The sequence below is a fragment of the Azospirillum mesophilum genome, assembly GCF_053470405.2.
In genome coordinates, this window is the sequence record NZ_JBPXMQ020000042.1 from 1 (window position 1) to 53745 (window position 53745).

Genomic DNA, 53745 nt, shown 5'->3' on the forward strand with positions numbered 1-53745 from the left:
CCTTTCCGTAGTGCTTTTCCGTAGGTTGGGTTGAGCGCAGCGAAACCCAACATCCCCCTGCCTCAATCATTCCCATACAGGCTGCGCTCGCCCAGCTCCTCGCCGCGCTGGCGTTCCAGCTCCTGGCTGTAGCGGCGCAGCGCGTAGGCCTCCGTGACGTAGCCGACGATGCGCCGGTCGGTGGCGGAGGTCAGCACCGGCAGCGCCTCCACCTCCGCGTCGCAGAAGCGCTGCAGCACCGTGCGCACGTCGTCGCCCGGCAGCAGGAAGGCGTCGGCGCGCTGGGCCAGCGCGGTCACCGGCTGGGCAAGAGTCTCCTCGTCCAGCGAGGGGTCGTGCACCGCGCCCATGTCGATGATGCCGGCGTAGCGCCCGCTCGGCTCCACGGCGAACACCATCTTGGCCGAGCCCAGCGGGTAGAGCCGCCGCAGCGTCTCCACCGTCTGCGTGGTCAGGATCGTCTTGGCGTCGGCGCGCTTCAGCCGCAGCGCGGTCAGCTCCGACACCCAGCCGATGTCGTAGGCGCCGCGGATCGGCACACCGCGCAGGTGGAAGCGCCAGGTCGCGAAGGAATAGCCGAAGACCTGCCGCACCACCGTCGTGGACACGACCACGCCGATCAGCACGCCGGATGCCGCCCAGAAGTCCTGCGTCGCCTCCAGCACCAGCATCACCATGGTGACGGGCGCCCCGATGATGCCCGCGGCGACGGAACCCATGCCGACCAGCACCAGCAGCATCCGGTCGAGCCCCAGCACCGGCGCCAGCCCGTCCACCACCCCGAAGGCGACCCCGCCGAACAGCCCGCCCAGCAACAGCGAGGCGCTGAACAGCCCGCCCCGGAAGCCGGAACCGAGCGACACGGCGGAGGCCAAAATCTTCGCCGCCAGCAGGACGGCCATGATCTCCAGCCCGCCCGCCACCTGGGCCGGGTTGGCGCCGGGGCCGGCCCCCAGCACCTGGGGCATGGACAGCGCCAGACCCCCGACGCAGAGCCCGCCCAGCGCCGGGCGCGCCCAGGCCGGCACCGGCAGCGCCCGGAAGGCGCGCTCCGCCACCGTAACCGACTGCATGGTCAGGATGCTCAGCCAGCCGGCGAGGAAACCGAGGATGCCGCAGGCCAGATAGTCCCAGCCCTCGATCGCCACCGGCCGGTCCACATGCAGTGGAATGCTCCCGCCGGTCAGCCAGTTCGCCACCGCCGCCGCGACGACGGCGGCCGCGCCCACCGGGGCCAGAGTCGCCGTGGTGTAGCCGCCCAGCACCAGTTCGAAGGCGTAGAAGGCGCCGGCCAGCGGCGCGTCGTAGGCCGCGGCGATGGCAGCCGCCGCACCGCAGCCGACCATGGTGCGCAGATCCGCCCGCCGCAGGTGCAGGTGCTGCCCCAGCACGGAGGCGACGCCGGACCCGGCCTGGGTGTAGGCCGCCTCCATCCCGACCGACGCGCCGAACCCGTTCGACAGCATGGTGGACAGCGTCAGGCGCAGGCTGTCGATCAGCGACATCTTCCCGCCGTAAAGCGCGTTCGCTTCGATGGGATCCACGATGTCGCTGGGCCGCCAGCGCCGCACCAGCTTGACCAGCAGGCCGAGCACAAGCCCGCCGACGATCGGCACCAGCACCGCCCGCCAGGGATCGGCCTCCACCACCGTCGCCAGGCTGGAGCCCTCCGGCAACCCGAAGGCGACGGTCTGCGCCCAGGCGACCGTCTCGTGCAGCAGCGCCACCGCCAGCCCGATCCCGGCCCCGATGGCGCCGGCCAGCAGCAGCACGGCCAGCGTGCTGTTGCGCACGCTCTGTCGGCTGAGCCCCACCAGCGGCCGTTCGCCGGCAATGGCGCTGGCGACGTCGCTCGCCGCACCCCTGATTCCCGTCACGTCATCCGGCATGACAGGAGATTTGTGCGGCGACACGGCCGCTTCAACCGCGCGGGGGAGGCGCTACCCCTTACGGCTTAGCCGCTGCCGGGGCCGCCGCCGGAGCCGCCGGGGCCGCACCCTGCGACGCGCCGCCCTGCGGAGCACCTTGCGGCGCACCTTGCGAAGCTCCCTGGGGCGCGTTCGCGAGCTTGCGCAGCACCTCGGCGAGGTTGTCGCGGATCTTGTCGGCCAGCCCCTTGTCCACGTCGGCGGATTCGTGGAACAGCACGGTGAACAGGCGCGCCGACGACAGGAAGAAGGTCAGCGAGACGTGGAGGTTGCCCTCCTTCAGCGCGCAGTCCATCGTGCCGGTGCGCAGCGACAGGCCGTTGAAGTCCTCGATCGGGTTCAGGGACGCCGTCTGGGTGCCGTCGCACTTCTGCTTCATGGCGTCGATGTAGGCCTCGGTCAGCCCGGCCAGCTTGGCGTCCTCGGCCACCACGCGCTCGCGGATGCCGCCCATCACCGGGCCGATGCGCCAGGCGAGGTCGGCCGGACGCTCCTCCCGCGGGATGTTGTCGAGGGAGACGGGCTGCACCTCGCGCACGCCGGCGGCCCGCAGCAGGTCGGCCAGCCCGTCGGGCAGCGCGGCCGTCTTGGCGCTGGCCGGCTTCGTGCTGGTGCTGATGGGCGGCACGTCGCCCGCCTTATCCACGCAAGTCTTCAGGTCGGTCAGGACCTTCTTGGTGCCCTTCAGCGTGAAGACGATGCGGTCGGCGTCGGAGGAGAAGACCAGCTCCTTGCCGTTCATCATCGCGTTGTAAAGATCCTCGTCCTTGCCGTTGGGAACGACCAGCATATCCGGCTTCGGGGCCACGGCGACGCGCTCGCGCGTCAGCTTGCCATCCACCGAGACCTTGACCTTCCACTGCTGCCCGCCCGGCAGCTCCGCGCCCGGAATGCCGATGCCCAGGTTCGTCTCGCCCTTCGGGTTGCGCGCGACCATCAGGACGTGGCCGGTGTCGAAGCGGCCCTCGACGGCGCAGTAGCCGAACTTGCCGCTCTTGTCCTTGGCCGGCCCGCCTTCCCAGCCGTCCTCCAGCACCGCCGGGCCGCCCTTGGTCGGCGCCGTGCCCGTGGCGGCGGCGGCCGGGGGAGCGGCGGCGGGGGCCGGAGCCTTGTTGATCGCGGCCGGCGGGGGCGGCGGCTCGTTCGAAGGCAGCGGGTAGTAGAGCGTCGGCGGATCGACCGGAACGAGCTCCGCCACCTGCACCCCTGCGCCGTAGGCGGTGGTGGCGCCGAGCAGCAGAAGGGCGGAAAGCGCGGCGGCGGCGGCGGACTTGTCGATCATGGCGGAAGTAATCCTTACGGGCAAAGCACCGCGGGAAGCTACCGACGCACGCAAGGATGGGCAAGCGGAAGAGGAGGAAACCATCAGAAAGTTCACCGATTTCCCACCTCTTCAGCCGCCCCCCTCAGCCCCCGAGAAAGGCCTCGCGCAGGGCGTCCGCCGGCAGCGCGTCGGCCGGGCCGTCGTGGACGACGGCTCCCAGCCGCAGCAGCACGGCCCGGCGGGTCGCCCCCAGGGCGCGGGCCGCGCTCTGCTCGGCGACCAGGACGGTCGTGCCCTCCGCGGCGATGGCCCGCACGGCGGCGAAGACCACGCCCGCCAGCTTCGGTGACAGCCCCAGCGACGGCTCGTCCAGCAGCAGCACGCGCGGCCGCCCCATCAGCGCGCGCCCGACCGCCAGCATCTGCTGCTGCCCGCCGGACAGCCGCCACGCCCGCTCCGCCGCCTTGCCGGCAAGGTCGGGGAACAGGGCGAAGACGCGCTCCAGGTCGCGGGCGCGGCCGGCGCGGCCCAGCGGGCTCGCCACCTCCAGATTGTCGCGCACGCTCATGCCGGGAAACACCCGCCGCCCCTCCGGCACGTAGCCGAGGCCCAGCCGGACCCGCTTCTCCGGGGCGAGGGTGCCGATCTCCTCCCCGTCCAGCCACAGGCGCCCGCCCATCACCGGCACGAGGCCGAGGATGGCCTTCAGGAGCGTGGACTTGCCGGCCCCGTTTGCGCCTAGCAGCGCCACCGCCTCCCCGGCCGCGACGGACAGCGACAGCCCGTCCACCGCCACCGCCCCGCCATAGCCGGCGGTCAGCCCCTCGACGCGCAGCAGAGGCTCCGTCACGCGGCGCCCTCCCCCAGATAGGCGGCGATCACCGCAGGGTCGCTCCGCACCCCCGCCGCCGGCCCGTCGTAGAGCGTGCGCCCCTGGTCGAGCCCCAGGACATGGCCGGCCAGCGGAAGGAGGAAGCCCATGTCGTGCTCCACCACCAGCAGCGCCGTGCCCGTCGCGGCGATGGCGCGCAGGTGGCCGGCCAGCTCCGCCTTTTCCGCGTCGGTCAGCCCGGCGGCGGGCTCGTCCAGCAGCAGCACCGCCGGCTGGCGGGCGAGCGCGCGGGCCAGTTCCACCCGGCGGCGCAACGCGGCCGGCAGGTCGGCGCAGGGGCGCACGGCCAGCCCCGCCGCCCCCACCCGCTCCAGCGCCCAGAGCGCGTGCGCCTCGGCCTCCGCGACAGAACGGTCGCGCTCCAGCCGGGCGGCGGCCACCGCCTCCAGCACAGTCGCACCCTCCGGCAGGCTGACCGCCTGGAAAGTCCGCGCGACGCCGGCCCGCGCGATGCGGTCCGGGCGCTTCCCGGCGAGATCACGCCCCGCCAGGAGAACTCTGCCTTGATCGGGACGCTCCAGCCCTGTCAGCAGGTTGATCAACGTCGTCTTGCCCGACCCGTTGGGGCCGATCAGCCCGGTGATGGAGCCGGACTCCAGCGTCAGCGACACCCCGTCCACCGCCCGCACCCCGCCGAAGGACTTGCCCAGCCCCTCGACCCGCAGCACCGGCCCGGACGCCCGCACGGCCTCCACCGGCGCGACCGCCTTTGGAATCGGCCTTGCCGGCAGGCGAAACAGCCGGTCCAGCAGGCCGGTCAGCCCGTGGGGGGCCAGCACGACGGTTGTCAGCAGCGCCACGCCGTAGACGATCAGGTAGCTGCGCTCCAGGAAGCGGAACCACTCCGGCAGATGGATCAGCAGCACCGCGCCGAGGATCGCCCCGGCCACCCGCCCCCGCCCGCCGACCACGGCGATGGTCAGGATGGACACCATGACGGGGAACTCCAGCACCTCCGGCGAGACCACCCGCTGCGTGTGCACCGCCAGTGCCCCGGCCGCCCCGGCATAGACCGCGCTGAGCGCGAAGGCCCCCAGCCGCAGCCGCCCGACGTCGAGCCCCAGCGTTCCCGCCGCCAGCGGGTCGTCGCGCACCAGCGTCAGTGCCCGCCCCCAGCGCCCGCGCGCCAGACTCCAGGCCAGCCAGCCGCCCAGCGTCACACAGCCCCAGACCACCGCCGCCAGCGGAAGCCCGCGCGGCACCGCCCAGCCGAACAGCACAATGCCCGGCACGCCCGGCAGCCCGTTGGCACCGCCCGTCAGGCCGGGGCTGTTGACCGCCAGCAGATGCACGACCTGCCCGACACCCAGCGTCGCCAGCGCGAAGTAATGGGACTCCAGCCGCAGCACAGGCAGCCCGACCAGCAGCGCCAGCAGCAGCGGCACCAGCAGCGACACCGGAAACGTCGCCGCGAAGCCCCACCCCCACTGGCTGCCCAGGATGCCCGTGGCGTAAGCCCCCAGCCCGAAGAACGCCCCATGAGCCAGCGACAGCGCTCCCCCCAGCCCGAACACCAGCTGGAACCCGATGGCCGCCAGCGCATAGACCCCCGCCACCGTCAGCACCCGCAGCCCATAGGGCGAGGCGTACAGGACCGCGTAAGCCACCACCCCCAGCACCAAAATCCCTTCCCCTGCGAAGCGGGGGAGGGTTAGGGAGGGGGCAAGCGCCGACAGTTTCCGCACCTCACGCACGACGTCGCGCCGCCTCCCCGAACAGCCCCTGCGGGCGGGCGACCAGGATCACCAGCAGCGTCGCGTAGAGCATCCCCAGCGCCACCGGGTAGGACAGCACCGACGACACCCCCACCTCGAACAGCGCGATCAGCAGCGCGCCGACCACGGCGCCCGGCACCGATCCCCAGCCGCCGATGGTCACGGCGATGTAGGCCTTCAGGATCAGGTCGCCGCCCGCCGTCGGCGTGACGAAATAGCGGTTGGCGAGCAGCAGCCCCGCCGCCCCGGCGTAGGCCGTGCCCAGCGCGAAGGTCACCAGGACCATCGCGGTCACCGGGACGCCGCAAGCGCGCGCCATCTCCGGGTCCTGCGCCGTGGCGCGCAGCCGGCGGCCGAGTTGAGTCCGCCCGAACACCCACTGCTGCGCCCCGATCAGCAGCGCCGCCACGGCGATAATGGCCAGCGACTGCTCCGCCACCACCAGCCCGCCGATTTGGACCGTCCCACCGGAGAACAGCGGCGCCGCCGCGCGCGGCTCCGGTCCGAACAGCACCGACGCCCCGTTCTGCAAAATAATCCCGGCGGCGATGGTGCTGATGAAGACCGTCACCGGCGGCCGCCCCCGCAAGGGCAGATAGGCCGCGAACGCCAGCACAAGCCCCAGCGCCGCCATAAGAAGGAGCACCACCGGCAGAAGCGCGATCCCCGGCACGGGCAGGTAAGGCGCCAGCGCGACCGCCAGCATCCCACCTGCCATCACAAGGTCCCCCTGCGCGAAGTTCACCGCCGACGTGGCGTTCAGCACCAGCACGAAGCCCAACGCGACCAGCGCGTAGGCGGCGCCGAGGGCAATCCCGTTGACGAGGAGTTGCAGGGTGATCAAGGCCTTTGCCCCCTCCCCGACCCTCCCCCGCTCACGCGGGAGAAGGAGCCTGGGCACGCGCTCAAATTCCCTCCACCGCGACGCGGGGGAGGGTTAGGGAGGGGGCAAAAGCCTCCCCTCGGCCTCACTTCACCACACCCGTCACGTTGTCGTACCGCTTGACGATCGCCGGCACGCGCGAGGCGCCGTCGTAGCAGACGATCACCGCCGAATGGGCCATGTTGCCCTTGCCGTCCGACCGGTAGGTCATCGCCAGCCCCCGGTAAGTCCCCTCCGACAGCGCCTTGCGCACCTCCTCCGTCGTCCGGGCGCCGGCCTTGACGGCCTCCAGCACCATGCGGGTGCCGTCATACTGGCCGAGCGCGAAGGCGTCGGGCTCCGCGTTGAAGGCGCTGCGGTAGGCGGCGGTGAAGGTCTCCACCTCCGGGCTCCCGCCGGAGATGGGCGAGGCGGCGGTCTCCGCGCACACGCCCTTCAGTTCGGCGGGCTCCAGCAGGGCCGCGGTGCTCGGCTGGTGCATGGCGGAGCCGGCGACGATGGGAATGTCCACGCCGTTCGCGGCGGCCTGACGGATGAACAGCGCGGTCGGGCCGGAATGCAGGTGCAGGACCAGCACGTCCGGCTTGGCGGCCAGCGCCTTGGTCAGCACCGGCAGCAGATCCTTGGCGGCAGGGTCCACCCCCTCCTCGAACACCGGCGCGACGCCGAGGGCCTTGAACGCCTCGATCAGGTGCGCCTTGCCGCTCTGCCCGTAGGCGGTGGTCTGGTAGATCAGCGCCGGGCGCTTGCGGCCCAGTTCCTCCACCACATAGCGGGCGTGCGCCGCCTTGGTCACGGCGTCGCCGGGGAAGAATCGGAAGACCCAGGGGTTGCCCTGCTCGGTGATGCTGGCCGTGCCGGAGACGGTGATCAGCGGCAGCTTGTAGTCGGCGGCCAGCGGCAGCATCGCCAGCATCTGCGTGCCGAGCATGCTCGCCACCACCGCCGTGACCGGGCCGCCGGCCGCCCGCTCCAGCGCCGTGACGGCGGCCTCCGGCGAGGTTCCGGTGTCGATCACCTCCGACTGGACGGTCACACCGGCCGGCGCCTGCTTCAGCGCCAGCACCGCCCCGTTGCGCTGGCTGGTCCCTTCCAGCGACAGGAACCCGGTCAGCGGCACCAGAACCGGCACCGACGCGGTCTCCGCCCGAACGGTTCCCGTCGCCGTGATCGCCAGACCCAGAATGATTGGAAGCAGCCGCCGCATGGATGTGTCTCCTCCTGGCCGGCGGGGAGCCGTGCGAGGGCGGGAGCCTTTGGGGGCGGTGCCTCGAACGGTCGGCTCCCTTCGCTGGCATGACCCAGATCAGGTTCGATGGGTGTTGTCTCAGCCCGCGTCGCAGCGGGCACCCCAGCCGTAGGCCCGCACAGTGTCGCCCCGCCCTGCCCCTGTCAAGAAACGCCAACTCAAGAAACCGCAACGCGCGGCCCAGGCGCGGAAAGGCAACAATCCATCCTGCGGCAATTGGTCGCCCGCATAGGTCGTGAAAGTTTTCACCAACGTCCGGGATGCAAATCGCTGAACTTTGGTTTACCAATTGGACGAGACAGAACAACCGCTTCGTCGCCAAAGAGGACGCCTGATGCATCCCACCGCAGCCGCTGCGCCAACTCCGCAGTCCGAGGCGACGGAGCTGGACCGCGAACTTTGGCGGATCGACGCGCGCACGGAAGAGATGCTGCGTAGCCTGGGACCGGCGCTCGGCCCCGTCCTCGACGCGTCGATTACCTCCTTTTACCAATTCATGGCCGGCCAGCCGGGCACCGCGGCCCTGCTGTCCGATCCCGAGCGCATTGCCGCCATCCAGCGCCTTCACCGCGCGCAGTGGGACGCCTTCTTCGCCGCCAACTTCGATTCCGCCTATCTGGAGCGCGTCCGCAGGCTGGGCCGCACGCACCAGAAGGTCGGGCTGGATCCGAAATTCTACATGGCCGGCTACTCCATGCTGCTGGAGCGCATGGCCGCCCATGTGATCCGCGCGCACCGTTTCGACCGCAACCGCGCGGCGGCGGAGGTCGGCGTGCTGATCCGCGGCGTGCTGATGGAGGCGGAGCTGGCGCTGTCCGTCTACCACCACGCCGCCACCAGCTCCGACATGACGGCGGAAATGGAGGAGTTCGCGGAGGGCTTCGAGCGCGAGCTGAGCGAGGCCGTGGATCTCGTCCGTCACAACGCCGCCAGCATGGAGGGCGCCGCCGACGAGGTGCTGGGTGCGGCCAACAAGGTGGCGACGGAGGGCGAGCACGTCACCGAGGCGTCCGAACAGACCAACATGAACGCCCGCCTGATCGCCCTGGCCGCGCGCGGACTGTCGGAATCCTTCGCGGACATCACCGCCAAGGTGGAGCACGCGACCGAAAGCTCCCGCGGGGCCTCCGACCGCTCGCAGGAGGCGCAAGCCTACGCCCACACCCTGGCCGCCGCGTCGGAGCGTATCGGCAGCGTCGTCACGCTGATCGAACGCATCTCCAAGGAAACCCGCCTTCTGGCGCTGAACGCCTCCATCGAGGCGGCGCGGGCCGGCGACGCCGGAAAGGGTTTCGCGGTCGTCGCGAACGAGGTGAAGACGCTCGCCGACCAGACCAGCAACGCCACCGGCGACATCCGCACCCAGATCGAGGCGATGCAGGCCTCCATCAACCAGACCGTCACCGCCATCGAGGCGGTCGCGGGCCGCGTCACGGCGGTGACCGACGACATCGCCTCCATCACCGAATCCGTCGCCGAACAGGCCGTCGTCACCCGCGACATCGCGGACAACGCCGACGAGATGGCCACCAGCATGCAAAACGTCCACGAGAGCATCGAGAAGGTCGCCCAGGCCGCCGAGCGCTCGACGAAGAAGGCGAGCGAGCTGTGGGAGAACGCCACCGGACTGGTGCGGCAGATCTTCGGCATCAAGCGGCGTGTGACGGCGTCGCTGCGCGGCACCCGCTTCGGCAACCGCCGCCGCGAGGACCGCGTCGCCGTGGACATCGGTGCCCGCGTGGAGGTGGACGGGCTGACCTTCCAGAGCCGGCTCGACAACATCTCGATGGGCGGCTGCCAGGTGCGCGAGGTGCAGCTCGCCAGCGCCGACGGCTACGCCATCCGCCTGGACATCGAAGGCGTGGGCCGCACCACCGGCACCATCGTGGCGACCGAACGCGACATCGCCCATGTGCGCTTCGACCCTCTGGCCCCGGACTTCGCGACACGGCTCAAGGAGGCGCTGGGCCGCTGGAACGCCGCCGACGCGGAGCTGGTGACCCTGGCGCAGCAGACCGCCAAGGCCATCGGCGCCCTGTTCGACGAGGCGGTCGACCGCGGGCAGACCAGCGTGGATGCCCTTTTCTCCGCCGACTACGAGCCGGTTCCCGGCACCGACCCGCAGCAGTTCACCACCCCCTTCACGGAGCTGAGCGACCGGCTGCTGACCGACCTTCAGGAAAAGGTGCTGCTGCGGCACCGGCGCATCGCCTTCTGCGCGGCGGTGGACCGCAACGGCTACCTGCCCACCCACAACAAGAAATATTCCGAGCCGCAGCGCCCGGACGATCCGGACTGGAACAACGCGCATTGCCGCAACCGCCGCATGTTCGACGACGCGACCGGCCTCGCCGCCGCCCGCAACCGCCAGCCGGTGCTGATCCAGACCTACCGCCGCGAGATGGGCGGCGGGGTGATCGTCTCCATGAAGGACGTCGCCGCCCCGATCTACGTCAAGGGCAAGCATTGGGGCGCCTTCCGCATCGGCAGCGAGGACCGGCGCGAGGGATGATTCGACTCCCCGTTGAATTCACCCTATAGTATGCAGCGTCATCATCGGAACTTTCCCATGCCGGACGGACGCACCGAACACGACCGCATCACGGACCTCGCCATCCAGGTCGAGCGCTATGCGCATGTGACCAACACGGAACTGCGTGCGCTCCGCCAAGGCCAGGAGCAGCTCGATGGGCGGATGGATCGGCTTGACATCCGAATGGACCGGATGGAAGTCCGGATGGACCGGCTGGAGGAAGGTCAAGCCCAGTTGCGCCGGGAAGTGACCGAACTCCGGACCGACGTAACCGACCTCCGCAAGGACGTGAACGAGATCCGTGAGGGCCAGAAGCAGCTCGGCGACGTGATGAACGAGAACTTCCGGCAGCTCTTCGTCCTGTTGAATACCCGGCCGGCCTGACCGGCCGCTCAGCCCCGGCGGCGCATCGTCTCGCGGTGGAGGATGTAGAGGCCGCTGGCGACGATGACGGAGGCCCCGGTCAGCACGGTCGGCGTCGGCACGTCCCCGAACACCAGGAAGCCGAACAGCGTCGCCCAGATCATCCCCGTGTATTCGAAGGGTGCCACCACGGCCGCGCGGCCGAGGCGGAAGGCCTGTGTGATCAGCACCTGCGCGGCCCCGCCCAGCACGCCGACCAGCAGCATCAACCATACGTCGAACAGGCCGGGTCCCACCCACACCGGCACGGCCGCGACGCCGCTCACCACCGTCGTGGTCATCAGCAGGTAGACGACGATGGAGGTGTTGGTCTCCGTCCGCGACAGGCCGCGCACCGCGATCATGGCAAGGGCGTAGAAGAAGGCCGCCGCCACGCCGACCAGGATCGGCAACAGCGGTGCGTCCGCCTCCGGCCGCGCCATCACGACCACGCCGCCGAACCCGACCAGCACCGCGGCCCAGCGGCGCCAGCCCACCGGCTCCCCCAGCAGGGGCATCGACAGGGCGGTGATGAACAACGGGCCGGCGAAGCTCAGGACATACACCTCGGCCAATGGCAAATGCTTGAAGGCGAAGAAGAAGCAGCCCATGGACAGCAGCCCGGCGAAGGCCCGCCCCACATGGGCCAGCGGGCGCCGGGTCCGCAGGCTGGCCCAGCCTCCGCGCGCGACCGACACGCCGCCGACCAGCAGCAGCGCCACCGCCGAGCGCACGAACATCAGCTGCGCCACGGGATAAACCGCGCTCAGATACTTGATCAGCGTGTCCATCCCCGCGAACAGCAGGATGGCCAGCAGGAAACAGCCGATGGCGGTGCGGGTGTCGTCGTCGGCGATGGGTAGGGCGTCGGCTCGGGTCATCGTTGCACAATAATTCACCACCCCCGGCGCGGCCCAATGCCGCAACCGCAGGTCAGGCCCGCGCGCCGCTTCCCGGCCGCAGGGCGAGACCGCTTCCCATCACGATCAGGGTGCCCAGAAGGGTGGCGAGCCCCGGCGGCTCCCCGAACAGCAGCGCACCGAACAGGACCGCCCACAGGATCGAGCTGTAGGACAAGGGCGCCAGCAGCGCCGCCGGGGCCAGCCGGTAGGCCTGCGTCATGGCGAGTTGCGCCAGGGCGCTGAGCAGCCCCGCCCCGGCCATCGCGGCGAGGGCCGGGGCGTCCGGCCAGACGAAGTCCGGCAGCATGGCGACACCCCCCAGGACCCCGCAGGCGAGCGTGAAGTAGGCGACGATGGCGATGTTGGTCTCCGTCCGCGCCAGCCGGCGCACGCAAATGGTGGCGAGCGCCCCACCCAGCGTCCCCGCGAGGCACAGCACCGCCATGCCCGACAGCATGCCCGCCCCCGGATTCACCATCACCAGCACGCCGAGGAAACCGACGCCGACCGCTCCCCATTGCCGGGCGCACACCCCTTCCCCCAGCAAGGGGGCGGACAGGGCGGTGACGAACAGCGGGCCGGCGAAGCTGATCGCGTAGATGTCGGCCAGCGGCACTCCGGAGAAGGACGCGATGAAGCAGGCCACCGACAGCGCCCCCACCCCCGACCGCACCGCATGCGCCCAGGGCCGCCGCGTGGCGAGCGCCGCCCAGCCGCCCGTGCGCGCCAGCACCGCCACCAGGGGCACGGCGGAGAAGAGGGAGCGGAAGAACATGACCTCCATCGCCGGATAGCGCGCGGCCAGCGCCTTCTGCAGAACGTCCATCAGGGCGAACAGGAACAAGCACAGCAGCATCCAGGCCACCCCCCGCCGCAAGGGGCTGCCCAGGGCGCTGGAGGATAACGACGGGGTGAAGGGGCGTGCGCCGGCCAGCGCGGTGTCGGTGGTCATGGCCAAACCGGAGATCATGGTGGAGGTTCGCCGGCTTTTTAGGCGAATGCCTGTGATCGGCGGGTGCCATCCCCGGATGCCCGCCTTTTGTTTCGAAATCCCGACGGTCGCGGTGGGTCTGGAGAGCCCATCGGCCCCTGCAACTCGCGCTTCGCGAAGCGCAGGACCGGCGCTTTTGCGAAGGTTTCCCGGCGTTTCGCGGATCGACGCTGGCCCGCGCGGACGGCTTCGGCAGTCTGCCCGTCAACACGTACACACCACCCCTGACGAAGGCCCGCCCATGACCCTCGCCACCCCCGTCCGCATCTTTCTCGGCTTTTCACCCTGGATCGCCTTCGGCGCGTTGCAGCCGTTCGGCGGCGTGTGGCCGTCCCTGGGAGCGCCATTGGGAGCGCTGGCGCTCAGCCTCGCGCTGTGCATGATGGACCACCTGCGCGGATCGCTGAAGGCACCGGAGCTGGTGGCCGCCGGCTTCTTCGCCCTCCTCCCTCTGTGCGAGCCGCTCGGCTGGTCCTGGCCGCGGGAGAATATCGGCCTCGCCATCCACCTCGTCCTGGCCGGCATGGCCTTCGGGGGCATCGCGCTGGGCAGCCCCTTCACGCTGCAATACGCCCGCGATGAGTGGCCGCGCGATTTCTGGCACCTGCCGCAGTTCGTGGCGGTGAACAACGCGGTCACGGCGGTGTGGGGCGTTATTTTCCTGATCGGGGCCGCTGCCTTCTGGCTGGCCGAGCCGGTCGCCCCCGCCGTCGGCGTCCTCGCCACCGTCGCCGGCATCGTCGCCAGCCGGCGCCTGCCCGACCAGCTCATCGGCCGCGCCATCGCCAGACAACTGGCGGAGGCGGAGCCCTACGACTGGCCGGCGCCCGCCATCATCGGCGCCCGCAGCGATGCCGACAGCCGCGACGTCGTGGTGGTCGGCGCCGGCATCGGCGGGCTGACCGCCGCGGCGCTGCTGGCCCAGGCCGGCGCGCGCGTGACGGTGCTGGAGGCCCACGACCGGCCGGGCGGCTTCTGTTCCTCCTGGGAGCGCAGGGTGCGCGTGGAGGGGGAGACGGTCCGCCCCTTCATCTTCGACGCAGGCGTGCACGACATCAGCGGCGTCCGGCCCGACGGCCCCATCGGCCACCTGCTGCGCACCGTCGGCGTGGAGGATCGCATCACCTGGCAGCCGGTGAACCGCGGCATCCTGCTGGACGGCCGGTTCCGCTCCCTGCCCGACGACGCGGACGGGCTGGTCGCCATGATCGCCCGCGACCACCCGGACAGCGCCGCCGGTGCGGCAGCCTTCCTGGCGGAGATGCGCGCCATCTACCGCGACCTCTATCTCGGCTGCGGGGACACGGGCCTGCCGCACATCCCGCGCACGGTGGAGGCGATGCGCGCCTACCCCGTCACCTGCCCGCGCGCCTTCCGCTGGCGGGATGTCGGCTTCCTGGCGATGCTGGAACAGTTCGTGCCGGACGAGGGCGCCCGCCGCCTGCTGACCAGCCTCACCGCCTACCTGTCCGACCGGCCGGAGCTTCTGCGCGCCAACCAGATGGCCCCGATCTTCGGCTATTTCTTCGACGGCGGCTTCTATCCGGAGGGCGGGTCGCAACGGCTGGCCGACGCCCTGGCCGAGTCCATTCGCGCCAACGGCGGCGACATTCTGCTGCGCACCCCGGCTCAGCGCATCCTGGTCGAGGACGGACGTGCAGCCGGTGTGCACACCGCCGACGGACGGCGCATCGCCGCCCCCGCCGTGATCTCCAACGCCGACGTGCGCCGGACCATGCTGGAGCTGGTGGGCGCGGAGCACCTGCCCGCCGACTACGCCGCGCGCTGCCGGGCGCTGCGCCCGTCCACCTCGGCCTTTATGGTGACGCTGGCGCTGGATGTCGTGCCGGACCTGCCGGCCATGTCCTTCCTGGCGGAGGACCGCATGGCCGTCGCAGTTCCCTCCAGCCACGACCGGACGCTGGCCCCGGCCGGCTGCGCCTCGGTCGCGCTGATCCGGCTGGCCCCCGCGCACGACGGCTGGAACCGCGAGGCGCCCGACTACCGGGTGCGCAAAAAGAGGGAGGGCGACGCCATGATCGCCGCCGCGTCCAAGCTGATCCCAGACCTGGAGCGGCACATCCTCAACCGCCAGGACGCCAGCGCCGCGACCTTCGCCCGCTACGCCCACACCACCGGCGGGGCGATCTACGGCATCGACCCGGCGCAGCAGCCCCTGCCCGGCAAGACGCCCATCCCCGGCCTGTGCCTTGCCGGCGGCGGCGTGTTCCCCGGTCCGGGGGTGGAGGCCTGCGTCATCTCCGGCCGCCTCGCGGCGGAGGCGCTGGCCGGCCCGGCTTTGTCCGGAGGCAAGCCGGCAGCACGCGCCGGTCAGGCCGCCTGTGCCGCCTGAAGCCCGAGCGCGGCCTACCGCCCGATCCGCTCGGCGATCAGCGGCCCCGCCGCCGGTGCGGCGTCCGCCACGGTGAAGGCCTTGCGGAGGATGGCCGTCGCCTGCTCCACCTGCGCCTCGCTGCGGGCGTGGACGAGGGCAAGCGGCCGTCCGCCGGGTCCCACCGAGGCGCCGAGCCCCGCCACGTCGGCCAGCCCGACCGCGAAGTCGACCGGGTCCGCCGCCTTGGTCCGCCCGCCGCCCAGCGCCACCACGGCGATGCCCACCGCGCGGATGTCGATGGCGGCCACCACGCCGTCCTGCTCCGGATAGACCGGGCGGACGATGGGGGCGGCGTCGAGGTAGCGGTCCGGCGCGTCCAGCAGGTCGGCCGGGCCGCCCAGCGCCCGCACCATGCGGGCGAAGCGCTCCGCCGCCTGCCCGCTGGCCATCGCCTCGTCGAACATCGCGCGCCCGGCCGTCGCGTCGGGCGCGACCTTGGACAGCGCCAGCAGCTCCGCCGCCAGCGCGGCGGTGACCTCGTAGAGGCGCGGCTCCGACGTGCCGCCGCGCAGGATGTCGATGCACTCCCGCATCTCCAGCGCGTTGCCGGCGGTGTGGCCCAGCACCTCGTTCATGTCGGTCAGCAGCGCGACGGTCGGCAGGCCGGCACCCCCGGCCACCGTGACGATGCTCTCCGCCAGTTCGCGCGACTTCTCATAGGTCGGCATGAAGGCGCCGGAGCCGAACTTCACGTCCATCACCAGCGCGTCCAGCCCCGCCGCCAGCTTCTTCGACAGGATGGAGGCGGTGATCAGGTCGATGGACTCCACCGTCGCCGTCACGTCGCGGATGGCGTACAGGCGCTTGTCCGCCGGGGCGATGTCGTCGGTGGCCCCGATGACCGCGCAGCCGACCTCCTTGACCACCCGCTCCAGCGTCGCGCGGTCGGGCTTGGCGCGGTAGCCCGGAATGCTCTCGAACTTGTCGAGCGTGCCGCCGGTGTGCCCCAGCCCACGCCCCGACACCATGGGCACGAAGCCGCCGCAGGCCGCCAGCGCCGGCGCCAGGATCAAGCTGACCTTGTCGCCGACGCCGCCGGTCGAATGCTTGTCCATCACCGGACCGGGCAGCGCCCGATGGTCCCAGCGCATGATGGTGCCGGAGCCGGTCATGGCGCGGGTCAGCGCCACGCGCTCCTCCAGCTCCATCCCCTGGAAGAAGACGGCCATGGCGAGCGCCGCGGCCTGCCCTTCGGTGACCGAACCGTCGGTGATGCCCCGCACGAAGGCGTCGATCTCGGCCCTGTCAAGGCGCGCGCCGTCGCGCTTCTTGCGGATGATTTCCTGGGGAAGCATGAAAGGTCCGTCTTGTGTCGGGCCGGTGGAGATCCGGCCTCTTGTCTCAATAGGTTGCCCCAATCAATAGGTCGCAGTCGCCGGCTGCGGCGTGGCGTCGCCGCCCTTGCCGCCATGCCCCGCCGCCGTCAGCAGCGAGCCGAGCAGGCTCGACGCGCCGAAGCGGAAGGTCTTGGGCGTGGCCCAGCCCTTGCCCTGAAGCTGGTCCGCCAGCGCCAGGAAGGCCGCAGCCCCGGCGGCGTCGCGGATGCCGCCCGCCGCCTTGAAGCCCACCGTCTTGCCGGACTCGTGGATGACGTGCAGCAGCACGGCCGCCGCCTCCAGCGTCGCCGCCGGCTGCACCTTGCCGGTGGAGGTCTTCAGGAAGTCCGCCCCCGCGGCGATGCTGTCGCGCGCGGCCCAGGCCAGCAGTTCCGGGTCGGGGAAGCAGCCGGACTCCAGGATCACCTTCATGGTCACGTCGGCCCCGCAAGCCTCGCGGCAGGCGCGGATCACGTTCAGCGGCTGGGTGCGCGCGCCGTCGATGAAGGCGCGGTAGGGCAGCACCACGTCGATCTCGTGCGCGCCGTCCTTGATGGCGGCCTTGGTGTCCGCGGCGACGGTCGGCGCGTCGGTCTCGCCACCGGGAAAGTTGACGACGGTGGCGATCCTGACGCCGGAGCCCTTCAGCGACTTGCGCGCGGTCTTCACGAAGCGCGGCCAGACGCAGACGGCGGCCACCTTGCCGGCGGGCGTCACGGCCCGCTTGCACAGCTTTTCCACCGCATCGTCGGTGTCGTCGTCGTTCAGGCTCGTCAGGTCGAGCAGGCCAATGGCGCGGGCGGCGACCTTCGCGTCGGCCTTGGCGGCGGTGGCGCTGTCGAGCACCCGTTGCAGGTCGGCTGGGAGTTTCATGACCGGCGTCCGTCCTCTTCGTTCAGCCCTTCCAGGAAGCCGACCAGCAGCCGCTCCAGGTCGGAGGCGGCGGCCGAGGCGGCACGCAGGGTCTGGTCATGGTCCACCGGCCCGTCGCCGAGCCCCACGCCCAGGTTGGTGATGACCGCGCAGCCCACGACCCGCAGGCCGCAGTGGCGCGCGATGATGCATTCCGGAACCGTGGACATGCCGACCGCATCCGCGCCCAGCACCTTCAACATGCGAACCTCGGCCGGCGTCTCGAAGGAGGGGCCGGGATAGGCGGCGTAGACGCCCTCCGTCAGGTCGATGTTGCGCTCCAGCGCCTTGCGCCGCAGCAGCGCGCGCAGCGCCGGGTCCCAGGCGTCGGTCATGCTGGGGAAGCGCGGGCCGAAGGCGTCGTCGTTGGGTCCGGTCAGCGGGTTGGCGCCCAGCAGGTTCAGATGGTCGGAGATCGCCATCAGCCGTCCCGGCCCGACCTCCAGCCGCAGCGAGCCGGCGGCACAGGTCAGCACCAGCGTGTCGCAGCCGGCCAGCTTGAGGGAGCGGATGGCCGACTTCAGCGCGTCGAACCCTTGGCCCTCGTAGGCGTGGACGCGGCCCTGCATGCAGGCCACCGGCTGCCCGCCGAGCTGCCCGACCACCAGCCGGCCGGCGTGCCCCTCCACACTCGGCACCGGGAAGCCGGCAAGCTCCGTGTAGGGGATGGCGACGGCGTCCGCCACCTTGTCGGCAAGGCCGCCGAGGCCGGAGCCCAGCACGATCCCCACCCGGGGGCGGAAGCCGGGCGCCCGGTGCAGGATCTCCGCGGCGGCGTGTGCGGCGGTCATGGGGAAGCCTTTCAGAAATCCAGGTTGTCGGGACCGAAGGAGTGCGGCAGCAGTTCGGCCAGCGTGAAGGTGCGGCGCAACCCCTCCGGTCCGCAAACGTGAATCGGCGTGTCGGGCGCGGCGAACTCGCGCAGGCGCTGCCGGCAGCCGCCGCAGGGCGTGCAGAGGATGCCGTCGCCGGGCTTGCCGCCCATCACGACGATTTCCCGGATGGCGCGGTCGCCGCCCAGGATCATCGCCCCGATGGCCGAGGATTCGGCGCACTGCCCCTGCGGGTAGGCCGCGTTCTCCACATTCGCCCCGGCATAGACCCGCCCCGACGCGCCGAGGATCGCCGCCCCCACGGAAAAGCGCGAGTACGGCGCGTAGGCCTTTCCCATGGCGTCGCGGGCGGCGTCGATCAACGCGTTCGGCTCGTCCATCACCGCTCCTTCACGTAGGGAATGCCGCTGGCCTTGGGCGCCACCGCCCGGCCGACGAAGCCGGCGAGCAGAAGCACGGTCAGGACATAAGGCAGCATCTGAATGAACTGCACCGGGATCACCCCCACGACCGGCAACGGCACGCCCTGCAACCGCACCTGCACGGCGTCGGTGAAGGCGAACAGCAGGCAGGCGAACAGGGTCGGCCAGGGGCGCCACTTGCCGAAGATCAGCGCCGCCAGCGCCAGATAGCCCTTGCCCGCCGTCATGTCCCGCACGAAGCCGGCACCATGCGCCGTAGACAGATAGGCCCCCGCCACGCCGGTCAAGACGCCGGTGATCAGGACCGCCTGATAGCGCAGTTTGGTCACGGAGATGCCGGCGGTGTCCACGGCGGCCGGGCTCTCCCCCACCGCGCGCAGGCGCAGGCCGAAGCGGGTGCGGGTCAGCACCCAGTGGGTCGCAACGACCACCAGCACCGTCAGCCAGATCACCACGTTGGTGTCGTCGATCAGCTCCCGGTAGATCGGGCCGATGACGGGGATGGGCGACAGCGCCTCCACCCCCGGCAGGTGGATCTGCGGCAACCGCGCCTCGGACGGAAGCAGCGGAGTCTGGCCACCCTGCTTGAACCAGGCGTAGGCCAGCGTCGGGGCCAGCCCGGCGACCAGGATGTTGATCGCCATACCCGACACGACCTGATTGCCGTGGTGGGTGATGCAGGCGAAGCCATGCACCAGCGACAGCGCCACCGACGCCGCCACCCCCGCCAGCAGCCCCAGCCACGGATTCCCGGTGACGGAGGCGACGGCGGCGGCGAAGAAGGCGCCGGCCAGCATCTTGCCCTCCAGCCCGATGTCCACCACGCCCGCCCGCTCCCCATAGAGCGCCGCGAAGGCGGCCAGCACCAGAGGGGTCGCCACGCGGATGGTGGCGTCGATCAGGAGGAGAGCGACCAGGAACGCCTCGTCCACGTCACGCCCTCCCCTCGCCACGCCCATTCATCTCTTTGGCGCCCATCTCTTTGGCGCCGCGTCTGCGGAACAGGGCCTCCACCTGCGGCTTGAACAGGTTCTCCAGCGCGCCCGCGAACAGGATGACGAGGCCCTGGATGACCATCACCAGCTCGCGGTTCACGGTGGGATACTCGAAGGACACCTGCCCGCCTCCCTGCGCCAGCATCCCGAACAGCAGCGCGGCCAGAATGATCCCCACGGGGTGGTTGCGCCCCATCAGCGCCACGGCAATCCCGACGAAGCCGACCCCGCCCGTGAAGTTCAGCAGGATGCGGTGCTGCACCCCCAAAATCTCGTTCACCCCCACGAATCCCGCCAGCGCGCCGGAGATCAGCATGGCCAGCACGATGTTCCGCGACGGGGAGATGCCGGCGTAGACCGCCGCCCGCTCGTTCTGTCCGACCGTGCGGATCTCGTAGCCCCAGCGCGTGCGCCACAGGAACAGCTGGAACAGCGCGCAGCAGGCCAGCGCCCACAGGAAGGACAGGTTCAGCGGCGAGGCCGGGATGGTGACGCCGACCCAGCCCAGCGCCCGCTCCATGCTGGGCAGCCAGGTGCCGGAGTCGAACTCCCGCGTTTCCGGCGACTGCTGGCCCGGCTTGATCAGCACGTCCACCAGCAGGTAGGTCATGATGGAGGCGGCGATGAAGTTGAACATGATCGTCGTGATGACGATGTGGCTGCCGCGCCTGGCCTGGAGCCAGCCGGGAATCCAGGCCCAGGCGGCCCCGAACAGCGCCGACACGACGATGCCCGCCGCCGCCGTCACCGGCCAGGGCCAGCCCGTCAGCGCCAGCCCGACCAGCCCGGCCCCCAGCCCGCCCAGATAGGCCTGCCCCTCGCCGCCGATGTTGAACAGCCCGCAATGAAAGGCGATGGCGACCGCCAGCCCCGTGAAGATGTAGCTGGTCGCGTAGTAAAGGGTGTAGCCGATGGCCTCCGGATAGCCGACGGCCTCCGTCACCATCAGCGACAGCACATCGGCCGGGTTCTCCCCGATCACCAGGATCACAAGCCCGGACAGGAGGAAGGCGGCCAGCAGGTTCAGGAGCGGCAGCAGGGCATAGTTCACCCAGCCGGGAAGCTCCCCCGGCATGCCGAACCCCTTGTTCGCCACCCCCTGCGCCATGCCCGTCCCGTTCCCAGCGCCGTCCGCGTGTTCAACGCGCAACCGGCATGGAAGGTGCCCCGCCGCGCGGTGCAGCGCAAGCGTGACCATTGGACGGCCCTGGACGCCACGGCGGATTGCGTTGAGGATCGGGCGCGAAAGGTGCAAAGGTGGCATCACCACCCCTTTTGGGGATATGCCGTCCATGCGAGTTTCCTTGCGCGCCCTGGTCCCGGCCGCCCTTGCCGCCCTCCTCGTCGGCTCCGCCGCTTCCGGCGCCGCCGCCCAATCCACTGCCCAGTCCAATGACGGGCCGCCGGATTCCTGGACGCGCTATTGGACGGTGCCCGGCTTTCCGGAGATCGCGGCGCGCGGCCCGGCGAAGGCCAAGGGCGTGATCTTCTGGAGCCACGGCCTGAACGGAAAATGGCCGGAATACCAGCACCCGCCGGCAACTCTCCTGCAACGGCTGGCGGCCGACGGCTGGGACGTGCTGAAGATCAACCGCAACAACCTGTTCGAGACCGGCTGGGCGGAAGCCGGCATGCGCCACATCGACGACCTCGTCCAGCGCGCGGAGGAGGCGCGGCGCCAGGGCTACAAGCGGGTCGTCGCCGCCGGCCAGTCCTACGGCGGGGCGATCACGCTGGAAGCCGGCGCACGCTTCCCCTTCGACGCAATCATCGCGCTCGCCCCCGGTTCCGGCAGCGACGCCAAGAACGCCGGTTCGGTCGCCATGAGCTGGCAGACCCAGGCCGACTGGCTCACCCGCCTTCTGCCGAAGGAGCAGGCGGCGCGCGTCGTCGTCTTCGTCCCGGACCAGGACGAGTATTTCCCAAGCACCACCCGCGGCCCCATCGTCCGCGAGGGGTTGGGCAAGAGCGGCCGGGCCTTCGTGGTGATCGACGAGCGCTCCCCCCTCAAGGGGCATGGCGCCGGCACCGGCGGCACCTTCCGCGCGGCCTACGGAAGTTGCCTGACGCACTTCCTGGACGCCGCGCCGAACGCGGGCGAGACCCGCTGCCCCGACCCGCCCGCCGACTTCGACATTCTGCTGCCCGACGACCTGTCCGTCGCCAAGCCCGCCCCCACCGTGCCGAAGGACCTGGCCGCCTATTCGGGCCGCTGGGTCGGCGTCTACGACGGCAACGGACGCGCAGTCCAGATCGTGGTGGAGCGCATCGAGGGGCGGGACGCCCACCTCGTCATTGCGGTCGGACGCGGGCCGGACCGCCGCATGGCCTCCGACTGGACGCGGCGCAAGGCGAGCTTCGACGCCGGAAACGCGCTACGCACCGGCGGCAGCGGCAACGGCTTCACCATGACCCTGCGCCCCGACGGCAAGGCCGATCTTCTCTGGGAATCGAAGGAGCGCGACAGGTCCCTGAAGGCCCTGCTGACGCCCGTGCCGTAGCCGCAACTCACCCCCTGGACGGCCCGGCGGAGGCGGCCTATGTTCAGGCATATGCCGCAGGAGGCCGCCATGCTCCCCGAACGCCACGTCAAAATCTTCCGGAACGGCCGCAATCAGGCGGTCCGCATCCCGCGGGAGTTCGAGCTTCCCGGAGAAGACGCGATCATGCGCAAGGACGGCGACCGATTGATCATCGAACCGGCTCCACCGCCGTCCCTGCTGGGCGTTCTCGCGACTCTCCTGCCGCTGGACGAGGACTTCCCCAACATCGACGACACTCCGCCGGACGCGGTGGAGCTGTGATGCGGTACCTGCTGGACACCAACATCGTCTCCGACCTCGTCCGCAATCCCCAAGGGCTGGTCACGCAACGCATCCAAGCGGTCGGGGAATCGCGTGTCTGCACCAGCACCGTCGTCGCGGCGGAACTTCGGTATGGAGCCGCGAAGAAGGGATCGGCCCGGCTGACGGCCCAACTCGATGCGGTGCTGAACGCGCTGGAGGTCGTGCCCTTCGAGGCGCCGGCGGAATCCGCCTACGGCACCATCCGCGCCCACCTGGAAAGGTCCGGACGGATCATCGGCGGCAACGACATGCTGATCGCCGCCCACGCCCTCTCGCTCGGCTGCACCATCGTCACCGAAAACGAGGACGAGTTCAGGCGCGTGCCGGATCTCCAATGCGAAAACTGGCTGCGGTAGCGCTCTACGCAGCCGCCTCCACCCCCGCCATCATCAGGCCCAGCCGGCGCTCGTCGGCGTCCGCCGGGGCGACCTCGCCCATCAGGCGGCCGTCGAACATGACGAGGATGCGGTCGGACAGGCTGACGATCTCGTCCAGCTCCACCGACACCAGCAGGATCGCCTTGCCCTCGTCCCGCAGGCGCACGAGGCGCTTGTGGATGAACTCGATGGCGCCGATGTCCACGCCGCGCGTCGGCTGGCCGACCAGCAGCAGGTCCGGGTTCCGCTCGATCTCGCGGGCCAGCACGATCTTCTGCTGGTTGCCGCCGGAGAAGTTGGCGGCGCGCAGGCGCGGGTCGCGCGGGCGGACGTCGTAGGCCTCCATCTCCGACTCGCAGCGGGCGAGCACGGCGGTGCGGTCCGTCAGGACGCGCCCGTTGTAGGCCGCGTCGTCGTGATAGCCGAGGATGGCGCATTCCCGCGCTTCGAAGCCGGTGACGAGGCCGACGCGCTGCCGGTCCTCCGGCACATGGCCGACGCGCAAGCTACGCAGCGCCTTCGCGTTGAACAGGCCCGGCCGGTCGGCCAGCTCCTCCCCGCGCAAGGAGACCGAGCCGCCGGCGAGGGGCCGCATGCCGGCCAGCGCCTCCAGCAGTTCCGACTGGCCGTTGCCGGACACGCCGGCGATGCCGACGATCTCCCCCGCCCGCACCGAAAAGCCGACGCCCTTCACCCGCTCCACGCCGGAGCGGTCGCGGACGCGCAGGCCCGCCGCCTCCAGCACCACGGGGCCGGGCTTGGCCGGCGTCTTCTCCACGCGCAGCAGGACCTTGCGGCCCACCATCAGTTCGGCGAGCCGCTCCCGGCTGGTCTCGGCGGTGCGGACGTTCGCCACCACCTCGCCCCGCCGCATAACCGTGACGTTGTCGGTCAGCTCCATGATCTCGCGGAGCTTGTGGGTGATGATGACGATGGTTTTCCCCTGCTCCCGCAACGCGCGGAGGATGCGGAACAGGTGGTCGGTCTCCTGCGGGGTCAGGACGCCGGTGGGTTCGTCCAGGATCAGGATGTCGGCGCCCCGGTAGAGCGCCTTCAGGATCTCCACGCGCTGCTGCGCGCCCACGGCCAGATCGCCGACCGGGCTGTCGAGGTCCACCTCCAGCCCGTAGTCGCGGGCGAGCCGCGCCAGCTCGGCCCGCGCCCGCTCCATCCCCGCCGCCAGCGTCACGCCGCCTTCCGCCCCCAGCAGGACATTCTCCAGCACGGTGAAGGGATCGACGAGCATGAAGTGCTGGTGGACCATGCCGATGCCGGTGGCCAGCGCGTCGCGCGGGCTGCGGACCGCAACCGGGCGTCCGTCCACCCGGATCTCCCCGCTGTCGGGCTGGAGGTAGCCGTAGACGATGCTCATGATCGTCGACTTGCCGGCCCCATTCTCGCCGATCACGCCGTGGATTGTGCCTTTGGGCACGCTCAGCGACACGTCGCGGTTGGCGTGGTTGGCGCCGAACCACTTGTTCACCCCGCGGGCCTCAAGGGCCGGCGGGGCGGTGGCGGTGACGGGGGCTGCGGTCGGGGCGTCGGGCATGGGGAGGTTCTTCAAGGTGGCTAAGCTTGGCCCCCTCCCTCCCCCGCTGACGCGGGAGAGGGCTTTGGAAGCTTGCGGGCGAGTTCCCTCTCCCGCGAAGCGGGGGAGGGTTAGGGAGGGGGCCTCAAGTCGGGAGCCTTACGGCTGGTACGGCTTCACCGGAAGCTGCCCGGCGATGATCTGCTGCTTGGCGTCCTCGACGGCCTTTTCCATCTCCGGCGTGACGAGCTTGCGGTTGTTCTCGTCCAGCGCGTAGCCCACGCCCTCCTCCTTCAGGCCGACGACGCGGTGCCCGGCCTTCCAGGTTCCCTCCTTGGCGGACTTCATGCAGTCGTAGACGGTGACGTCCACGCGCTTGACCATGGAGGTCAGCACCTTGCCCGGATGGACCCAGTTCTGGTTGCTGTCCACACCGATGCCCAGCTTGCCCGCATCGACCGCCGCCTGGAGCACGCCGAGACCCGTGGCGCCCGCCGCCGCGAAGACGATGTCGGCGCCGCGGCCGAACTGGCTCTTCGCCAGCTCCGCGCCGCGTGTCGGGTCGTTCCAGGCGGCCGGGGTGGTGCCGGTCATGTTGACGATGACCTCGCCATCGGCCTTGACGTGTTTCACGCCCTGCTCGTAGCCGGTCAGGAAGTTGCGGATCAGCGGGATGTCCATGCCGCCGATGAAGCCGACCTTGCCGGTCTTCGACGCCAGCGCGGCCAGCATGCCGACGAGGAAGGAGCCCTCATGCTCCTTGAAGGTCACGGACTGGACGTTCGGCAGGTCCAGCTTGTCGTCGATCAGGCAGAACTTTGTGTTGGGGAACTCGCGCGAAACCTTGTCCACGGCGGCGGTCTGCGAGAAGCCGACCGCCGCGACGACGGTGGCGCCGCGCCGGGCCATGTTGCGCATGGCCTGCTCGCGCTGGCTTTCGTTGGTGATTTCGAACTCGCGGTAATTGATGCCGGTTTCCTTCTTGAAGCGCTCCGCCCCGTTGTAGGCCGCCTCGTTGAAGGACTTGTCGAACTTGCCGCCCTGGTCGAACACGACGGCCGGCACGAACTCGTCCGCCGCCAGGACGGGGCCGGCGCCCGCCGTGAAGGACAGGACCAGAGCCGTCAGGATGCGCTTCATCATCGTTGTCGCCCTTCCCCGTTCATAATTGGCCCAATCACATTCCGAATCAGCCCGTTCTGCGGAGCCGTGGCGGTCAGGATAGCCGCTCCCCCCACCGCGAAACAGGGGAATTGCCGCCGCAGGTCACAGCGTTCGCGGATCAAATCCCGGCCTCGCCGGTTGACGCAGCGGCGGTGGAGGGCTATCACGCCCGCCAGCGTCCGGACGGAAACGCCGAACGTCGAACATTGAGCCGTTCCGTTGCCGTCACACAGGCGTCATAATCCGAACGGACCGGAACAGGCTTACGGGGGGCATCGGGCGTGCATGGGTTGGTGGTGCTGCTGCAAGGCATCGTCCTCGGGATCGCCATAGCCGCCCCGGTAGGACCCATCGGGCTGCTCTGCATCCGCCGCACGCTCCAGCACGGCCCGCTGATGGGCTTCTTCACCGGATTCGGCGCCGCCGTCGCCGACACCATCTACGGCGCCATCGCCGCCTTCGGCGTGTCCGCAGCGCTCGACTTTCTTCAAGGGCACGAGGTCGCCTTCCAGCTGGTCGGCGGCATCTTCCTGATCGCGGTCGCCATCCGCACCTTCCGGCAAAAGCCCGAGGAGGAGGAGCGCGAGGCGGCGACCGCCCCCGACACTCCGTCCTTCTTCGGCGGTTTCCTGACCGGGCTGTCGCTGACGCTGACCAACCCCGCCACCATCATGGCCTTCATCGCCATCTTCGCCGGCTTCGGCCTGGGCGGGAACCTCGGGCGGGTCGACGCCAGCACGCTGGTGGCCGGCGTGTTCACCGGCGCCTGCCTGTGGTGGTTCGCCCTGTCCATGGGCGTCGCCGCCGTCCGTCACCGCATCTCCGACCAGCGGCTGACGCTGCTGAATCACTGCACCGGCGTGGCGCTGGCCGGATTCGGCCTGTGGGCGCTTGGAATGGCCGTCACGGGCATGGCCGGTTGGGCGATGGGCTGAGCCCTGCGCCCCGCGCCGCCGGGTCGCGGCGGATCGTGCGGAAATGCTGGACCAGCCGCACGAGATAGAGCCCCACCAGCACCACCAGCAGCCCGACCGTGAAATAGCCGATCAGCCGGTGCGCGAAGGGCCATGTGGACAGCATGTAGCCGGTCCAGGCCAGCACCAGCGTCCACAGGATCGAGCCCAAACCCGAATAGAAGCAATAGAGCGGGATCGACATCCGGCAGGCCCCCGCCGGGATGGAGATCAGCGTGCGCACCCCCGGCACCGGCTGCGTCAGGAAGACGGCGAGGCCGCCGCGCTTGGCGAACCAGTCGGTGCTGCGCCGGACCTTCTTCGGGTGGATGGTCAGCCAGTGGCCGTAGCGCTTGAGGAAGGCCTCCAGCCGGTCGCGGCCGAGCAGCCGGCTCGGCAGGAACCAGACGAGCTGCCCGACCAGCGAGCCCAGCCCGCCGGCCAGCGCGATGCCGAACAGGCTGTATTCCCCATGGGCGGCGGCCAGCCCGGCCAGCGGGATGACCGACTCCGCCGGAATGGGCGGGATCACCCTCGCCAGCACGAGCAGCAGGAAGATGCCCGCGTAATTCATCGCGTGCATCACCTCGACCAGCCAGTTCGTCAATCCGCCGTCCATGCGCGTCCATCCGGAGTTCCACCTCTTTCAGGAACATGGATGGCGGACGGGGGGTTCCCGGACCCTGAGAATACGCTCTATTCGGCGGCCCGGTCGAACTGCAGGGCGGCGAGGCGGGCGTAGAGGCCGCCCTCCCGCACAAGCTCGGCATGCCGGCCGGACGCGACGGCCCGGCCCTGGTCCATGACCACAATGCGGTCGGCGTTCAGCACGGTCGCCAGCCGGTGCGCGATGATCAGCGTCGTGCGCCCCTTCATCAGCGTGTCCAGCGCGTCCTGCACCATGCGCTCGCTCTCCGCGTCCAGCGCGCTCGTCGCCTCGTCCAGCAGCAGGACGGGCGGGTCGCGCAGGATCGCGCGGGCGATGGACAGCCGCTGGCGCTGGCCGCCGGACAGCCGCACGCCCTTCTCGCCCAGGAAGGTGTCGAATCCCTCCGGCAGGGCGTCCAGGAACTCCGTCGCGTGGGCGGCCTCGGCGGCGGCGCGGACCTCTGCGTCCGTGGCGTCGGGGCGGCCGTAGCGGATGTTCTCCCAGGCGTTGGCCGAGAAGATGACCGGGTCCTGCGACACGAGGCCGAGCCGGCGGCGCACCTCCACCGGGTCGGCGTCGCGAATGTCCACGCCGTCCAGCCGGATCGCCCCGGCCTGCGGGTCGTAGAAGCGCAGCAGGAGCTGGAACACCGTCGTCTTGCCGGCCCCCGACGGACCGACCAGCGCCACCGTCTCGCCCTGCCCGACCTCCAGCGTGAAACCCTCCAGCGCCGCGTCCTTGGGCCGCGAGGGGTAATGGAAGCGCACGGCGTCGAAGGACAGCGCCCCTTGCGGCGGAACGGGCAGCGCGACCGAGCTGGCCGGAGCGCGGATGTCCGGCTGGGTGGCCAGCAGCGCGAACAGCCGCTCCGTCGCGCCGGCGGCGCGCTGGAGGTCGCCGATCACCTCGCTGATCGCCCCGACGGAGCCGGCGACGACCACCGAATAGATGACGAAGGCCGACAGCTGCCCCGCCGACAACCGGCCCGCCAGCACGTCGTGCCCGCCGATCCACAGGATGATGCCGACCGAGCCGAAGACCAGCACGATGACGATCACCGTCAGCAGCGCGCGCACCCGCACGCGCCGGATCGCCGTGGCGAAGGCGTCCTCCACCCGCGCGCCGAACAGGCCGCGGTCCAGCGCCTCGTGCGTGTAGGCCTGCATCGTGCGGATGGCGCCCAGCGTCTCCTCCACGAAGGAGCCGATGTCGGCGATCTTGTCCTGGCTGGCGCGCGACAGGGCGCGCACGCGACGGCCAAACAGCACGATGGGGAAGACGACCAGCGGCACGACCAGGAACACCAGCCCGGTCAGCTTGGGCGAGGTGATCAGCAGCATCGCCGTGCCGCCCAGGAACAGCAGCAGGTTGCGCAGCGCGATGGAAACGGAGGAGCCGACGACCACCTGCAACACCTCCGTGTCGGTGGTCAGGCGCGACAGGATCTCCCCGGTCTTGGTCGTCTCGAAGAAGCCGGGGGAGAGCGTCAGCACATGGTCGTAGACGGCGCGGCGGATGTCGGCCACCACCCGCTCGCCGATCCAGCTCACCAGGAAGAAGCGCCCGTAGGTGGACAGCGCCATCAGAACGATGACGCCCAGCAGCACCAGCAGCGCCCGGTCCAGCAGCGAGGAGTCGCCGGCGGCGAAGCCCTGGTCCACCAGCACCCGAAGCCCCTGCCCCATGCCCAGCACAGTGCCCGCCGCGACCGTCAGCGCCGCCAGCGCGCCGAGGATCTGGAGCTTGTACGGCATCAGGAACGGCACGAGCCGACGCAGCGGAGTCAGGTCGCGGCGCCGTGACTCGGGGCGGGTATCGGCGGAATCGGGTATGGAAGAACGGCGGGACACCGGGGCTCCCCAGCGGAAAATGTGCTGCGCGCACGGAAAAACGGGCATATAGCGACGTCACAGCCCCGGAACAAGGCGCGCGACCGCGTCAAAAGGCTGCGGAACGCGGTTGCATCACGCGATCTGCTTTGCTATAGACGCCGCTCGCTTTGCAGGAACCCCGGCCATGAAGACTGACATCCATCCCGACTACCACGAGATCAACGTGGTGATGACCGACGGCAGCACGTTCAAGACCCGCTCCACCATGGGCAAGCCGGGCGACACGCTGCGCCTCGATATCGACCCGAAGTCGCACCCGGCCTGGACCGGTGTGCAGAAGCTGCTCGACACCGGCGGGCAGATCGCGAAGTTCAACAAGCGCTTCGCGAACTTCGGCCTGAAGAAGTAAGCTTCTTCTCCGCAAAACGAAAAGGGGCGTCCGGTCCGCCGGGCGCCCTTTTCGCATGCCCGCATTCCGGGAAAGCGGGAATATGTAAAAAGTTTTTCTCTTTTTCTGATTATCACACCATCATCGCACCCGCATGGCGGGCTGGACGATCCCAGGAATGTTCAACCCGCCGGCGGCGCACGGGGGTGTGCCGGCCCCGATCCGGGGTCTTGGGAACCGTTCAACCGGGGGATTGTCCATGAAGAAGTTTGCGAAGAAATTCGCCCTGGCCGGCGCCGCGGTGGCGTTGGCCCTCGCCCTGACCGCCACCGCCGCCGAAGCGCGCCGCGGGAGCAACGACCAGCCGTCACGCGGCAAGACCGGCGAGTTCGATTACTACCTGCTCAGCCTGTCCTGGTCGCCCGACTACTGCAAGTCGCACAAGGACGACACGGCCCAGTGCGGCCCCGACAAGCACAACGGCTTCGTCGTGCACGGTCTCTGGCCGCAATACGACACGGGCTACCCGCAATACTGCATCAAGCCCGCCCCGGCCGTGCCGCAGGAAGCCGTGGACATCGCGGTGCAGGGCAACCCCAGCGCGGCGCTGTTCACCGATCACGAGTGGCCCAAGCACGGCACCTGCGCGACGACCGAGCCGGTCGCCTACGCCAAGAACGAGATCAAGGCCTTCCAGGCCGTCAACGTCCCGGACCGCCTGAAGGCCCGCAACACCCTTGCGCAGATTTCGCTGAAGGACTTCAAGGCGATCCTGCTGCAGGCCAACCCGCAGCTGTCGGACGCCAGCCTGAAGGTCCAGTGCGACCGCGGCGGCGCGCTTCAGGAAATCCAGATCTGCCTGGACAAGACGACGCTGAACCCGCGCGCGTGCACCGCCTTCGTGAAGGACAAGTGCCCGACGGACTTCACCATCGATCCGATCCCCTGATGCTCCGGCGCCCCCGTCCGTCATGGGCGGGGGCGTTTCCCGATATCGGCCCCAATCAGCCGACCGCCTGCTGAAGGTCCTGCCGCGCCCGCTCGTCCAGCCGGGCGACGCGCATGTAGAGCTTGTAGCTGCGCTCCAATAGGCTGCGCAGCCCTTCCGGCAGAGCCCCGTTGTCGGGGCCGGAGGGATCGGTGCAGACATCGCCACCGGACAGCGCGAATTCCTCGCCTGCCGCCTGCTCGCGGGTGATCTCGCCCGCGTGGACGGCCTTCTGCGCCAGCAGCCACGCCATCACCTGGGTCAGGCGGCTGGTCACGCGCATCGATTCGTAGGAAATCTGAAGACGGACGTGCGGGGGCAGCGTCGTCCGGTTTTGCACGGCCTCATGATAGGCGATGTAGTTGCGCGCCTCGATCAGCAGCGCCATCGTCTCTTCATAGGTCCCGTTGAAGAAGGTCGGTGTTTCCATCACGGCCGTACCCCTCCCGCGGCCGGATGGCCCGTTCCCGAGCCTCGCCGCAATTGATGAACAATGGGTGAGCGCACGGGGAACAGCCCCCCAAACGCCCCGGAAAACGTGGGTTCAAAAGCGGGTTTAAAGGCGGATTCAAAAGTCGTTTCGGAAAACGCATAGGCCCTCTTGAACAGGCCGAACGGTCCCTTATCTCTCGCGGTATCGACGGACGCCCAGCCGGGGTCCGACGACATCGCAAAGTCGGGGGCTGACGAAAGCCGTGGTCCCCGAACGCAATATCGCTCGATTGGAGGATATGTCATGCGTACCTACGACCTTTCGCCTCTGTTCCGTTCGACCGTCGGCTTCGATCGCCTCTCGCGGCTTCTGGAGTCCGCGATGACCGGCGAGGAGGGCGCGGCGTCCTACCCGCCCTACAACATCGAGAAGACGGGCGACGACGCCTACCGGATCACCATGGCCGTCGCCGGCTTCGGGCCGGAAGACCTGGAGATCACCGCCCAGCAGAATTCGCTGGTGGTCACTGGCAAAGCTAAGAAGGAGCAGGAGACCGGCCAATTCCTCTACCGGGGTATCGCCGGGCGCGCTTTCGAGCGCCGCTTCCAGCTTGCCGACTTCATCAAGGTGTCGAACGCCAACCTGCTGAACGGGTTGCTCCACATCGATCTGGTGCGCGAGGTGCCGGAGGCCATGAAGCCCCGCACCATCAAGATCGACAGCGCCGCCAGGACGGACAAGCCGGCCCTGACCCAGCAGGCCGCGTAACCATACCGGTCTGCCCTGGCCTGAAGGAGAACGGACGGCGCCCCGGGAAACCGGGGCGCCGTTTTCGCGTGTGCAGATTCGGGAATGCGGCCGCCCTACACGCCCGCCCTATACACCCATGGCGCGCAGGTAGTCGGCCATGCTCATCACGCGCTCCGCCGGCAGGCGCACGGTGACGGTGGTGCCCTGCCCCGGCGCGCTGTCGATGTGCAGCGCGCCGCCGTGGGCTTCGACGAGCCGCTTGGAGATCGGCAGCCCCAGCCCGGTCCCCTCATAGCCGCGGGTCATCGACTGGTCGACCTGGGTGAAGGGGGTCAGCGCCTTGGGAATGTCCTCCGGCGCCATGCCGATTCCCGTGTCGCGCACGAACAGGGCGGCACCGCCCTCCCCGTCCTGCCGGGCGCCCACGGTGACCGTGTCCCCCGCCTTGGAGAACTTCACCGCGTTGGACAGCAGGTTCACCAGCACCTGACGCAGCCGCTGCGCGTCGCCCCACAGCATGGGCATGCCGTCGGGAAGGTCGATGGACACCGCCACGCCGCGTTTGCCGGCCTGGATGGCGACGAGGTTGAGCCCCTGCCCGACCAGATCGGTCAGGTCCACCGGCCCGTCGGTCAGGTCCAGGTTGCCCGCCTCGATCTTGGTGATGTCCAGGATGTCGTCGATGATGCCCAGCAGATGCTCGCCCGACTGGCGGATGCTGGTCGCGTATTCCGTGTAGCGGTCCACCTCCGCCGCCCCCAACAGCCGCATCTCGATCACCTGGGAAAAGCCGATGACCGCGTTCAGCGGGGTGCGCAGCTCGTGGCTCATGATCTGGAGGAAGGCGGACTTGGCCTTGTCGGCCGACTCCGCGGCCTCCTTGGCACGGATCAGTTCCTGCTCGATGCGCTTGCGTTCGGTGATGTCACGGATGATGCCGGTGAACATGCGCCGCCCGCCGCCCTCGATGGCGCTGACCGACAGTTCCGCCGGAAAGCGGGTGCCGTCGGCGCGCATCGCGACGATGTCGTGCCCCTTGCCGACCGCCGGCGCGGCACCGTCCGGCAGCACGGCGCGCAACAGGTCCATGGACGGCCCGCCGTCCGGGGCCGGCAGCAGCCGGTCGATCTTCTGCCAGCGGATCTCCGACGCCGGAATGCCGAACATCTCCTCCGCCGCCCGGTTGAAGCTGTGGACCATGCCCGAATCGTCGACGGTCAGGATCGCGTCGGCGGCGGTGTCCACGATGGCGTCGGTGCGCGCCTCCGCCATCAGCAGGGCTTCGGCCGTGCGCACATACTCGGTCATGTCGGTCAGCGTGCCGACGCAGCCGAGCAGACGCCCCTCCGCGTCGGTCAGGGGGGAGCTTTGGCACAGCACCGACGTGGTGACGCCCATCGGCCCGACGAAGCGCAGGTCCAGCAGCATCGGCCGCCCCTCGACCGTGCAGCGGGTCCATTCCGTGTCCAGCCGCGCGCGGTCGTCGGGATGGACCGCGTCGCGCCAGCCCCGTCCATGCAGCGCGTCCTGCGGTAGCCCGGTGATCGCCGCGAATCGCGGGTTCGCGAAGACGATTCCGCCCTCGGGGTCGGTCTGGAAGATGCCGACCGGCGCGGAGCGGGCGAGTGTCTGGTACAGCGCCTCGCTGTCCCGCAGGCGCTGCTCCGCCTCCACCCGGTCGGTGACGTCGCGCAGGTTGATGACGATTCCCCGCACATCCGGGTCGGCGAGCAGGTTGTGCGCGGACGCCTCCACATGGCGCCAGGACCCGTCGGCGTGGCGCACGCGGAAGACCCTCAGGTCCAGGGCGGCGTCCGGCTCGGCGACGCGCCGCGCGAAGCGCCAAGCGGCCTCCGCGCGGTCGTCGGGATGCAGGTAGTCGAGCAGGTCGGTGCCCGCCACCGCCTCCCGCTCGTAGCCGAGGACGCGCAGCGAGGCACCGCCGATGTGGATGAAACGGCCGTCGCGCGAGGCCACCGCCATCACATCGCTGGCGTTCTCCAACAACGCGCGGACGTAGCGCTCATTGATCGGCACGGCCGGCCCTCCCGCGTTAGGGGCTCCTTGTCCGTCCAGTAAGCGCCTCAAACGTTAACGCATGATGATCCCACGGCAATGAAGCCGAAGAAATTCAATTTCCTTTTAGACCGAAGTGTTTCGCCAGGGCGTCCACAGTCGCATCCGGTGCTTCGGTCATAACCATATGGCCTATGCCGGTCAGAGTAACGACCTCCGAGTCCTTGATGCGGGCGGCCAGGGCACGGCCGGCCTTGGCCGGTGTCATGCGGTCGGCGGCACCCAGCACGAACAGCGCGCGACAGGCCACGGCCGTGGCCGCCTGCACGCCGCCCGCGTAGGCGTTGCAGGCGCCGAGGTCCACGCCCAGCACGCCGGGTCTGGCCCGCTGCATCAGCCGCCGCCCGCCGGGCAGCAGCGACAGGCCCGGAGCGGTCGCCCCGCCGACATGGCCGCGCGGCCCGTGCCCCCAGCCGATGACCAGCTCGATGGAGGACGGGTCGTTGAGCGCGGCGGCGGCCAGCAGGTCCGGATGCACCGGCATCGTCTCCGCCACGCCGAGCAACGCCAGCGATTCGACACGGCTACCGTGCCGCGCCGCTGTCTCCAGCGCCACCAGCGCGCCCATGGAATGGCCGACCAGCGCCGCCTTCGCGACGCCCGCCGCGTCGAGCAGAGCCACGACCCAGTCCGCGAGCGCCTCGACCGAGTCCAGCGGTGCGCCGCCGGAGCGGCCGTGCCCCGGCAGGTCCACCGCCAGCACCGACCGCCCGTGGTGGGCGAGGTAGCGGGTTTGCAGGCTCCACACCGTGTGGTCCATGCCGGCGCCGTGGATCATCACCACCGCCGGCTTGGCCGGGTCGAAGGGCTGGCCGCCGGTGTGGGCGTAGACGGTCTGGCCGTTGACGGAAAGCTCCATGGTTCTTCTCACACCTTCGTCGCGGCGCGCAGCGCCTGGCGCAGATCGTCGATCAGGTCGTCGCAGTCCTCCAGCCCGATGGACAGGCGGATCATGTCCTCGCCCACCCCGCTGGCCTTCAGCGCCTCGGCGTCGAGCTGGGCGTGGGTGGTGCTGGCGGGATGGATGACCAGCGACTTGGCGTCGCCGACGTTGGCGAGGTGCGAGAACAGCGACAGCTTCTCGATGAAGCGCCGCCCGGCCTCGCGGCCTCCCCCCGGAACCGAAGAACGGATTCCAAAGGAGATGATCGACCCGGCGCCGTGCGGCAGCAGCTTCGAGCACAGCCGGTGGTCGGGGTGGTCCACCAGCTCCGGATAGGTGACCCAGGCGACCGAGCCCTTCTCGGCGTAGGCCTCCGACTCCAGGAAGCCGACCACCTTGCGGGTGTTGTGGATGTGCCCCTTCATGCGCAGCGGCAGCGTCTCCACGCCCTGCAGGATCTGGAAGGCGTTCATCGGGCTCATGCAGGCGCCGAAGTCGCGCAGGCCCTCAGCGCGGGCGCGCATTATGAAGGCGGCCGGGCCGAACTCCTCCGCGAAGTCGATGCCGTGATAGCCGGCGTAGGGTTCGGTCAGGGTCGGGAACTTGCCGGACGCCTCCCAGTCAAAGGTGCCGCCGTCGATGATCACGCCGCCGATGGCGACGCCGTGCCCGGCCAGCCACTTCGTGCAGGAATGCATGACGAGGTCGGCACCGACGCTCAGCGGCTTGCACAGGTACGGCGTCACGAAGGTGGCGTCCACCATCAGCGGCAGCCCGGCGTCGTGCGCGATCTGCGACACCTTGGGGATGTCCAGCACCTCCAGCCCCGGATTGCCCAGCACCTCGCCGAACACCAGCCGCGTCTCCGGCCGGATGGCGTTGCGGAAGCCGTCCAGGTCGCGCGGGTTCACGAAGGTCGTGGTGATGCCGAAGCGCGGCAGCGTGTAGGCCAGCAGGTTGCGGCTGCCGCCGTAGATCGAGGAAGAGGCGACGATGTGCCCGCCCGCGTCCATCAGCGTCATGATGGCGAGCGTCAGCGCCGCCTGTCCGCTGGCCGTGCAAACCGCCCCGACGCCGCCCTCCAGCGCCGCCAGCCGCTCCTCCAGCACCGCCACGGTGGGGTTGGAGATGCGGGAGTAGATGTGCCCGGCCCGCTCCAGGTTGAACAGCGACGCGGCGTGGTCGGTGTCGTCGAAGACGAAGGACGTCGACTGATAGATCGGCACCGCCCGCGCCCCGGTCGTCGGATCGGGCCGCTGGCCCGCGTGCAGGCTGAGCGTGTCGAACTTGAGGAACTTGGCCTCGGCCATGACCTTCCCCCTGAAAAGGTTGAGGGCCGCCCGACTGCGAGCGGCCCTCCGGTGTTTATGCGTGTTTTGCCTGCCCTGCTCAACTCCGTGAGCTGATTGGCGCCGAGGGTATGGGGGGATGACGCAAAGGTCAAGGCGTTCCACCGGTGAGGCGCGCCTTCCATGCCATCCCCGGGCGGATGCGGTAGCTGAAGACTTGCCCGTTTTCCTTCAATTCCACGAACACATCCTGACGACGTGCAAACACCTTTTCGGCAATCGGCGCGACATGTCGCAACATGGCACGCTGACGTTGGGGTGGCTGTCCGCTGGGCAGAACGATAACGGGAATATGGCCCCGCTCGATGGCGAGCCGGGCAAAGTCGATCCCGTTTTGGGTGACCAGCACGAAGCGCCCTGTCCTGACGCAGTCGTAGATGTCCTCGTCCGTGGCTTTTGGCCCCAAGCCGATCGTTTCGACCGTACGTTGAGCCTCGTACAGCATATCGCCTTCCAACGCACAAACGGCGATGTTCTCATCCAGCAAAAGGTGCATGCTCTTCGACGTCGAACAGCTCGAACTCGGCCGACTCGTCAATTGAAGTCGGCCGCCCGCGACGCGGGTGGAGCTGGTCGTATAGCACGGCCGCGTCGATACTTTCAAAATTCAGACCGTATTCCCGCGCGATTTCCGCAATGGAAACACCCTTCTGATGCATTCCGGCGACGGTCCGAACCGGAATCCGGGTGCCGCGCAGAACGGGCTCGCCTCCGCAAACCTGCGGATCCCGCTCGACCATTGCCCTCACCTTCGACAATCGGTCGATCCGCTCCTGGATTCCCGACCTGATGCGGCCCAGTGGAAGATCAAACGCGCCGATGCAAACGACCGCCTTGTGGTCGGCCAAGGTCCGGCGCACATTCTCGTAAACTCTGCGGCGGAAGTCTTTGCCAAAGTCGTTTCGGAACTCCTTGATGGCGAACAGATAGTAGACGGCATCCGGGCCGACCCGCCGTTCGCCCGGCCCTGCGGAGGAATCGACGACCCGCGCCGAGATCTCGCGGTCCACGATTTTCGGCTCGACATCGGCGACGAAAGCAGCTTCGGCCACCGTGAACTCACCAGCCGTAAACATGGCTCCCATCGACGCCTCCACCATAAATCCGCTCACGAACGTGAATTAATTTAGGCGGAGGTCGCATCGGCGTCAACGCGGCGGGTCAAATCGCCTCCCCCACCCCAAGGACCGTCTCCTCCGCCAACCAGTCCACCACCTGCGCCAGAGCCTCCCAGCCCGTGGCCCCCTGCTCCAGCGCGTCGCGGTAAATAGCGACCTGACGGTGGGCGCTCGTCCCGCGCTTCAGGATGTCACGGGCGTGCTCGACCTCGGCGGTGCAGCCGAAATGCTCGGCGTCCTCGCGGGTCAGTTCGAACAATTCCTCCATCAGGTCGGCGTAGGGGACGATCCGCCCCCGGCCGAAGTCCACCAGCCCGTCGTCCAGGCCGTAGCGCTGGGCGCGCCAGCGGTTTTCCTCAATCAGCAGATTCTTGTAAGGACGCCAGGTCACGTTCTTCAGCTTCAGCCGCCACAGCATCCGCAGCAGGCACTGGTAGAGCGCCGCCACCGTCACCGCGTCATCCAACCGCGTGCAGACGTCGGTGATGCGCATTTCCAGCGTCGGGAAGCGCGAGGACGGGCGGATGTCCCACCACAGCTTGCTGGCGTCCTCGATGATGCCGGCGTTGACCAGCACGTTCACCTGCTGCTGGTACTCGCCGAAGCTCTGGAAGCCGTCGGGCATGCCGGTGCGCGGCAGTTCGTTCCACACCGACAGGCGGTAGGACTTGCGCTCCATGTCCCGCCCCCGCCAGAAGGGGGAGGAGGTAGACAGCGCCAGCAGGTGCGGCAGGAAGTACCGGACCTGGTTCATCAGGTCGATGCGCAGGTCGTCGTCCTCGATCCCCACATGGACGTGCATGCCGCAGATCATCAGCCGCCGCGCCGGGGCGCCGAGGTCGCGCGCCAGCATGTTGTAGCGGTCGCGGTTGGTGTGCTTCTGCGGTTCCCACGCGGCGAAGGGATGGGTGGAGGCGGCGATGGGGGCGAGGTTGTGGGCGCTCGCCACCCCAGCCACGGTGGCGCGCAACGCCGCCAGTTCCGCCCGCGCCTCCTGGACCGTGGCACAGACCGGCGTGCCGACCTCGATCTGGCAGCGCAGGAACTCCGGATGGATGCGGCCCGGCGCCTGCTCCTGGCAGGCGGCCAGCATCTCCTCCGGCGGATTCTGGGCGATGTCGCGCGTGTTGCGGTCGACCAGCAGATATTCTTCTTCCAGACCCAGCGTGAAGGCCGGCTCCATGGATGCTCACTCCCGCGGGTACAGTTCGATCCGGTAAAGGCCGGGGTCGGCGAGGATCGGGTCCAGCGCGTCGCCCAGGACCTTGGCCCATTGCGCCGCGCCCTCCGGAATGGCGATCAGGTCCTGACGCACCTCGATCAGCACGTTGGGCAGGCCGGCCGGCGTCGCGTGCGTCTCCACCGTTCCGCCCAGCGTGGTGCGCCCGGAATAGGGTTCGTTGTCGCCCACGCACCACCGCCCGTCGGCGCGCAGCCGCGTGATCAGCGGGATGGGAATGCGCGGGTCGTTGTCCCACAGCACGCCGACGTGCCAGGGCCGCGCCACGCCGCGCATCACCGGCGTGAAGCTGTGGATGGAGACGATCGCCGGCACCTGCCCCCGCTCCCGCCGCCGCGCGACCTCCGCCGCGATGGCGTCGTGGTAGGGGACGAAGATGGCCTCCACCCGCCGCCGCTCCTCATGGGCGTCGAGCGCCCGGTTCGCGGGGATCACCACGTCGTCGCTGACCACGGGGACGGCCGTCGGGTCGTTCAGCGATCGGTTGGGGTCGATCACCAGCCGCGAATAGCCGGACAGGATCGCCGTCGCTCCGAATCGCGCGGCCAACCGCTTGGTCAGCTCCGCCGCCCCGATGTCGTAGGCGATGTGCCGGCACAGTTGCTCCTCCGGCAAGCCGAGGTCGCCGAGCGCCTTCGGGATGGCCCGCGACGCATGATCGCACAGCAGCAGCACGGGGCTTTTGGAGTCCGGGTTCAGCACCGTCACCGGCGGCGGATCGCCGGGACCGAGCAGCGATGGCACCGACGCCGCACGCGCCGGCGTCGGACCGGTCACCGGCTGCTGATGCTCGGCTGGTTGGCAAGGGGAGAGCGGCGTCATGATCCGGCAGTATCGCAGGGGTTGGGGCGAACCGGAAGCTCCGGCAAACGTGGTAGAACTACTCCGAAACTGCTAGGTTTTCGGGCGAAACGGCGGAGACGGTGATGCTGAAACAGATTTGCGCCCTTTTGTTCTTGCTCCTCCTGCCGCTTTCGGCCTGCGGACCAATGTACGACACCCAATACACGATGGTTCCGCCCAGGAGCGCCGAAGGGCGCATGTGCGTGATGAGCTGCCAGCAGGGGCAGAATTTCTGCCGCCAGAGCTGCCAGATGGAACAGCAGAGCTGCCGAGCCGATGCGCGCGAGCGTGCGATGATGGACTACCGCGCCTACGTGCACACCCAGACGGTCGAAAGGAAGCCAATCAAGAAGTCCCCCAGCGACTTCGAGCGCAGTTGCAGCACAAGCAGTTGCGAAAGCCGGTGCGAATCCGACCACCGCCAATGCTACGTCGACTGCGGCGGTCAGGTGATCGCGCGGCAGGTCTGCACCTTCAATTGCGACAAGGTCCCACCGCCGCAGTCGGTGCGGGTCGCGCCCGGCTATGCCCCACAGGCCGCCGAATCGCTCCAAGCGCCGCTTTGCCAGCCCGGACAGCGCGTCGAAGCGCGGTCGGACGGTGAATGGTACGAAGCCGTCGTCAAGGCGCCGCTGCGGTCGAACGGCCGCTGCCCGGTCCATTTCGTCGGCTACGGTGACGACGACGACGAAAACGTGTTGCCGAGGAACCTCCGCCCGCTGGGCAGCGGCCATGACGATGGCGACAGCCAGGACGACGAAGACGAGGACGATGATGAATAGGCCGCCTGGCGACGCGCCCCGCGCCCTTGCGGCCCGGCGCCCGTACCCGGCTTATCCGGTGCAGGTGAGCCATGCGGCGGCTCGCGTTGGCGCGCGGTAGCAACGTCCGGTATAAGACGGCCATGCCGGACGCCAGCAGCTTCGCCCCCGCCGCCCCCATCGACCGCACGCAACGGATCGCGCTGATTGCCCTTCTGACGGGGGCGCTCGGCATCGCCTTCGCGCCGATTTTCGTGCGCCTGTCGGAGCTGGGGCCGGTGGCGACCGCCTTCTGGCGCCTGGGCTTCTCGGTGCCCGCCCTGTGGGTCTGGATGGCCCTGGAATCCAAGGTGGAGCCCAAGGGCGGACGCCGCGCACGCACGCCCTCCTCCGCCTCCGACTACGCGCGGCTGACCGCCGCCGGCCTGTTCTTCGCGGGCGACCTCGCGGTCTGGCACTGGTCGATCAAATACACCTCGGTCGCCAACTCCACGCTGCTCGCAAACTTCGCGCCGATCTTCGTGACGCTGGTGTCCTGGCTGGTGTTCAAGGAGCGTTTCACCCGCACCTTCGTGCTCGGCCTCGCGCTGGCGCTGGCCGGCGCCGTCGTGCTGATGGGCCGCAGCCTGCAACTCAGCCCGGAGCATCTGTTCGGTGACGCGCTGGGTCTGCTGACCGCGGTCTTCTACGGCGGCTACATCCTGTCGGTCGGCCGCCTGCGCGCCGAGTTCTCCACCGCCACCATCATGACCTGGAGCGGCGTCATCACCGGCGCCGCCCTGCTGCCCATCGCCCTGCTGTCGGGGGAAAGCCTGATCGCCGCCACCGCCACCGGGTGGGCCGTGCTGATCGGGCTCGCCCTGATCAGCCACGCCGGCGGACAGAGCCTGATCGCCTACGCGCTGGCCCATCTGCCGGCCGCGTTCTCCTCCGTCAGCCTGTTGTTCCAACCGGCGGCGGCGGCGATTCTCGCCTGGATCCTGCTGGGCGAACCGCTGGGCTTCCTGCAAGCCGTCGGCGCGCTGATCGTGCTCGCCGGCATCCTTCTGGCGCGCCGCGGCAGCCGATGATGCGGCGCAATCGCCACGATGCGCATGCCCGGTTGACGGGTTCCGCCCGAGTCGGGTACGACCTATAACGGACTGCTTATGAAGGGGACTTCCACCGTGTCCGACGCCGAAGACTCCGTCCACGTCCCCACGTCGTCGCAGCGCATTTCCGAGTGGGTGGCGGAACAGCTCCTGGGGCGGATCGCCCGCGGCGAGCTGGTGCCCGGCGAACGCCTCCCGGGCGAGCGCCAACTGGCCGAGCAACTCCACGTCAGCCGCGTTTCCGTGCGCGCGGCGCTGCAAAAGCTGAAGACCCAAGGCTTCCTCACCGCCGTCCAGGGCGGCGGCACGCGCGTCGTGTCCTCGGCCGGCGCCATGGACGGCGCGCTGACCGAGATGGTGCGGGTGAAGCACGCCAACCTCTGCGACCTCGTGGAAATCCGCCAAGCCCTTGAGGGCTGGGCCGCCCGCCGCGCCGCCGAACGCGCCACGCCGGAGCAGATCGAGCACATCGGCCGCATCCTGTCCGCCATGGGCGAGATCGGACGCGACGGCAAGCACGCCGCCGACGACATGGACTTCCACCTGGCCGTTGCCCAGGCGGCCGGCAGCCCGGTCTACCTGCACCTGCTGGCGACCATCCGCGACATCCTCGGCCAGATGATGGAGTACCACCACACCGAGCCTTTCGCGCTCGGCAAGGAGGCGCTGATGATCGACCATCATCACGCCATTTACGAGGCCATCAAGAAGCGCGACCCGGACGCCGCCGCCTCCGCCGCGATTGCCCACCTCGGCTGGGTGCTGGACCGCTACAACGACATGCAGACGAAGATCGATGCCGCGGCCGCACCGTCCACCGAACCCGGAACACCGTAACGGCCCTCCCCTTCCCAACGCGTGTCCATAAAAAAGCTGGCAAAGAAAAAGCCGCAGGCCCTTCCGGAGCCTGCGGCTTTTTCCTTAAGCGAACACCGTCCAACCGCCTTACGCGGCCAGAAGCGCCTCGATCTGCTTCGTAACCTCGTCGATCTCGGCCATGCCGTCCACCGTCTTCAGGACGCCACGGTCCCGATAGTAGGGCAGGATCGGCGCGGTCTGCTCGTGGTACTGGGCCAGTCGGGTCTTCACCGTGTCGGCGTTGTCGTCGGCACGGCGCTTGAACTCCGTGCCGCCGCACGAGTCGCACACGCCCGCGACCTTCGGCTTCTCGAACGTGTCGTGATAGCCCTTGCCGCACTTGGCGCAGGTGTAACGGCCGGTGATGCGCTCGACCAGGATGTCGTCCACGACCTTCATCTCGATCACGTGATCAAGCTTCAGGCCTTTCTCGGCCAGCATCTTGTCCAGCGCCTCGGCCTGGGCGACCGTGCGCGGAAACCCGTCGAGGATGAAGCCGTTCTTCACGTCGGGCTTCGAGATGCGTTCGGCGATCATCTGGACCATCAGTTCGTCCGGCATCAGCTTGCCGGCCGACATGATCTCCTTCGCCTGCTGCCCCAGCGGACCGCCCTCGGCGACCATCGCGCGCAGCATGTCGCCCGTCGAAAGCTGGACGAGCCCGCGCGTGTCCTCAAGACGGCGCGCCTGGGTCCCCTTCCCGGCGCCCGGCGGTCCGAGCAGAATGAGATTCATTACTTTCTCCCCCGAAGCTTCGCTTTTTTAATCAGCCCCTCGTACTGGTGCGCCAGCAGATGGGAATGAATCTGCGCGACCGTGTCCATCGTGACCGTGACCACGATCAGCAGGCTGGTGCCGCCAAAATAGAACGGAACCGAGTGCTGGGAAATCAGGATTTCGGGCAGGAGACAAACCGCCACAAGATAGGCCGACCCGATCACCGTCAGGCGGGTCAGCACGTAGTCGATGTAGTCGGCCGTGTTCTTGCCGGGGCGGATGCCCGGGATGAAGCCGCCATACTTGCGCAGGTTCTCGGCGGTCTCCGCCGGGTTGAACACGATGGCGGTGTAGAAGAAGCAGAAGAACACGATCAGCGCGCTGTAGAGCAGCATGTACAGCGGCGTGCCGTGCGCGATGTAGCGCGACACAGCCTGCAGCCACTCCGGCCCCTCCCCGCCCGCGAAGCCGACGGCGGTCAGCGGCAGCAGCAGCAGCGACGACGCAAAGATCGGCGGGATGACGCCGGACGTGTTCAGCTTCAGCGGCAGGTGCGACGCTTCGCCGCCGAACACGCGGTTGCCCATCTGGCGCTTGGGATACTGGATCAGCAGGCGGCGCTGTGCGCGCTCCATGAACACGATGAAGAACACCACACCCACGGCCATCAGCAGCAGGAAGATGATGAACACCGTGGACAACGCGCCCGTGCGGCCGAGTTCCAGCGTGCTGACCAGCGCGCGCGGCAGCTCCGCGACAATGCCGGCGAAAATGATGAGGGAGATGCCGTTGCCGATGCCGCGGGCGGTGATCTGCTCGCCCAGCCACATCAGGAACAGCGTGCCGCCCACGAGCGTGATCACCGTGGCGATGCGGAAGAACATGCCCGGATCGGCGACGGCGGCGCCGTGCGATCCCGTCATCGACTCCAGCCCGACCGCGAGACCCCAGGCCTGGACGGTGGCCAGCAGCACGGTGCCGAAGCGGGTGTACTGATTCAGCTTCTTACGGCCCGACTCGCCTTCCTTCTTCAGCGCTTCCATCTGCGGCGACACCGCGGTCAGGAGCTGCACGATGATGGAGGCCGAGATGTACGGCATGATGTTCAGGGCGAAGATCGTCATGCGGTGCAGCGCGCCGCCGGCCAGCATGTCGAACATGCCCAGGATGCCCCCGCCCTGCTGCCGGAAGATGTCGGCCAGGATCTGCGGGTTGACGCCCGGAAGCGGGATGTAGGTGCCCAGGCGATAGATGATCAGGGCGCCAAGGGTGAACCAAATCCGCTTCTTCAGTTCGGTCGCCTTGGAAAAGGCACCGAAGTTAATGTTCGCGGCAAGCTGCTCGGCCGCTGATGCCATGGGTCGTATCCCTGTCCCTAACGTGCGAACGGGGCGGTCCTGCAGACTGCAGGCCGCCCCTCGCAACTACGCTTCATTCTGTGCCGGATGGCGCCCGCGCGCAAGCGCAGGCGACCCGATCACTCGGCGGCTTCGGCGGCGGGCCCGGTCAGCGTCACGCTGCCGCCCACCTTCTCAACCGCTTCCAGCGCCGACTTGGAGGCGCCGGCGACGGTGAAGTTGGCCTTCGTCGTCAGGGCGCCCTTGCCCAGCAGACGGACGCCGTCCTTCTTCACCTTGCCCGTCACGCCCGACGCTTCCAGGGCCACCGCGTCGATGGTCTGGGAGGCGTCGAGCTTGCCGAGGTCGATGGCCTTCTGGACCATGCCCAGGTTCACCACCGAATATTCCTTCGCGAAGATGTTGCGGAAACCGCGCTTCGGAAGGCGGCGGTGAAGGGGCATCTGGCCGCCTTCAAAGCCGTTGATGGCAACGCCGGTGCGCGAGGTCTGACCCTTCACGCCGCGGCCGCCGGTCTTGCCCTTGCCCGAGCCGATACCACGGCCGACGCGCATGCGGGCCTTGCGGGCGCCGGGGTTGTCCCGGAGATCGTTCAGCTTCGTCATGGCATCAGCCCTCGTTCTCGACGCGGACCAGGTGCGCGACCTTGGCGATCATGCCCCGCACGGCCGGAGTGTCCTCCAGCTCGCGGGTCCGGTGCAGCTTGTTGAGACCCAGGCCGATCAGCGTTTCCCGCTGGTCGTGCTTGCGACCGATCGGGCTGCCGGTCTGGGTGACGATAACGGTCTTCTTCTCGGCCATGATCAAGCCTCCTGCGCACCGGCGGCGCCGGTTTCACGCTTGCCGAGGATGTCGCTCACGCGGCGGCCGCGACGGGCGGCGACGCTGCGGGGGCTGGACACCGCCGACAGGGCGTCGAAGGTGGCCTTGATCATGTTGTGCGGGTTCGACGTGCCGATCGACTTCGTCACGACGTCCTGGACGCCCAGAGCCTCGAAGATCGCGCGCATCGGACCGCCGGCGATGATGCCGGTACCGGCCGGGGCGGTGCGCAGCACGACGCGGCCGGCACCGAAGTGGCCGTTGGCGTCATGGTGCAGCGTGCGGCCTTCGCGCAGCGGAACGCGGATCATGCCGCGCTTCGCCTGGTCGGTCGCCTTGCGGATCGCTTCCGGCACCTCGCGGGCCTTCCCCGAACCGACGCCGACGCGGCCCTTGCCGTCGCCGACCACCACCAGGGCGGCGAAGCCGAAGCGACGGCCACCCTTCACAACCTTAGCGACGCGGTTGATGCCAACGAGCTTTTCGATCAGCTCGCTTTCTTCCCGATCGCGCTCACGCGGCTGCCGCTCGCGGTCGCTCCGCTCGCCTCGTTCACGTGCCATTTCGGAGCCTCCTTAGAACGACAGCCCGCCCTCGCGGGCGGCGTCGGCCAGGGCCTTGACCCGGCCGTGGTAAATGTAGCCACCACGGTCGAACACGACCTCGGTGACGCCCGCCGCCTTGGCGCGCTCGGCGATCAGGGCGCCGATGCGCTTGGCAGCCTCGACGTTCCCGCCGTGCTTGAGCTGCTCGCGCAGCTCCTTCTCCAGCGAGGAGGCGGAGGCCAGCGTCTTGCCAGCCTCGTCGTCGATGATCTGGGCGTAGATGTGCAGATTGGACCGGAAGACCGAAAGGCGAGCCCGCCCGCCGGCCTTCTTGGCAATCTGCGCGCGCACGCGCTGCTTGCGGCGCTCGTGGAGTTGCTTTGGCTTGAGCATGGCGGACCTTACTTCTTCTTGCCTTCCTTGCGGAGGATGGTCTCGGTGTCGTACTTGATGCCCTTGCCCTTGTAGGGCTCCGGCTTCTTCCAACCGCGGATTTCCGCCGCGACCTGACCAACCTTCTGCTTGTCGAAGCCCGACACCGAGATCGCGGTGGGCTTGTCACACTTGATGGTGATGCCCTCCGGGATCGGGTACTTCACGTCGTGCGAGAAGCCGAGCTGCATGACCAGCTCCTTGCCCTGCACGGCCGCGCGGTAACCGACGCCGTTGATCTCGAGGTTGACGGTGTAGCCCTGGCTGACGCCGGTGACCATGTTGTTGATCAGCGTCCGCGAGGTCGCCCACATGGTGCGGGCGCGCTTGCTGTCGTTCGCCGGGGTGACCACGACCTTGCCGTCTTCCAGCTTGGCCGAAATGTCGTCGATGAGGGTCAAGCTGAGCGAGCCCAGCTTCCCCTTGGCCGTCACCTGCTGGCCGTTGACGGCAACGTCAACGCCAGCGGGGACCGACACCGGATGCTTGCCAATGCGCGACATCTGAGGTCCCCCTTAGAACACGCGGCAGAGGACTTCACCGCCGACATTGGCGGCGCGGGCCTCGTTGTCCGACATCACGCCGCGCGGCGTGGAGAGGATCGCGATGCCCAGGCCGTTGAAGACGCGGGGCAGATCGGTGATCTTCGAATACACGCGGCGACCGGGCTTGGACACGCGGGCGATCTGCTTAATGACAGGCTCGCCTTCGTGATACTTCAGCTCGATCTTCAGGTTGCGAACGCCGGGACGGACGTCTTCCTCGGAGTAGCCACGGATGTAGCCCTCACGCTTCAGAACTTCCAGGACGTTGCTGCGCAGCTTCGACGCCGGGCTTTCCACAACAGACATACGGGCGTGCTGACCGTTGCGGATGCGGGTCAGCATATCGCCGAGCGGATCGCTCAAAGACATTTTCCGACCCTCCTTACCAGCTCGACTTCACCATGCCCGGGATCTGGCCGGTGGAGGCCAGTTCACGGAGGGTGACGCGGGACAGCTTGAACTTGCGATAGAACGCCCGCGGACGGCCGGTCATTTCGCAGCGGTTACGGATGCGCACCTTCGACGAGTTGCGCGGCAGCTCGGCCAGCTTGAGGCGGGCGGCGAACTGCTCTTCCGGGGGGAGGGAACGGTCGGAGGCGATGGCCTTCAGACGCGCACGCTTGTTGGCGAACTGCTTCACCAGCTTGGCGCGACGCTTGTTCTTCTCGATGGCACTGGTCTTAGCCATGGGGTCGTGCTCCAGCCAATCAGGCCACAAACGGCATGTCGAAGGCCTTCAGGAGAGCCTTGGCCTCCTTGTCGGTCTTCGCCGAGGTGACAAAGATGATGTCCATGCCGCGGATCTGATCGATCTTGTCGTAGTCGATCTCCGGGAAAATGATCTGCTCCTTAACGCCCATGGCATAGTTGCCACGGCCGTCGAAGCTGTTGCCCGGGATGCCGCGGAAGTCGCGGACACGCGGCAACGCGATCGTAACCAGACGATCCAGGAACTCGTACATGCGATCGCGGCGCAGGGTCACCTTGCAACCGATCGACATGCCTTCACGCAGCTTGAACTGCGCGATCGACTTGCGGGACTTCGTGACGACCGGCTTCTGGCCGGTGATCGCCGCGAGTTCGCTCACCGCGTTCTGGATCTTCTTGGAGTCGCCGACAGCCTCGCCGACACCCATGTTGATGACGATCTTCTCGATCCGCGGAACTTCCATGTCGTTCTTGTAGCCGAACTCGCTCTTGAGCGCGGCGCGGATCTTGGAGTCGTAGACTTCTTTCAAACGTGCAGCCATTGGTCCGGTCCTCACACGTCGATGACTTCGCCGGACCGCTTGGCGACGCGCACCTTGCGGCCATCCTCAAGGATCTTGAAGCCGACGCGGGTCGGCCTGCCGTCCTTCGGATCGATGTGGGCGACATTCGAAACGTTGATCGGCGCTTCGAACTCGACGATGCCGCCCTGCGAACGGGCGCTCGGGCGCTGGTGCTTTTTCACCACGTTCACGCCCTGAACGACGACCCGGTTTTCGGACGGGATGACCTTGAGCACCTCGCCGGTCTTGCCCTTGTCCTTGCCGGTCAGAACGACGACCTTATCCTTGGTCTTGATCTTCGCGGCCATTACAGCACCTCCGGCGCCAGCGAGATGATCTTCATGAACTTCTTGCCGCGAAGCTCACGAGTGACCGGCCCGAAGATACGGGTGCCGATCGGCTCGCCCTGCTTGTTGATCAGCACGGCAGCGTTGCGGTCGAAGCGGATCGCAGATCCGTCGTCCCGGCGCAGTTCCTTCGCAGTGCGGACGATGACCGCGCGATGCACGTCGCCCTTCTTGACGCGGCCCTTCGGAATGGCCTCCTTGACCGAGACGACGATGACGTCGCCCACGGTGGCAACCTTCCGCTTGGACCCGCCAAGCACCTTGATGCACTGCACCCGGCGCGCCCCGCTATTGTCGGCGACTTCCAGGTTGGTTTGCATCTGGATCATGGTTACTACCTTTCAGTTACGCGGCGCCGCCAGCGGCGGCGGACTCCAGCACGACCGTCCAGCGCTTGCGCTTGGAGATCGGGCGGCACTCGATGATCGAAACCGTATCGCCGACCTTGAACTGGTTGCCCTCGTCGTGGGCGGCGTACTTCTTCGACTGACGAATGAACTTCTTGTACACGGGGTGCATGACGCGGCGCTCGACCAGGACGATAACCGTCTTGTCGCCCTTGTCGCTGACCACCGTGCCCTGCAGAACGCGGCGAGGCATAGGTAGCCCTCCTTACTTGCCGGCTTCGGCCGAGCGCGAACGCTCGCCGAGGATCGTCTTGATGCGCGCGATGTCGCGACGCACCACCTGCACCCGCGCCGTGTTCTCCAGCTGGCCGGAGGCCCGCTGGAAGCGCAGGTTGAACTGCTCCTTCTTGAGCTGGAGGAGCTGATCGTTCAGCTCCTCGGTGCTCTTCGCACGAACGTCGACGGACTTCATGCCGCCACCTCCTCACCGCCGAGGCGGGTCACCAGCTTGGTCTTGATCGGCAGCTTGGCGGCCGCCAGGGCGAACGCCTGCTTTGCCACATCGGCGGGCACGCCGTCCAGCTCAAACAGGATGCGGCCCGGATGAACGCGCGCCGCCCAGTATTCGGGCGAGCCCTTACCGGAACCCATGCGGACTTCGGCGGGCTTGGTGGAGACCGGCAGGTCCGGGAACACGCGGATCCACACGCGGCCCTGACGCTTCATCGCGCGGGTGATCGCGCGGCGGGCCGCCTCGATCTGGCGGGCGGTGATGCGCTCCGGCTCCAGGGCCTTCAGGCCGAAGGAACCGAAGTTCAGCTGGGTGCCGCCCTTCGCGTTGCCGTGGATGCGGCCCTTGTGGGCCTTGCGGTACTTGGTACGCTTCGGAGAAAGCATCGCTCTGCCCCTTTACTCGCGATCAGCGCGGTCGGAGCGGTCACGGTCGCCGCGACCACGGCCCCCACGCTCCTCGCGATCGCCACGCTCGCGACGTTCGCGACGCGGCTCACCATCGGTCGACACCGGCTCGGTGCCCATGCGCTTGTCCTGCGCCATCGGGTCGTGAGCCATGATCTCGCCCTTGAACACCCAGACCTTGACACCACAGGTGCCGTAGGTGGTCTTGGCGGTCGCGGTGCCGTAGTCGATGTCCGCACGCAGGGTGTGCAGCGGGACGCGGCCCTCGCGATACCACTCCAGGCGGGCGATTTCAGCGCCACCCAGACGGCCCGAGCAGTTGATTCGGATGCCCTGGGCGCCCAGGCGCATGGCCGACTGCACGGCGCGCTTCATGGCGCGGCGGAAGGCAACGCGACGCTCCAGCTGGCTGGCGATGTTCTCGGCGATGAGGCGCGCGTCGATCTCCGGCTTGCGGATTTCAACGATGTTCAGGCTCACCTCGCCGCCGGTCATCTTCGACAGCTCGGAACGCAGCTTCTCGATGTCCGCGCCCTTCTTGCCGATCACCACGCCCGGACGAGCCGAGTGGATGGTGACGCGGGCCTTCTTGGCCGGACGTTCGATGACCACGCGCGAGCAGCCGGCCTGCTGCAGGCGGCCCTGCAGATAGCCGCGCAGCTTCAGGTCCTGGTGCAGCAGGTTGGCGTAGTCGCGCTTGGCGAACCAACGGCTGTCCCAGGTCCGGTTGATGCCGAGGCGCAGCCCGATCGGATTGACTTTCTGACCCATCTTACTCGGCCCCTTCGGCAGCGGCGTCGCGCTCGCGCACGATGATCGTCAGGTTGCTGAACAGCTTCTCGACACGGGCGCCGCGGCCGCGGGCACGGGCGTGGAAGCGCTTCATCACCAGAGCGCGGCCGACCGTCGCCGAGGAGACGTACAGGCGGTCGACGTCCAACTGATGATTGTTCTCGGCGTTCGCGATCGCGGCCTGGAGGACCTTCTTCACCTCGCCGGCGATGCGGCGCTTGGAGAAGGTCAGCTCGGCCACGGCCTTGCTGGCATCCATGTTGCGGATGAGCTGGGCGACGAGGTTCAGCTTGCGCGGGCTGGTGCGGATCATCGGATTGGAGGCCAGAGCCTCGTTCTCCGCGATACGGCTGGGGTTGGAGGGCTTGCCCATGGCTTACTTCCTCTTCGCCTTCTTGTCCGCCGCGTGCCCGTAGAAGGTGCGCGTCGGAGCGAACTCACCGAACTTGTGGCCGATCATGTTCTCGGTCACCAGAACCGGCAGGAACTTGTGGCCATTGTAGACGCCGAACGTGAGACCCACGAACTGCGGCAGGATGGTCGAACGACGCGACCAGATCTTGATGATCTCGTTGCGGCCCGAAGCGCGGGACTTGTCCGCCTTCTTCAGCAGATAGCCGTCGACGAACGGGCCCTTCCAAACGGAGCGTGCCATCGTCCGACCTCCTTACTTCGAATGACGGCGGCGCAGGATCAGGCCGTCCGTCTTCTTGTTGTGACGCGTCTTCTTGCCCTTGGTCGGCTTGCCCCACGGCGTGACCGGGTGACGGCCGCCCGAGGTGCGACCCTCACCACCACCGTGCGGGTGGTCGATCGGGTTCATGGCGACGCCACGGACCGACGGACGGACACCCAGCCAGCGCTTGCGGCCGGCCTTGCCCAGATTGGTGTTCATCTGGTCCGGGTTGGAGACCGCGCCGATGGTGGCCATGCACTCGCCGCGCACCATCCGGAGCTCGCCCGAGGGCAGCTTCAGCTGGGCGTAGCCGCCGTCGCGACCGACGAGCTGCAGGTAGGTGCCGGCCGAGCGGGCCAGCTGACCACCCTTGCCGGGCTTCAGTTCGACGTTGTGCACGACCGAACCGACGGGGATGTTCTTCAGCGGCATGGCGTTGCCGGGCTTCACATCCACCTTCTCACCGGCGATGACGGTGTCGCCCACCTTCAGGCGCTGCGGCGCCAGAATGTAGGACAGGGTGTTGTCCTCGTACTTGATGAGGGCGATGAAGCCCGTACGGTTCGGATCGTATTCCAGCCGCTCAACGGTGGCCGGAACGTCGAACTTACGGCGCTTGAAATCCACCAGACGGTAGGTGCGCTTGTGACCGCCACCCATCCGGCGCGCGGTGATGCGGCCGGTGTTGTTGCGGCCACCGGACTTGGTCAGACCCTGGGTGAGAGCCTTGACCGGCTTGCCCTTCCACAGCTCCGAGCGGTCAACGATGACCAGCTGGCGGAGCGACGGCGTAATCGGGCGGTATTGCTTCAGAGCCATCGGATCACACTCCCGCTCAGATGCCCGTGGTCACGTCGATCTTGTTCCCCTCGGCGAGGGTCACGACGGCCTTCTTGAAGTCCGAGCGACGACCGATGGTGCCGCGGAAGCGCTTGGTCTTGCCCTTGGAAATCAGGGTGTTGACCGCGGTCACCTTCACGTTGAACAGCCCTTCGACCGCCGCCTTGATTTCCGGCTTGGTGGCCGACAGCGGGACACGGAACGTGACCTGGTTGTGCTCCGACGCCATCGTCGACTTCTCGGTGATGACCGGAGCCAGAATGAGGTCGTACATCCGCTCCTGGCTCACCGCAGGTTTCGACTGCTTGCTCATTTCAGGCGAGCCTCCAGCTGCTCGACCGCGTTGCGGGTCAGGACCAGCGTATCGCGGCGAAGAATGTCGTAGACGTTGGCGCCCTGCTCCGGCAGCACGTCGATCAGCGGGATGTTGCGCGACGCCCGAGCGAAGTTCTCGTTCAGGTTCGAGCCATCGATGATCAGCGCCGAGGAGAGGCCCAGCGTGGCGAGACGGGCGGCCAGGTCCTTGGTCTTGTGCGTCTCGGCGGCGGCCGAGTCGAGGACCAGGAGCTTGCCTTCCGCGGCCTTGGTGGACAGCGCGGTCTTCAGGGCCAGCTTGCGGACCTTCTTGGTCAGGTCGTGCTCGTGCGAGCGGACGACCGGGCCGAAGATGGTCGCGCCGCCGCGGAACTGCGGCGAACGCATGGAGCCCTGACGGGCGCGGCCGGTGCCCTTCTGGCGGTACGGCTTCTTGCCGGTGCCGGAGATCTCCGAAACGCCCTTGGTCTTGTGGGTACCGGCGCGGCGCTTGGCCAGCTGCCAGTTGACCATGCGGGCCAGGAGGTCCGTGCGGGACGGGAGGCCGAACACGTCATCGGAGAGTTCGATCTCGCCGACGGTCTCGTTGTTCAGGTTCTTAATGGTCGCCTTCATGGCCATCACTCCTGCGGCTCAGCGGCGGCTTCGGCAGCCGGCGCGGCCTTGATGGCGGCCGGGAAGGGAAGACCTTCCGGAGCCTTCTTCTTCACGGCGTCGCGGATGCGCAGCCAAGAACCCTCGGCGCCCGGAACGGCGCCCTTGAGGAAGATCAGGCCGCGGTCTTCGTCCACCGACACGACCTTCAGGTTCAGAACCGTGACCTTCTCGTCGCCGAGATGACCGGCCATCTTCTTGTTCTTGAAGACCTTGCCGGGATCCTGGCGGTTACCCGTCGAACCGTGCGAGCGGTGCGACACCGACACGCCGTGCGTGGCACGCAGACCACCGAAGTTCCAGCGCTTCATCGGACCGGCAAAGCCCTTACCGATGGAAGTGCCGGTGACGTCGACGAACTGGCCCGGAACGAAGTGCGCGGCCGACAGTTCGGCGCCGACCTCGATCAGCGCATCGGCGTCGACGCGGAACTCGACCAGCTTGCGCTTCGGTTCCACGCGCGCCTTGGCAAAATGCCCGCGCTCAGGCTTCGTGACGTTCTTGACCTTGATGGCGCCGGCACCGAGCTGGACGGCGGTGTAGCCATCCTTGTCTTCGGTGCGAACGGCGACGACCTGGCAGCTGTCGACTTTCAGCACAGTCACCGGCACGTGCGTCCCGTCGTCCTGGAAGACGCGGGTCATGCCGACTTTCTGCGCGATCAAACCGGATCGCATTGTTCTTTATCTCCTGACCAGGGACATCCTCAGAGGGAGAGGTCCCTCAACAGACCCAACTTAAAGCTTGATTTCGACGTCCACACCCGCGGCGAGGTCGAGCTTCATCAGCGCGTCCACCGTCTGCGGCGTCGGATCGACGATGTCGAGCAAACGCTTATGGGTGCGGATTTCGAACTGCTCGCGCGACTTCTTGTCGACGTGCGGCGAGCGGTTGACCGTAAACTTCTCGATCTGCGTCGGCAGCGGGATCGGGCCCCGCACCCGAGCACCGGTCCGCTTGGCGGTGTTGACGATCTCGCTGGTCGACTGGTCGAGCACGCGATGATCGAACGCCTTCAAGCGGATGCGGATGTTCTGGCTGTCCATGTCCAAACGTCCCTTGCACCTCGTTTCGGTGACGCCAACGCGCCACCGGTACCCCAAAACTGTCCCCGGGGACCGGCAGCGTCAGGTCACCCTGCGCCGGTACACCGAAGCGGCGGGCGGTGGTTCATCCCAAACCTGTCTGACGGCCGATACGAAAAAGAACATCCCCCGCATGGCGATGCGGATGGATGTTCCTGGCAGCACCCGGTGCGAGTTGGCCTCGCGATGCCGTTCGTGATCGGGCTGCGTCTAGGCCGGACTTGCCTACTACCAACCCAAATTCCAGAGGGCGTAACGTGTATGCCCAAGCCGCCCCGGTGTCAACCCACAATTTCCCCCTTGTGACAAGGAGATGGAGGTC

62 protein-coding genes and 1 riboswitch are annotated in these 53745 nt (G+C 68.6%); of the genes, 13 read left to right on the forward strand and 49 right to left on the reverse strand.

Annotated features, from left to right (window positions below):
- Positions 1-62: 62 nt before the first annotated feature.
- The 6 genes from ACSVC7_RS26815 to ACSVC7_RS26840 form a co-directional block, all read right to left on the reverse strand.
- Positions 63-1877, reverse strand: coding sequence for a chloride channel protein (locus tag ACSVC7_RS26815; protein WP_448206858.1), 1815 nt, complete (start codon positions 1875-1877; stop codon positions 63-65).
- 70 nt (positions 1878-1947) lie between these two features.
- Positions 1948-3210: a hypothetical protein gene (locus ACSVC7_RS26820; protein WP_448206857.1), complete on the reverse strand. Its 1263-nt coding sequence runs from the start codon at positions 3208-3210 to the stop codon at positions 1948-1950.
- A gap of 124 nt (positions 3211-3334) precedes the next feature.
- On the reverse strand, positions 3335-4042 hold the full coding sequence (locus ACSVC7_RS26825) for an ABC transporter ATP-binding protein (protein WP_448206856.1): 708 nt from the start codon (positions 4040-4042) through the stop codon (positions 3335-3337).
- On the reverse strand, positions 4039-5691 hold the full coding sequence (locus ACSVC7_RS26830; RefSeq protein ID WP_448206855.1) for a branched-chain amino acid ABC transporter ATP-binding protein/permease: 1653 nt from the start codon (positions 5689-5691) through the stop codon (positions 4039-4041). The genes ACSVC7_RS26825 and ACSVC7_RS26830 overlap by 4 nt, the downstream gene beginning before the upstream one ends.
- Positions 5692-5770: 79 nt before the next feature.
- Positions 5771-6643: a branched-chain amino acid ABC transporter permease gene (locus ACSVC7_RS26835; RefSeq protein WP_448206854.1), complete on the reverse strand. Its 873-nt coding sequence runs from the start codon at positions 6641-6643 to the stop codon at positions 5771-5773.
- 124 nt (positions 6644-6767) lie between these two features.
- Positions 6768-7889: an ABC transporter substrate-binding protein gene (locus ACSVC7_RS26840; protein ID WP_448206853.1), complete on the reverse strand. Its 1122-nt coding sequence runs from the start codon at positions 7887-7889 to the stop codon at positions 6768-6770.
- 59 nt (positions 7890-7948) lie between these two features.
- Positions 7949-8046: riboswitch (TPP riboswitch) on the reverse strand.
- Between the two features lie 219 nt (positions 8047-8265).
- Between ACSVC7_RS26840 and ACSVC7_RS26845 the strand changes: the two genes are divergently transcribed.
- Both ACSVC7_RS26845 and ACSVC7_RS26850 read left to right on the forward strand, forming a co-directional pair.
- The gene (locus ACSVC7_RS26845; protein WP_448206852.1) at positions 8266-10443 is read left to right on the forward strand and encodes a methyl-accepting chemotaxis protein; all 2178 of its coding nucleotides are present in this window, start codon (positions 8266-8268) and stop codon (positions 10441-10443) included.
- 57 nt (positions 10444-10500) lie between these two features.
- Positions 10501-10848: a coiled-coil domain-containing protein gene (locus ACSVC7_RS26850; RefSeq protein ID WP_448206851.1), complete on the forward strand. Its 348-nt coding sequence runs from the start codon at positions 10501-10503 to the stop codon at positions 10846-10848.
- Positions 10849-10856: 8 nt separating this feature from the next.
- On the opposite strand, the gene ACSVC7_RS26855 is transcribed toward ACSVC7_RS26850, so the two are convergent.
- Both ACSVC7_RS26855 and ACSVC7_RS26860 read right to left on the reverse strand, forming a co-directional pair.
- Complete coding sequence (locus ACSVC7_RS26855; protein ID WP_448206850.1) at positions 10857-11747, reverse strand: DMT family transporter; 891 nt, start codon at positions 11745-11747, stop codon at positions 10857-10859.
- Between the two features lie 52 nt (positions 11748-11799).
- Positions 11800-12738, reverse strand: coding sequence for a DMT family transporter (locus ACSVC7_RS26860; protein ID WP_448206849.1), 939 nt, complete (start codon positions 12736-12738; stop codon positions 11800-11802).
- Between the two features lie 262 nt (positions 12739-13000).
- Between ACSVC7_RS26860 and ACSVC7_RS26865 the strand changes: the two genes are divergently transcribed.
- Positions 13001-15112 (forward strand): phytoene desaturase family protein, encoded by a 2112-nt coding sequence (locus tag ACSVC7_RS26865; protein ID WP_448206848.1) that lies wholly within the window; start codon positions 13001-13003, stop codon positions 15110-15112.
- Between the two features lie 14 nt (positions 15113-15126).
- Here ACSVC7_RS26865 and deoA read toward each other — a convergent pair whose 3' ends face one another.
- The 6 genes from deoA to ACSVC7_RS26895 all read right to left on the reverse strand — a co-directional run bounded on the left by deoA (position 15127) and on the right by ACSVC7_RS26895 (position 20740).
- A complete protein-coding gene (gene deoA, locus ACSVC7_RS26870) occupies positions 15127-16449 on the reverse strand; it encodes a thymidine phosphorylase (protein ID WP_448206847.1) in 1323 nt (440 codons plus the stop codon).
- A gap of 63 nt (positions 16450-16512) precedes the next feature.
- Positions 16513-17343 (reverse strand): deoxyribose-phosphate aldolase, encoded by an 831-nt coding sequence (deoC, locus tag ACSVC7_RS26875; RefSeq protein WP_448206846.1) that lies wholly within the window; start codon positions 17341-17343, stop codon positions 16513-16515.
- Complete coding sequence (locus tag ACSVC7_RS26880; protein WP_448206845.1) at positions 17340-18173, reverse strand: purine-nucleoside phosphorylase; 834 nt, start codon at positions 18171-18173, stop codon at positions 17340-17342. Before ACSVC7_RS26880 ends, deoC begins: the two co-directional genes overlap by 4 nt.
- Positions 18174-18184: 11 nt before the next feature.
- Positions 18185-18595, reverse strand: coding sequence for a cytidine deaminase (cdd, locus tag ACSVC7_RS26885; RefSeq protein ID WP_448206844.1), 411 nt, complete (start codon positions 18593-18595; stop codon positions 18185-18187).
- Complete coding sequence (locus ACSVC7_RS26890) at positions 18595-19569, reverse strand: ABC transporter permease (RefSeq protein WP_448206843.1); 975 nt, start codon at positions 19567-19569, stop codon at positions 18595-18597. Before ACSVC7_RS26890 ends, cdd begins: the two co-directional genes overlap by 1 nt.
- 1 nt (position 19570) lies before the next feature.
- Positions 19571-20740, reverse strand: coding sequence for an ABC transporter permease (locus tag ACSVC7_RS26895; protein WP_448206842.1), 1170 nt, complete (start codon positions 20738-20740; stop codon positions 19571-19573).
- A 184-nt stretch (positions 20741-20924) separates the two neighbouring features.
- On the opposite strand from ACSVC7_RS26895, the gene ACSVC7_RS26900 reads away from it, so the two are divergent.
- The 3 genes from ACSVC7_RS26900 to ACSVC7_RS26910 all read left to right on the forward strand — a co-directional run bounded on the left by ACSVC7_RS26900 (position 20925) and on the right by ACSVC7_RS26910 (position 22834).
- Positions 20925-22133 (forward strand): alpha/beta hydrolase, encoded by a 1209-nt coding sequence (locus ACSVC7_RS26900; protein WP_448206841.1) that lies wholly within the window; start codon positions 20925-20927, stop codon positions 22131-22133.
- Between the two features lie 69 nt (positions 22134-22202).
- Positions 22203-22436 carry an antitoxin gene (locus ACSVC7_RS26905; protein ID WP_448206840.1) on the forward strand — a complete coding sequence of 78 codons (234 nt, stop codon included), beginning with the start codon at positions 22203-22205 and terminating at the stop codon, positions 22434-22436.
- Positions 22436-22834 carry a type II toxin-antitoxin system VapC family toxin gene (locus tag ACSVC7_RS26910; protein WP_448206839.1) on the forward strand — a complete coding sequence of 133 codons (399 nt, stop codon included), beginning with the start codon at positions 22436-22438 and terminating at the stop codon, positions 22832-22834. Before ACSVC7_RS26905 ends, ACSVC7_RS26910 begins: the two co-directional genes overlap by 1 nt.
- 4 nt (positions 22835-22838) lie before the next feature.
- Here the strand turns inward: ACSVC7_RS26910 and ACSVC7_RS26915 are convergent, their stop codons facing one another.
- Both ACSVC7_RS26915 and ACSVC7_RS26920 read right to left on the reverse strand, forming a co-directional pair.
- A complete protein-coding gene (locus tag ACSVC7_RS26915; protein ID WP_448206838.1) occupies positions 22839-24404 on the reverse strand; it encodes an ABC transporter ATP-binding protein in 1566 nt (521 codons plus the stop codon).
- Positions 24405-24542: 138 nt separating this feature from the next.
- Entirely contained in the window at positions 24543-25526 is a 984-nt protein-coding gene (locus tag ACSVC7_RS26920) for a BMP family lipoprotein (RefSeq protein ID WP_448206837.1), read from the reverse strand.
- 302 nt (positions 25527-25828) lie between these two features.
- On the opposite strand from ACSVC7_RS26920, the gene ACSVC7_RS26925 reads away from it, so the two are divergent.
- Positions 25829-26482 (forward strand): LysE family translocator, encoded by a 654-nt coding sequence (locus ACSVC7_RS26925; protein WP_448206836.1) that lies wholly within the window; start codon positions 25829-25831, stop codon positions 26480-26482.
- On the opposite strand, the gene ACSVC7_RS26930 is transcribed toward ACSVC7_RS26925, so the two are convergent.
- Together ACSVC7_RS26930 and ACSVC7_RS26935 are read right to left on the reverse strand one after the other, a co-directional pair.
- Positions 26451-27119 carry a DedA family protein gene (locus tag ACSVC7_RS26930; protein ID WP_448206835.1) on the reverse strand — a complete coding sequence of 223 codons (669 nt, stop codon included), beginning with the start codon at positions 27117-27119 and terminating at the stop codon, positions 26451-26453. The genes ACSVC7_RS26925 and ACSVC7_RS26930 overlap by 32 nt on opposite strands.
- Before the next feature lie 77 nt (positions 27120-27196).
- Positions 27197-28981 (reverse strand): ABC transporter transmembrane domain-containing protein, encoded by a 1785-nt coding sequence (locus ACSVC7_RS26935; RefSeq protein ID WP_448206887.1) that lies wholly within the window; start codon positions 28979-28981, stop codon positions 27197-27199.
- Positions 28982-29165: 184 nt separating this feature from the next.
- Between ACSVC7_RS26935 and rpmE the strand changes: the two genes are divergently transcribed.
- Both rpmE and ACSVC7_RS26945 read left to right on the forward strand, forming a co-directional pair.
- Positions 29166-29390 carry a 50S ribosomal protein L31 gene (gene rpmE / locus ACSVC7_RS26940; RefSeq protein WP_145626362.1) on the forward strand — a complete coding sequence of 75 codons (225 nt, stop codon included), beginning with the start codon at positions 29166-29168 and terminating at the stop codon, positions 29388-29390.
- Between the two features lie 238 nt (positions 29391-29628).
- Positions 29629-30318 carry a ribonuclease T2 family protein gene (locus ACSVC7_RS26945; protein ID WP_448206834.1) on the forward strand — a complete coding sequence of 230 codons (690 nt, stop codon included), beginning with the start codon at positions 29629-29631 and terminating at the stop codon, positions 30316-30318.
- A gap of 55 nt (positions 30319-30373) precedes the next feature.
- Here the strand turns inward: ACSVC7_RS26945 and ACSVC7_RS26950 are convergent, their stop codons facing one another.
- Positions 30374-30787 carry a DUF1465 family protein gene (locus tag ACSVC7_RS26950; RefSeq protein WP_448206886.1) on the reverse strand — a complete coding sequence of 138 codons (414 nt, stop codon included), beginning with the start codon at positions 30785-30787 and terminating at the stop codon, positions 30374-30376.
- A 306-nt stretch (positions 30788-31093) separates the two neighbouring features.
- On the opposite strand from ACSVC7_RS26950, the gene ACSVC7_RS26955 reads away from it, so the two are divergent.
- Positions 31094-31558 carry an Hsp20 family protein gene (locus ACSVC7_RS26955; protein ID WP_448206833.1) on the forward strand — a complete coding sequence of 155 codons (465 nt, stop codon included), beginning with the start codon at positions 31094-31096 and terminating at the stop codon, positions 31556-31558.
- A gap of 108 nt (positions 31559-31666) precedes the next feature.
- Here ACSVC7_RS26955 and ACSVC7_RS26960 read toward each other — a convergent pair whose 3' ends face one another.
- From ACSVC7_RS26960 to ACSVC7_RS26990, 7 genes are all read right to left on the reverse strand, one after another.
- Entirely contained in the window at positions 31667-33577 is a 1911-nt protein-coding gene (locus tag ACSVC7_RS26960; protein WP_448206832.1) for a PAS domain S-box protein, read from the reverse strand.
- Positions 33578-33671: 94 nt separating this feature from the next.
- Positions 33672-34475: an alpha/beta fold hydrolase gene (locus ACSVC7_RS26965; protein ID WP_448206831.1), complete on the reverse strand. Its 804-nt coding sequence runs from the start codon at positions 34473-34475 to the stop codon at positions 33672-33674.
- An 8-nt stretch (positions 34476-34483) separates the two neighbouring features.
- Positions 34484-35809: an O-acetylhomoserine aminocarboxypropyltransferase gene (locus ACSVC7_RS26970; protein WP_448206830.1), complete on the reverse strand. Its 1326-nt coding sequence runs from the start codon at positions 35807-35809 to the stop codon at positions 34484-34486.
- A 130-nt stretch (positions 35810-35939) separates the two neighbouring features.
- Positions 35940-36344: a DUF5615 family PIN-like protein gene (locus tag ACSVC7_RS26975; protein ID WP_448206829.1), complete on the reverse strand. Its 405-nt coding sequence runs from the start codon at positions 36342-36344 to the stop codon at positions 35940-35942.
- Positions 36325-36933 carry a DUF433 domain-containing protein gene (locus ACSVC7_RS26980; protein ID WP_448206828.1) on the reverse strand — a complete coding sequence of 203 codons (609 nt, stop codon included), beginning with the start codon at positions 36931-36933 and terminating at the stop codon, positions 36325-36327. Before ACSVC7_RS26980 ends, ACSVC7_RS26975 begins: the two co-directional genes overlap by 20 nt.
- A gap of 76 nt (positions 36934-37009) precedes the next feature.
- Entirely contained in the window at positions 37010-38149 is a 1140-nt protein-coding gene (locus ACSVC7_RS26985; RefSeq protein WP_448206827.1) for a carboxylate-amine ligase, read from the reverse strand.
- A 6-nt stretch (positions 38150-38155) separates the two neighbouring features.
- The gene (locus ACSVC7_RS26990) at positions 38156-39028 is read right to left on the reverse strand and encodes an N-formylglutamate amidohydrolase (protein WP_448206826.1); all 873 of its coding nucleotides are present in this window, start codon (positions 39026-39028) and stop codon (positions 38156-38158) included.
- 104 nt (positions 39029-39132) lie between these two features.
- On the opposite strand from ACSVC7_RS26990, the gene ACSVC7_RS26995 reads away from it, so the two are divergent.
- The 3 genes from ACSVC7_RS26995 (at position 39133) to ACSVC7_RS27005 (ending at position 41738) form a co-directional block, all read left to right on the forward strand.
- Positions 39133-39831: an Aq_678 family protein gene (locus ACSVC7_RS26995; RefSeq protein WP_448206825.1), complete on the forward strand. Its 699-nt coding sequence runs from the start codon at positions 39133-39135 to the stop codon at positions 39829-39831.
- Positions 39832-39953: 122 nt separating this feature from the next.
- On the forward strand, positions 39954-40880 hold the full coding sequence (locus ACSVC7_RS27000; protein WP_448206824.1) for a DMT family transporter: 927 nt from the start codon (positions 39954-39956) through the stop codon (positions 40878-40880).
- A 96-nt stretch (positions 40881-40976) separates the two neighbouring features.
- On the forward strand, positions 40977-41738 hold the full coding sequence (locus ACSVC7_RS27005; protein ID WP_448206823.1) for a FadR/GntR family transcriptional regulator: 762 nt from the start codon (positions 40977-40979) through the stop codon (positions 41736-41738).
- A gap of 108 nt (positions 41739-41846) precedes the next feature.
- Here ACSVC7_RS27005 and ACSVC7_RS27010 read toward each other — a convergent pair whose 3' ends face one another.
- The 23 genes from ACSVC7_RS27010 to rpsJ form a co-directional block, all read right to left on the reverse strand.
- Positions 41847-42494: an adenylate kinase gene (locus ACSVC7_RS27010; RefSeq protein ID WP_448206822.1), complete on the reverse strand. Its 648-nt coding sequence runs from the start codon at positions 42492-42494 to the stop codon at positions 41847-41849.
- Positions 42494-43834, reverse strand: coding sequence for a preprotein translocase subunit SecY (secY, locus tag ACSVC7_RS27015; RefSeq protein WP_448206821.1), 1341 nt, complete (start codon positions 43832-43834; stop codon positions 42494-42496). The genes ACSVC7_RS27010 and secY overlap by 1 nt, the downstream gene beginning before the upstream one ends.
- A 119-nt stretch (positions 43835-43953) precedes the next feature.
- Positions 43954-44439 carry a 50S ribosomal protein L15 gene (gene rplO / locus ACSVC7_RS27020; RefSeq protein ID WP_448206820.1) on the reverse strand — a complete coding sequence of 162 codons (486 nt, stop codon included), beginning with the start codon at positions 44437-44439 and terminating at the stop codon, positions 43954-43956.
- A gap of 4 nt (positions 44440-44443) precedes the next feature.
- Positions 44444-44635 (reverse strand): 50S ribosomal protein L30, encoded by a 192-nt coding sequence (gene rpmD / locus ACSVC7_RS27025; RefSeq protein WP_209767527.1) that lies wholly within the window; start codon positions 44633-44635, stop codon positions 44444-44446.
- Between the two features lie 2 nt (positions 44636-44637).
- The gene (gene rpsE / locus ACSVC7_RS27030) at positions 44638-45219 is read right to left on the reverse strand and encodes a 30S ribosomal protein S5 (RefSeq protein WP_448206819.1); all 582 of its coding nucleotides are present in this window, start codon (positions 45217-45219) and stop codon (positions 44638-44640) included.
- A gap of 12 nt (positions 45220-45231) precedes the next feature.
- On the reverse strand, positions 45232-45594 hold the full coding sequence (rplR, locus tag ACSVC7_RS27035) for a 50S ribosomal protein L18 (protein WP_448206818.1): 363 nt from the start codon (positions 45592-45594) through the stop codon (positions 45232-45234).
- 8 nt (positions 45595-45602) lie between these two features.
- Positions 45603-46136, reverse strand: a complete 534-nt coding sequence (rplF, locus tag ACSVC7_RS27040) for a 50S ribosomal protein L6 (RefSeq protein ID WP_448206817.1) — start codon at positions 46134-46136, stop codon at positions 45603-45605.
- Between the two features lie 12 nt (positions 46137-46148).
- Positions 46149-46547: a 30S ribosomal protein S8 gene (rpsH, locus tag ACSVC7_RS27045; protein ID WP_448206816.1), complete on the reverse strand. Its 399-nt coding sequence runs from the start codon at positions 46545-46547 to the stop codon at positions 46149-46151.
- A 13-nt stretch (positions 46548-46560) separates the two neighbouring features.
- A complete protein-coding gene (gene rpsN, locus ACSVC7_RS27050) occupies positions 46561-46866 on the reverse strand; it encodes a 30S ribosomal protein S14 (protein ID WP_448206815.1) in 306 nt (101 codons plus the stop codon).
- Positions 46867-46885: 19 nt separating this feature from the next.
- Positions 46886-47428, reverse strand: coding sequence for a 50S ribosomal protein L5 (gene rplE, locus ACSVC7_RS27055; protein ID WP_448206814.1), 543 nt, complete (start codon positions 47426-47428; stop codon positions 46886-46888).
- 11 nt (positions 47429-47439) lie between these two features.
- Positions 47440-47757: a 50S ribosomal protein L24 gene (rplX, locus tag ACSVC7_RS27060; RefSeq protein ID WP_448206813.1), complete on the reverse strand. Its 318-nt coding sequence runs from the start codon at positions 47755-47757 to the stop codon at positions 47440-47442.
- Positions 47757-48125, reverse strand: coding sequence for a 50S ribosomal protein L14 (gene rplN, locus ACSVC7_RS27065; protein WP_085555126.1), 369 nt, complete (start codon positions 48123-48125; stop codon positions 47757-47759). The genes rplX and rplN overlap by 1 nt, the downstream gene beginning before the upstream one ends.
- A 16-nt stretch (positions 48126-48141) precedes the next feature.
- Entirely contained in the window at positions 48142-48396 is a 255-nt protein-coding gene (gene rpsQ / locus ACSVC7_RS27070) for a 30S ribosomal protein S17 (RefSeq protein ID WP_448206812.1), read from the reverse strand.
- A 12-nt stretch (positions 48397-48408) separates the two neighbouring features.
- The gene (gene rpmC / locus ACSVC7_RS27075) at positions 48409-48615 is read right to left on the reverse strand and encodes a 50S ribosomal protein L29 (protein WP_448206811.1); all 207 of its coding nucleotides are present in this window, start codon (positions 48613-48615) and stop codon (positions 48409-48411) included.
- Positions 48612-49040: a 50S ribosomal protein L16 gene (rplP, locus tag ACSVC7_RS27080; RefSeq protein ID WP_448206810.1), complete on the reverse strand. Its 429-nt coding sequence runs from the start codon at positions 49038-49040 to the stop codon at positions 48612-48614. Before rplP ends, rpmC begins: the two co-directional genes overlap by 4 nt.
- Before the next feature lie 12 nt (positions 49041-49052).
- Complete coding sequence (rpsC, locus tag ACSVC7_RS27085; protein ID WP_448206809.1) at positions 49053-49832, reverse strand: 30S ribosomal protein S3; 780 nt, start codon at positions 49830-49832, stop codon at positions 49053-49055.
- Between the two features lies 1 nt (position 49833).
- Complete coding sequence (gene rplV, locus ACSVC7_RS27090) at positions 49834-50226, reverse strand: 50S ribosomal protein L22 (RefSeq protein ID WP_448206808.1); 393 nt, start codon at positions 50224-50226, stop codon at positions 49834-49836.
- Between the two features lie 3 nt (positions 50227-50229).
- Positions 50230-50508, reverse strand: coding sequence for a 30S ribosomal protein S19 (gene rpsS, locus ACSVC7_RS27095; protein ID WP_014241034.1), 279 nt, complete (start codon positions 50506-50508; stop codon positions 50230-50232).
- Positions 50509-50520: 12 nt separating this feature from the next.
- A complete protein-coding gene (gene rplB, locus ACSVC7_RS27100; protein WP_448206807.1) occupies positions 50521-51348 on the reverse strand; it encodes a 50S ribosomal protein L2 in 828 nt (275 codons plus the stop codon).
- A gap of 16 nt (positions 51349-51364) precedes the next feature.
- Positions 51365-51682 carry a 50S ribosomal protein L23 gene (locus tag ACSVC7_RS27105; RefSeq protein ID WP_448206806.1) on the reverse strand — a complete coding sequence of 106 codons (318 nt, stop codon included), beginning with the start codon at positions 51680-51682 and terminating at the stop codon, positions 51365-51367.
- Positions 51679-52299 (reverse strand): 50S ribosomal protein L4, encoded by a 621-nt coding sequence (gene rplD, locus ACSVC7_RS27110; RefSeq protein ID WP_448206805.1) that lies wholly within the window; start codon positions 52297-52299, stop codon positions 51679-51681. The genes ACSVC7_RS27105 and rplD overlap by 4 nt, the downstream gene beginning before the upstream one ends.
- 5 nt (positions 52300-52304) lie before the next feature.
- Positions 52305-53015, reverse strand: coding sequence for a 50S ribosomal protein L3 (rplC, locus tag ACSVC7_RS27115; RefSeq protein WP_448206804.1), 711 nt, complete (start codon positions 53013-53015; stop codon positions 52305-52307).
- A 60-nt stretch (positions 53016-53075) separates the two neighbouring features.
- Positions 53076-53384, reverse strand: coding sequence for a 30S ribosomal protein S10 (gene rpsJ, locus ACSVC7_RS27120; protein ID WP_014241039.1), 309 nt, complete (start codon positions 53382-53384; stop codon positions 53076-53078).
- Positions 53385-53745: the final 361 nt, after the last annotated feature.

Excerpts from the sequence above, each read along its gene's own strand:
- ACSVC7_RS26820 (WP_448206857.1), bottom strand. The coding sequence starts at position 3,210 with ATGATCGACAAGTCCGCCGCCGCCGCCGCGCTTTCCGCCCTTCTGCTG.
- ACSVC7_RS26840 (WP_448206853.1), bottom strand. The coding sequence starts at position 7,889 with ATGCGGCGGCTGCTTCCAATCATTCTGGGTCTGGCGATCACGGCGACG.
- ACSVC7_RS26845 (WP_448206852.1), top strand. The coding sequence starts at position 8,266 with ATGCATCCCACCGCAGCCGCTGCGCCAACTCCGCAGTCCGAGGCGACG.
- ACSVC7_RS26850 (WP_448206851.1), top strand. The coding sequence starts at position 10,501 with ATGCCGGACGGACGCACCGAACACGACCGCATCACGGACCTCGCCATC.
- ACSVC7_RS26855 (WP_448206850.1), bottom strand. The coding sequence starts at position 11,747 with ATGACCCGAGCCGACGCCCTACCCATCGCCGACGACGACACCCGCACC.
- ACSVC7_RS26860 (WP_448206849.1), bottom strand. The coding sequence starts at position 12,738 with ATGATCTCCGGTTTGGCCATGACCACCGACACCGCGCTGGCCGGCGCA.
- ACSVC7_RS26865 (WP_448206848.1), top strand. The coding sequence starts at position 13,001 with ATGACCCTCGCCACCCCCGTCCGCATCTTTCTCGGCTTTTCACCCTGG.
- deoA (WP_448206847.1), bottom strand. The coding sequence starts at position 16,449 with ATGCTTCCCCAGGAAATCATCCGCAAGAAGCGCGACGGCGCGCGCCTT.
- deoC (WP_448206846.1), bottom strand. The coding sequence starts at position 17,343 with ATGAAACTCCCAGCCGACCTGCAACGGGTGCTCGACAGCGCCACCGCC.
- ACSVC7_RS26880 (WP_448206845.1), bottom strand. The coding sequence starts at position 18,173 with ATGACCGCCGCACACGCCGCCGCGGAGATCCTGCACCGGGCGCCCGGC.
- cdd (WP_448206844.1), bottom strand. The coding sequence starts at position 18,595 with ATGGACGAGCCGAACGCGTTGATCGACGCCGCCCGCGACGCCATGGGA.
- ACSVC7_RS26895 (WP_448206842.1), bottom strand. The coding sequence starts at position 20,740 with ATGGCGCAGGGGGTGGCGAACAAGGGGTTCGGCATGCCGGGGGAGCTT.
- ACSVC7_RS26900 (WP_448206841.1), top strand. The coding sequence starts at position 20,925 with ATGCGAGTTTCCTTGCGCGCCCTGGTCCCGGCCGCCCTTGCCGCCCTC.
- ACSVC7_RS26905 (WP_448206840.1), top strand. The coding sequence starts at position 22,203 with ATGCTCCCCGAACGCCACGTCAAAATCTTCCGGAACGGCCGCAATCAG.
- ACSVC7_RS26910 (WP_448206839.1), top strand. The coding sequence starts at position 22,436 with ATGCGGTACCTGCTGGACACCAACATCGTCTCCGACCTCGTCCGCAAT.
- ACSVC7_RS26915 (WP_448206838.1), bottom strand. The coding sequence starts at position 24,404 with ATGCCCGACGCCCCGACCGCAGCCCCCGTCACCGCCACCGCCCCGCCG.
- ACSVC7_RS26920 (WP_448206837.1), bottom strand. The coding sequence starts at position 25,526 with ATGATGAAGCGCATCCTGACGGCTCTGGTCCTGTCCTTCACGGCGGGC.
- ACSVC7_RS26930 (WP_448206835.1), bottom strand. The coding sequence starts at position 27,119 with ATGGACGGCGGATTGACGAACTGGCTGGTCGAGGTGATGCACGCGATG.
- rpmE (WP_145626362.1), top strand. The coding sequence starts at position 29,166 with ATGAAGACTGACATCCATCCCGACTACCACGAGATCAACGTGGTGATG.
- ACSVC7_RS26945 (WP_448206834.1), top strand. The coding sequence starts at position 29,629 with ATGAAGAAGTTTGCGAAGAAATTCGCCCTGGCCGGCGCCGCGGTGGCG.
- ACSVC7_RS26950 (WP_448206886.1), bottom strand. The coding sequence starts at position 30,787 with ATGGAAACACCGACCTTCTTCAACGGGACCTATGAAGAGACGATGGCG.
- ACSVC7_RS26955 (WP_448206833.1), top strand. The coding sequence starts at position 31,094 with ATGCGTACCTACGACCTTTCGCCTCTGTTCCGTTCGACCGTCGGCTTC.
- ACSVC7_RS26965 (WP_448206831.1), bottom strand. The coding sequence starts at position 34,475 with ATGGAGCTTTCCGTCAACGGCCAGACCGTCTACGCCCACACCGGCGGC.
- ACSVC7_RS26970 (WP_448206830.1), bottom strand. The coding sequence starts at position 35,809 with ATGGCCGAGGCCAAGTTCCTCAAGTTCGACACGCTCAGCCTGCACGCG.
- ACSVC7_RS26975 (WP_448206829.1), bottom strand. The coding sequence starts at position 36,344 with ATGCACCTTTTGCTGGATGAGAACATCGCCGTTTGTGCGTTGGAAGGC.
- ACSVC7_RS26980 (WP_448206828.1), bottom strand. The coding sequence starts at position 36,933 with ATGGGAGCCATGTTTACGGCTGGTGAGTTCACGGTGGCCGAAGCTGCT.
- ACSVC7_RS26985 (WP_448206827.1), bottom strand. The coding sequence starts at position 38,149 with ATGGAGCCGGCCTTCACGCTGGGTCTGGAAGAAGAATATCTGCTGGTC.
- ACSVC7_RS26990 (WP_448206826.1), bottom strand. The coding sequence starts at position 39,028 with ATGACGCCGCTCTCCCCTTGCCAACCAGCCGAGCATCAGCAGCCGGTG.
- ACSVC7_RS26995 (WP_448206825.1), top strand. The coding sequence starts at position 39,133 with ATGCTGAAACAGATTTGCGCCCTTTTGTTCTTGCTCCTCCTGCCGCTT.
- ACSVC7_RS27000 (WP_448206824.1), top strand. The coding sequence starts at position 39,954 with ATGCCGGACGCCAGCAGCTTCGCCCCCGCCGCCCCCATCGACCGCACG.
- ACSVC7_RS27010 (WP_448206822.1), bottom strand. The coding sequence starts at position 42,494 with ATGAATCTCATTCTGCTCGGACCGCCGGGCGCCGGGAAGGGGACCCAG.
- secY (WP_448206821.1), bottom strand. The coding sequence starts at position 43,834 with ATGGCATCAGCGGCCGAGCAGCTTGCCGCGAACATTAACTTCGGTGCC.
- rplO (WP_448206820.1), bottom strand. The coding sequence starts at position 44,439 with ATGACGAAGCTGAACGATCTCCGGGACAACCCCGGCGCCCGCAAGGCC.
- rpmD (WP_209767527.1), bottom strand. The coding sequence starts at position 44,635 with ATGGCCGAGAAGAAGACCGTTATCGTCACCCAGACCGGCAGCCCGATC.
- rpsE (WP_448206819.1), bottom strand. The coding sequence starts at position 45,219 with ATGGCACGTGAACGAGGCGAGCGGAGCGACCGCGAGCGGCAGCCGCGT.
- rplR (WP_448206818.1), bottom strand. The coding sequence starts at position 45,594 with ATGCTCAAGCCAAAGCAACTCCACGAGCGCCGCAAGCAGCGCGTGCGC.
- rplF (WP_448206817.1), bottom strand. The coding sequence starts at position 46,136 with ATGTCGCGCATTGGCAAGCATCCGGTGTCGGTCCCCGCTGGCGTTGAC.
- rpsH (WP_448206816.1), bottom strand. The coding sequence starts at position 46,547 with ATGTCTTTGAGCGATCCGCTCGGCGATATGCTGACCCGCATCCGCAAC.
- rpsN (WP_448206815.1), bottom strand. The coding sequence starts at position 46,866 with ATGGCTAAGACCAGTGCCATCGAGAAGAACAAGCGTCGCGCCAAGCTG.
- rplE (WP_448206814.1), bottom strand. The coding sequence starts at position 47,428 with ATGGCTGCACGTTTGAAAGAAGTCTACGACTCCAAGATCCGCGCCGCG.
- rplX (WP_448206813.1), bottom strand. The coding sequence starts at position 47,757 with ATGGCCGCGAAGATCAAGACCAAGGATAAGGTCGTCGTTCTGACCGGC.
- rplN (WP_085555126.1), bottom strand. The coding sequence starts at position 48,125 with ATGATCCAGATGCAAACCAACCTGGAAGTCGCCGACAATAGCGGGGCG.
- rpsQ (WP_448206812.1), bottom strand. The coding sequence starts at position 48,396 with ATGCCTCGCCGCGTTCTGCAGGGCACGGTGGTCAGCGACAAGGGCGAC.
- rpmC (WP_448206811.1), bottom strand. The coding sequence starts at position 48,615 with ATGAAGTCCGTCGACGTTCGTGCGAAGAGCACCGAGGAGCTGAACGAT.
- rplP (WP_448206810.1), bottom strand. The coding sequence starts at position 49,040 with ATGCTTTCTCCGAAGCGTACCAAGTACCGCAAGGCCCACAAGGGCCGC.
- rpsC (WP_448206809.1), bottom strand. The coding sequence starts at position 49,832 with ATGGGTCAGAAAGTCAATCCGATCGGGCTGCGCCTCGGCATCAACCGG.
- rplV (WP_448206808.1), bottom strand. The coding sequence starts at position 50,226 with ATGGGCAAGCCCTCCAACCCCAGCCGTATCGCGGAGAACGAGGCTCTG.
- rpsS (WP_014241034.1), bottom strand. The coding sequence starts at position 50,508 with ATGGCACGCTCCGTTTGGAAGGGCCCGTTCGTCGACGGCTATCTGCTG.
- rplB (WP_448206807.1), bottom strand. The coding sequence starts at position 51,348 with ATGGCTCTGAAGCAATACCGCCCGATTACGCCGTCGCTCCGCCAGCTG.
- ACSVC7_RS27105 (WP_448206806.1), bottom strand. The coding sequence starts at position 51,682 with ATGAGCAAGCAGTCGAAACCTGCGGTGAGCCAGGAGCGGATGTACGAC.
- rplD (WP_448206805.1), bottom strand. The coding sequence starts at position 52,299 with ATGAAGGCGACCATTAAGAACCTGAACAACGAGACCGTCGGCGAGATC.
- rplC (WP_448206804.1), bottom strand. The coding sequence starts at position 53,015 with ATGCGATCCGGTTTGATCGCGCAGAAAGTCGGCATGACCCGCGTCTTC.
- rpsJ (WP_014241039.1), bottom strand. The coding sequence starts at position 53,384 with ATGGACAGCCAGAACATCCGCATCCGCTTGAAGGCGTTCGATCATCGC.